Source organism: Streptomyces macrolidinus (assembly GCF_023887685.1).
Lineage (GTDB): Bacteria > Actinomycetota > Actinomycetes > Streptomycetales > Streptomycetaceae > Streptomyces > Streptomyces macrolidinus.
The window spans coordinates 1-43904 of the sequence record NZ_JAMWMR010000041.1 but is presented as its reverse complement, the minus strand read 5'-3'; the positions used below and the strand labels follow the sequence as shown (position 1 = coordinate 43904).

The 43904-nt window shown below is 71.5% G+C and carries 34 protein-coding genes and 3 pseudogenes; 21 read left to right on the top strand and 16 right to left on the bottom strand.

Translation table 11 applies throughout. The features are described 5' to 3' along the window. Positions 1–49 precede the first annotated feature (49 nt). From NGF19_RS28535 to NGF19_RS28525, 3 genes are read right to left on the bottom strand one after another with little or no spacing between them, the layout of a single operon-like run. The gene (locus tag NGF19_RS28535) at positions 50–853 is read right to left on the bottom strand and encodes a hypothetical protein (RefSeq protein ID WP_252428511.1); all 804 of its coding nucleotides are present in this window, start codon (positions 851–853) and stop codon (positions 50–52) included. Then, positions 853–2118 carry a VWA domain-containing protein gene (locus NGF19_RS28530; protein WP_252428510.1) on the bottom strand — a complete coding sequence of 422 codons (1266 nt, stop codon included), beginning with the start codon at positions 2116–2118 and terminating at the stop codon, positions 853–855. The genes NGF19_RS28535 and NGF19_RS28530 overlap by 1 nt, the downstream gene beginning before the upstream one ends. A 32-nt stretch (positions 2119–2150) precedes the next feature. Further along, positions 2151–3659 (bottom strand): IucA/IucC family protein, encoded by a 1509-nt coding sequence (locus NGF19_RS28525; protein ID WP_252428509.1) that lies wholly within the window; start codon positions 3657–3659, stop codon positions 2151–2153. Between the two features lie 111 nt (positions 3660–3770). On the opposite strand from NGF19_RS28525, the gene NGF19_RS28520 reads away from it, so the two are divergent. The 3 genes from NGF19_RS28520 (at position 3771) to NGF19_RS28510 (ending at position 7350) form a co-directional block, all read left to right on the top strand. After that, positions 3771–5252: an IucA/IucC family protein gene (locus NGF19_RS28520; protein WP_252428508.1), complete on the top strand. Its 1482-nt coding sequence runs from the start codon at positions 3771–3773 to the stop codon at positions 5250–5252. Between the two features lie 86 nt (positions 5253–5338). Next, positions 5339–6136: a MerR family transcriptional regulator gene (locus NGF19_RS28515; protein WP_252428507.1), complete on the top strand. Its 798-nt coding sequence runs from the start codon at positions 5339–5341 to the stop codon at positions 6134–6136. After that, complete coding sequence (locus NGF19_RS28510) at positions 6136–7350, top strand: glycosyltransferase (protein WP_252428506.1); 1215 nt, start codon at positions 6136–6138, stop codon at positions 7348–7350. Before NGF19_RS28515 ends, NGF19_RS28510 begins: the two co-directional genes overlap by 1 nt. A gap of 70 nt (positions 7351–7420) precedes the next feature. Here NGF19_RS28510 and NGF19_RS28505 read toward each other — a convergent pair whose 3' ends face one another. Then, positions 7421–7642 carry a hypothetical protein gene (locus NGF19_RS28505; RefSeq protein WP_252428505.1) on the bottom strand — a complete coding sequence of 74 codons (222 nt, stop codon included), beginning with the start codon at positions 7640–7642 and terminating at the stop codon, positions 7421–7423. A 342-nt stretch (positions 7643–7984) separates the two neighbouring features. On the opposite strand from NGF19_RS28505, the pseudogene NGF19_RS28500 reads away from it, so the two are divergent. Further along, a pseudogene (locus NGF19_RS28500) lies at positions 7985–8140 on the top strand (ECF transporter S component); the annotation flags it as partial. Between the two features lie 55 nt (positions 8141–8195). Beyond that, positions 8196–9110, top strand: coding sequence for a HipA family kinase (locus tag NGF19_RS28495; protein WP_252428504.1), 915 nt, complete (start codon positions 8196–8198; stop codon positions 9108–9110). 74 nt (positions 9111–9184) lie between these two features. On the opposite strand, the gene aceB is transcribed toward NGF19_RS28495, so the two are convergent. The 3 genes and pseudogenes from aceB to NGF19_RS28480 all read right to left on the bottom strand — a co-directional run bounded on the left by aceB (position 9185) and on the right by NGF19_RS28480 (position 12459). Then, positions 9185–10807 carry a malate synthase A gene (gene aceB, locus NGF19_RS28490; RefSeq protein WP_252428515.1) on the bottom strand — a complete coding sequence of 541 codons (1623 nt, stop codon included), beginning with the start codon at positions 10805–10807 and terminating at the stop codon, positions 9185–9187. A 174-nt stretch (positions 10808–10981) separates the two neighbouring features. Then, a pseudogene (locus tag NGF19_RS28485) lies at positions 10982–11566 on the bottom strand (nucleotidyltransferase family protein); the annotation flags it as partial. Positions 11567–11664: 98 nt separating this feature from the next. After that, positions 11665–12459, bottom strand: coding sequence for an IclR family transcriptional regulator (locus tag NGF19_RS28480; RefSeq protein WP_252428503.1), 795 nt, complete (start codon positions 12457–12459; stop codon positions 11665–11667). Positions 12460–12584: 125 nt separating this feature from the next. Between NGF19_RS28480 and allB the strand changes: the two genes are divergently transcribed. The 4 genes from allB to NGF19_RS28460 all read left to right on the top strand — a co-directional run bounded on the left by allB (position 12585) and on the right by NGF19_RS28460 (position 16846). Continuing rightward, complete coding sequence (gene allB, locus NGF19_RS28475) at positions 12585–13916, top strand: allantoinase AllB (protein WP_372505978.1); 1332 nt, start codon at positions 12585–12587, stop codon at positions 13914–13916. A gap of 36 nt (positions 13917–13952) precedes the next feature. Further along, positions 13953–15104 carry an allantoicase gene (alc, locus tag NGF19_RS28470; protein ID WP_252428502.1) on the top strand — a complete coding sequence of 384 codons (1152 nt, stop codon included), beginning with the start codon at positions 13953–13955 and terminating at the stop codon, positions 15102–15104. A 145-nt stretch (positions 15105–15249) separates the two neighbouring features. Next, the gene (locus NGF19_RS28465) at positions 15250–16068 is read left to right on the top strand and encodes an AIM24 family protein (RefSeq protein WP_252428501.1); all 819 of its coding nucleotides are present in this window, start codon (positions 15250–15252) and stop codon (positions 16066–16068) included. 139 nt (positions 16069–16207) lie between these two features. Next, positions 16208–16846: a dihydrofolate reductase family protein gene (locus tag NGF19_RS28460; protein ID WP_252428499.1), complete on the top strand. Its 639-nt coding sequence runs from the start codon at positions 16208–16210 to the stop codon at positions 16844–16846. 21 nt (positions 16847–16867) lie between these two features. On the opposite strand, the gene NGF19_RS28455 is transcribed toward NGF19_RS28460, so the two are convergent. Together NGF19_RS28455 and NGF19_RS28450 are read right to left on the bottom strand one after the other, a co-directional pair. Further along, on the bottom strand, positions 16868–17299 hold the full coding sequence (locus NGF19_RS28455; protein WP_252428497.1) for a GNAT family N-acetyltransferase: 432 nt from the start codon (positions 17297–17299) through the stop codon (positions 16868–16870). 32 nt (positions 17300–17331) lie between these two features. Beyond that, positions 17332–18339, bottom strand: coding sequence for a Gfo/Idh/MocA family protein (locus tag NGF19_RS28450; RefSeq protein WP_252428495.1), 1008 nt, complete (start codon positions 18337–18339; stop codon positions 17332–17334). Between the two features lie 128 nt (positions 18340–18467). Between NGF19_RS28450 and NGF19_RS28445 the strand changes: the two genes are divergently transcribed. From NGF19_RS28445 to NGF19_RS28410, 8 genes are all read left to right on the top strand, one after another. Beyond that, positions 18468–19205 (top strand): GntR family transcriptional regulator, encoded by a 738-nt coding sequence (locus NGF19_RS28445; protein ID WP_252428513.1) that lies wholly within the window; start codon positions 18468–18470, stop codon positions 19203–19205. 187 nt (positions 19206–19392) lie between these two features. Further along, positions 19393–20397 carry a sugar ABC transporter substrate-binding protein gene (locus NGF19_RS28440; RefSeq protein WP_252428493.1) on the top strand — a complete coding sequence of 335 codons (1005 nt, stop codon included), beginning with the start codon at positions 19393–19395 and terminating at the stop codon, positions 20395–20397. Further along, complete coding sequence (locus NGF19_RS28435) at positions 20394–21464, top strand: ABC transporter permease (protein WP_252428491.1); 1071 nt, start codon at positions 20394–20396, stop codon at positions 21462–21464. The genes NGF19_RS28440 and NGF19_RS28435 overlap by 4 nt, the downstream gene beginning before the upstream one ends. Next, positions 21461–22315 (top strand): ATP-binding cassette domain-containing protein, encoded by an 855-nt coding sequence (locus NGF19_RS28430; RefSeq protein ID WP_252428489.1) that lies wholly within the window; start codon positions 21461–21463, stop codon positions 22313–22315. Before NGF19_RS28435 ends, NGF19_RS28430 begins: the two co-directional genes overlap by 4 nt. Before the next feature lie 152 nt (positions 22316–22467). After that, positions 22468–23613 (top strand): ROK family glucokinase, encoded by a 1146-nt coding sequence (locus tag NGF19_RS28425; protein WP_252428487.1) that lies wholly within the window; start codon positions 22468–22470, stop codon positions 23611–23613. Beyond that, positions 23610–24203, top strand: a complete 594-nt coding sequence (locus tag NGF19_RS28420; protein ID WP_252428485.1) for a sugar kinase — start codon at positions 23610–23612, stop codon at positions 24201–24203. Before NGF19_RS28425 ends, NGF19_RS28420 begins: the two co-directional genes overlap by 4 nt. Positions 24204–24301: 98 nt before the next feature. Further along, positions 24302–27199: an SCO1167/SCO6262 family helicase gene (locus NGF19_RS28415; protein WP_252428483.1), complete on the top strand. Its 2898-nt coding sequence runs from the start codon at positions 24302–24304 to the stop codon at positions 27197–27199. Continuing rightward, on the top strand, positions 27196–29259 hold the full coding sequence (locus NGF19_RS28410; protein ID WP_252428481.1) for an SWIM zinc finger family protein: 2064 nt from the start codon (positions 27196–27198) through the stop codon (positions 29257–29259). The genes NGF19_RS28415 and NGF19_RS28410 overlap by 4 nt, the downstream gene beginning before the upstream one ends. A gap of 85 nt (positions 29260–29344) precedes the next feature. Here the strand turns inward: NGF19_RS28410 and NGF19_RS28405 are convergent, their stop codons facing one another. Then, positions 29345–31471, bottom strand: coding sequence for an FG-GAP-like repeat-containing protein (locus tag NGF19_RS28405; RefSeq protein ID WP_252428480.1), 2127 nt, complete (start codon positions 31469–31471; stop codon positions 29345–29347). A gap of 52 nt (positions 31472–31523) precedes the next feature. Next, complete coding sequence (locus tag NGF19_RS28400; protein WP_372505976.1) at positions 31524–31988, bottom strand: hypothetical protein; 465 nt, start codon at positions 31986–31988, stop codon at positions 31524–31526. Between the two features lie 343 nt (positions 31989–32331). On the opposite strand from NGF19_RS28400, the gene NGF19_RS28395 reads away from it, so the two are divergent. Beyond that, entirely contained in the window at positions 32332–35649 is a 3318-nt protein-coding gene (locus tag NGF19_RS28395) for an ALF repeat-containing protein (protein WP_252428478.1), read from the top strand. Between the two features lie 122 nt (positions 35650–35771). Then, the gene (locus NGF19_RS28390) at positions 35772–36137 is read left to right on the top strand and encodes a hypothetical protein (protein WP_252428476.1); all 366 of its coding nucleotides are present in this window, start codon (positions 35772–35774) and stop codon (positions 36135–36137) included. A 262-nt stretch (positions 36138–36399) separates the two neighbouring features. Here the strand turns inward: NGF19_RS28390 and NGF19_RS28385 are convergent. Continuing rightward, positions 36400–36804 (bottom strand): annotated as a pseudogene (locus NGF19_RS28385) (cbb3-type cytochrome c oxidase subunit I); the annotation flags it as partial. A gap of 8 nt (positions 36805–36812) precedes the next feature. Here NGF19_RS28385 and NGF19_RS28380 point away from each other — a divergent pair. Next, positions 36813–38138: an HAD family hydrolase gene (locus NGF19_RS28380; protein ID WP_252428474.1), complete on the top strand. Its 1326-nt coding sequence runs from the start codon at positions 36813–36815 to the stop codon at positions 38136–38138. Between the two features lie 255 nt (positions 38139–38393). Here NGF19_RS28380 and NGF19_RS28375 read toward each other — a convergent pair whose 3' ends face one another. Then, positions 38394–39107: a VIT1/CCC1 transporter family protein gene (locus NGF19_RS28375; protein WP_252428472.1), complete on the bottom strand. Its 714-nt coding sequence runs from the start codon at positions 39105–39107 to the stop codon at positions 38394–38396. Between the two features lie 1114 nt (positions 39108–40221). Between NGF19_RS28375 and NGF19_RS28370 the strand changes: the two genes are divergently transcribed. Further along, entirely contained in the window at positions 40222–41190 is a 969-nt protein-coding gene (locus tag NGF19_RS28370) for a ferritin family protein (RefSeq protein ID WP_252428471.1), read from the top strand. 104 nt (positions 41191–41294) lie between these two features. On the opposite strand, the gene NGF19_RS28365 is transcribed toward NGF19_RS28370, so the two are convergent. From NGF19_RS28365 to NGF19_RS28355, 3 genes are all read right to left on the bottom strand, one after another. Beyond that, complete coding sequence (locus tag NGF19_RS28365) at positions 41295–41849, bottom strand: DUF2231 domain-containing protein (RefSeq protein ID WP_252428469.1); 555 nt, start codon at positions 41847–41849, stop codon at positions 41295–41297. 508 nt (positions 41850–42357) lie between these two features. Next, positions 42358–42924: a rhodanese-like domain-containing protein gene (locus NGF19_RS28360; protein WP_252428467.1), complete on the bottom strand. Its 567-nt coding sequence runs from the start codon at positions 42922–42924 to the stop codon at positions 42358–42360. Positions 42925–43053: 129 nt separating this feature from the next. Next, entirely contained in the window at positions 43054–43419 is a 366-nt protein-coding gene (locus NGF19_RS28355; protein ID WP_252428465.1) for a rhodanese-like domain-containing protein, read from the bottom strand. Positions 43420–43904 lie beyond the last annotated feature (485 nt).

Here is a 43904-nt window from a genome sequence, read left to right as displayed (position 1 = left end):
GCCCCCCCCAGGGGGGGGGGCGGGCCTCCACCCGGTCTCGTTCCGGGTCTCAGACCCCCGGCGGCACCCGCGACGGTCGGCCCGAGCCGCGCGTCAGCGCATAGCCGCCGATCCCGGCGAGCGCCGCGAGCACGGCGCCGATCCCGGTCCACACCCAGCGGTCCGACCACCAGCCGGAGGTCCAGCCGTCGTCGGGCTTCAGCGAGGACAGCGTGGGCTTGTCCTCGTCCGAGGACTCCTGCGTGGTGAGCGCGATGCCGGGCACCAGCGGCTGGGACAGCGAACCGTCCACCGCCGCCGCGCCGCCGATCTCCTTGGAGTCCACGCGGACTTCGGCGTTCACCGGCTTGCCGAGGTCGCCCGTGCCCAGGGACACCACGGTCAGCCGGATGTAGTACGTCCCCGGCAGCGGGTCGTTGGCCCACGGCTCCGACCAGGCGCGGACCGTGCGCAGCGTGCAGGCCAGGTCCACGGAGGTCGCGTCCTGGGCGGCCGTCCGGGTCTGCATCCCGTACTGGCACGCCTGGCGGCGCCGCAGCCCGTCGTACACGTCGAGCTGCCAGGTCTGCGTCCCGCTGCGGGCCGAGGAGGGCAGCTTCACCGTGGCCTTCACGGTGGGCCGCTGCCCGGCGTCCGCGGGGAACGACCAGTACAGGTAGTCGCCCGTCGAGGCGTTCGCCGTGGCCTGCTGCCCCTGCTCGATCTCCGTCGCGTTACGGAACGACGTACCCGCCGAGGTGGGCGCCGCGCTGTCGTCGGACGGGCTCGCGGAGGGCGAGGCGTCGGCGACGGCCGGGGACGCGGCGGCCCCCAGCAGCAGAAGCGCGGTCGTCAACACTGTTCTGATACGCATCAGTTGGTCCTCCAGACCGCGAACCGCCAGCGCGACAGCCAGCCCCACAGCAGACCCGCGAGGAAGCCGATCAGTACGAGCGTGCCGAGCAGCCACCAGCCGCGTCCGAGGCCGAAGGAGGCCACGTCGCTCGCCTGGTCGGGACCGTCGACGACGTCGACCGTCAGCTCCAGCGGCAACCCGGGCGTGGTCTTCACACCGGCCGCGGGGGAGAAGGAGTTGGCGACCTGAAGGCACACCGTCTCGGCGGGCGCGTCCTCTTCGTCGCTCTCGGCCTTCGGGTAGCGCAGGCCCGTCGACAACGCGTCCGTGCGGCCCGAGCCCGTGGCCTCACCGCGGACGATCTCGCGTCCGTGCACGGTGAACGCCCGCAGCGAGACGCCGTAGTCGGGGCCGACCTGACGGTCGTCGACGACACTCACCGACGCGCGCAGCTCCTGACCGGGCTTCACATCCACGCGGTAGAAGCGGTGCTGGCCGAACTCCTCACGGTCCGTGTACAGACCGGACTTCAGCATGGGGGCGGCCTCGCACCGGTCGGTGCCGTCCACGGCGACCGGCGTCACGACCTTCTCCGTCGTCCGGTCCACCAACTGGTTGACCTTGCCGGAGAGTTCGTCCTTGTGGCGCACCGAGGTGTACGTGCCACCGGTCGCCTCGGCGATGCAGCTCAACTGCCGGTTCAACTTGGCGTTCGGGACGAGTCCCAGCGTGTCGATGGTCAGCCCGATGCCCTTGGCCGCGATCTCGCGGGCCACCTCGCACGGGTCCAGCGGGCCGCAGGTGTCCTCGCCGTCGCTGATGAGGACGATACGGCGCACACCGTTGCCGCCGTCGAGATCGTCCGCCGCCTTCAGCAGGGCGGGGCCGATCGGCGTCCAGCCGGTGGGCTGAAGGGTCCCCACGGCCGTCTTGGCCTGGTCCCGGTTCAGCGGCCCGACCGGGTAGAGCTGAGCGGTGTCCTTGCAGCCCGTTCTGCGGTCATCTCCCGGGTAGTTGGCGCCCAGCGTCCGGATGCCGAGCCGCACCTCTTCGGGAGTGGAGTCCACCACCTCGTTGAAGGCCTGCTTCGCCGCGTCCATGCGCGAGCCACCGTCGATGTCCCGGGTGCGCATCGAACCGCTGACATCGAGAACGAGATCGACCTTGGGCGCGTCCTGGGCCGTCGTCTCGTCGGCGACGGCGCCGGCCGGGACGGCTATCCCGGCCGCCAGGGCGGCGACCAGAGCACAGACTCCGACCGCCAGCCGTTTTCTTGTGATCATCAACGGATCCTATTGACCCGAGGGGGTGCGCTTCAAAACGACGAGACGGCCAGCGGGTTCGGCAGGCTCGTCCACAGATCCCCGGTCCGCCCCGGCGACAGCCGCATCAGCGTCAACGCCTTGGTGGGCAACGGACCTTCACACAGAGCGGACAGATCGGGCGTCGACGGCAGATCCCGGACGGCGTCGCGCAGCGCCGCCCGCAACGCGGCCCCCGACCCCGCCGTCGACGCCAGCGCGCCCGCCACCAGCGACCCGAACAGCTTGCGCCGCAAGGCGGTTACGTCGTCCGTGACGATCCGCCCCGACAACTCCGGTGCCTTGACGCCATGACAGGCCAGCCGGGCCGGGCTCACCCGGATGTCGGCGAGATCGCGGTAGACCAACCGCAGCGGATCGCCCGCGGACGAGAGCACCACCAGGAGGTTCTGGCCATGCGCTTCCAAGGCCACACCCCGCTCCAGCAACCGCAGACCGACGTCGAGGGCCAGGCGTGTGAACCGGGCCAGCCAGGAAGGGGACGCGGGCAGGCCCGTGAGCGGCAGGGCGGCCACCGGGACGACCCGTTCACCGGCCGCCGCGTTCACGTACGTCTCGGGTGACTCCCTTACCAGCGCGGCGAGATCGGGGGAGTGCGCGCTGACCGCCCCCAGGGTGCGGGTGACGACCAGCAGACCGTCCGTGCCTGCGGCCATCGACTCCATGAAGCCGGACACCGCCGCCGCCATCTCGACCGAGGAGACCGAGATGTCCCGCACCGAGGACGTCAACCGCGCGCTGAGCGCGGTCTTCACATGCGGGCCGCACGCGGGCAGCGCCAGCGTGCGCAGGGACATCAGCGGATGGGCCAACGGGCCTTCCTCGGCCGCCACTTCGAGCACATGCTCCGACTGCCAGGGATGGACCGGGACCATCACCCGTCCGTCCTGCCGCAGCCACGCGGGCCAGGTGCCCCGTACGAGAGCGTCGTCCACGGGAACCAGACCGAGGCGCACCTGTGCCCGGTGCTCGGGCCCGTACGCGAGCTGCTCGGCCACCGAGAAGCCCGGCCGGGAACGGCAGCTGGGGTGATACGGATGCCCGTCGACCAGGCGCTGCTCCCACTCCTGGCTCGACACCGGCTCGGGCGCGGCCGAGGGCTGAGCGGCACGCGAGAGCGCCAACGAAGCGGTGCTGTGGCCGAGTTCGACGGCGAACGCCGCGCCGTGCGGCACCCCGAGGGCCCGGACCAGCGCGGCCGGACGGTCGTACGCGCGCCCGTCCAGCCGTACCTCACCGACGTACGCGGCGGTCGCGTACGGGTCCACGGGTGGGCCGTCCAGGCGGCGCCCGTCGACCAGATGCAGGACGAGCCCGTCGCGCACCGCCTCCCGGCGCGCGATCCACGGCAGCGGCTCATGGGCCAGCGCCCGCCACAGCCGAGTGAGCACAGCGCTCCGGGCACCGGGCAGCCCGGCCGCGTACGACGCCGACAGATCGGGCCGCACCGCGTGCAGCTCGTCGGCCAGCTCGGCCTCGGCGCGGACAGAGGGGGCATGCACAGTCGGGCTCCTCGGGGCTCGCGTACCGCATCGTGGGGACGGACCATGACAGACATACTCAACGCCAGTGCACCATACGGACGAACGGATCACAGGGACCTCATGCAGCCCATGCAGCCCAGGGACAACACCCCCGACCGTGCCGACACCCACGCGATGGCGCCGCTGCTCAACTGTCTGCTCCGGGAGGTCGCGGAACCCGCGGGCGAGGCGGGCGTCCACCGCCTGCGGGCCAGCGGACGGCTGCTGCGGGTACGCGGCGGACGCCGCCCCGGTGACCCCGAGCTGCACGCCGACGGCGCCTGGCGGCCCCTCACCCACCCGGAACTCGTCAAACTCACGGTCGAGGAGTTGCGCGAGGCCACCGGCGTCTCCCACCCCGAACTGCCCGGCGAGATGATCGACAGCCGGGACGCGGTGGCCGCGATCCTGGCCGCCCGCGACCGCGCGACGGCGCCGAAGGACCCGTACACACGCTCCGAGCAGTCCCTGGTCACCGGGCACCCCCACCACCCCGCGCCCAAGGCGCGTGGGGGCGGACCCGTCGCGAGCTGGCTGCCCTACGCGCCGGAGGCGTACGCCCGTTTCCCGCTCGTCCTGCTGGGCGTGCGGGAGGACACGGTCGTCGAGGAGGGCGACACCACGGCGCTCGACGCGCTCGGCACGGCCCCGCACGGCTACCGGCTGCTGCCCGCGCATCCTTGGCAGCTCGACCTGGTCGCGGCCCGCCCCGAGATCCGTGAGGCGTTCGAGGACGGGCGGCTGATCCGGCTCGGCACCACCCCGCGCCCCGTATGGCCGACCGCCGCCATCCGTACCGTGTACGCCCCCGACCGCGACCTCTTCCTCAAGTTCAGCCTGGACGTGCGGATCACCAACGACATCCGTCGACTGTGGCGCCACGACCTGCGCCGGTTGCGTCGCGTCGACGCCGCCGCGGTGTCCGCGTTCGCGGTGATCGAGAGTCCGGCGGCCTGGCTGAGCGACCGCGGCTACCGCACGGCCGACCGCGCCTTCGAGGAACTGGCCGTCCTCGTCCGCGACGGCCTGCGCCCGCATCTGCTGCCCGGCACCACCCCGCTGCTGGCCGCCGCCCTCGCCGAAGGCTTCGAGGGCAGCCCGCTCGACACGCTCACCGACCCGGCCCCGTGGTGGACGGCCTATCTGCGCCAGGTCGTCCGCCCGGCCCTGGAAGCGTTCCACCGCCACGGCGTCGTCCTGGAAGCCCATCTGCAGAACACCCTCGTCGCGGTGGACGCCACCGGACTGCCCGTCCAGGCCCTGTTCCGGGACGCGGAAGGCGTGAAGCTCCTGACCGACGTGGACCGGGAGGCTGGCTGGGAACGGCTCGTCTACTGCCTGATCGTCAACAACCTCACCGAAATGGCCGCCCGGCTCTCGCATCACCACCCCGGCTGGGACCCCTGGCCCGCCGCCCGCACGGAACTCGCCCGCCACACCGTCCCCGAGATCCCCGCCCTGCTCACCTCGCCCACCCTCCCCGGCAAGACCAACCTCCTGCTGCGCTGGACCGGCGCGGACGGCGCCGACGCGCGCTATCTGCCGCTGCCGAACCCATTGGCCGACCACTGACCTGCCCAATCCACTCTGTATCGGGCATGAGTTGACCCTCCCCTTACGTCAGGCTCGATGCTGGACGTCGACGAAAGGGCAGGTGGATGAGCTACTCCGTAGGGCAGGTCTCCGCGTTCGCCGGGGTGACGGTCCGCACGCTGCATCACTACGACAAGGCGGGACTGCTCTCGCCCAGCGAACGCAGCAACGCGGGCTACCGCCTCTACAGCGACGCCGACCTGGCCCGGCTCCAGCAGATCCTCTTCTACCGCGAACTCGGCTTCCCCCTGGAAGAGATAGCCGCCATCCTCAAGGACCCCCAGGCCAACGCCCTGGAGCATCTCAAGGCCCGGCAACGGCAGTTGGGGGACGAGATCGCAAGGCTCCAGCAACTGGCCGAGGTGGCGGAACGCGCCATCGAGGTCGCGCAGACCGGGGTGTCCCTGACGCCTCAGGAACGCTTCGAGGTCTTCGGTGAGATCAGCCTCGATCTGAGCTACGCCACCGAGGCGGAGTTCAAGTGGGCCGACTCACAAGGACATCAGGAGTCGATGGCACGCGCAGCCGCCCACACCAAGGAGGACTGGCGGCAGCTCATGGGCGAGGCCGCCGCCTGGCGCGCCGAACTGCTCGCGGCCTACGACGACGGCCAACCCGACGACGGCGAACGGGCCATGGACCTCGCCGAAGAGCACCGCCTGCACATCTCCCGCTGGTTCACCTCCTGCCCGCCCGACATGCACCGACGCATCGCGGACGAATTCGCCGCCGACCCGCGCGCCTTCGCCCTGGTCGTACCGCCGTCCCAGCAACGTCCCGGCCTGGCCGCCTACTTGTGCAAGGCGGTCCATGCCAACGCGGCCCGTCACACCGGCGGCCGTACCGCCTCCGAGGAGGACTGATGAGGATCCTGATCGCCGCGGCCGGATCACGCGGCGACGTCGCGCCCTACACGGGCCTGGGCGCGGGGCTGCGCCGGGCAGGACACGAGGTCGCCCTCGCCACCACGGACCCCTTCGCGTCACTCGTACGGGACGCCGGACTGGAGTTCCGCCCGCTGCCCGGCGACACACGCGCGGGCGGCAGCGTCACGAGCAAGCGTGAACTGATGCGCGCCGCCGCCGCGTTCGTCACCGAACTGGGCCAGGGGTTCGCCGATGTGGTGGACAAGGGGACCGATCTGCTCCTGCTGTCGGCCACCACGGCCCCGCTCGGCTGGCACCTCGCCGAGGCCACGGGCCTGCCGAGCCTCGGCGTGTACCTCACCCCGAACGCGCCGACCGGCGACTTCCCGCCCATCGTCACCAACTCCCGCTCGCTGGGCCGCCTCGGCAACCGGACCACCGGACGCTTCGCGCTGCGCATGGCCGACCGTGTCTTCGAACAGGCGGTCGTCGCGCTGCGCGAGCGCCTCCACCTGCCCCCGCTCTCCTCGTCCGCGATGCGCCGCCGCCAGGAACGGGCCGACTGGCCCGTCCTGCACGGCTTCAGCACGGCACTGGTGCCGCGCCCCTCGGACTGGCGCACCGGTCTGGACGTGGTGGGCAACTGGTGGCCCCATCTCGACGCCGCCGAACGACTGCCCGACGAACTGGAGGACTTCCTGCGCGAAGGACCCCGGCCCGTCCTCATCGGCTTCGGAAGCATGGCGGCAGGCGAAGGCGAACGGCTCAGCGAGCTGGCCGTACGGGCGCTACGGCAGGCAGGGCTGCGCGGCATCCTCCAGACAGGCAGCGCCGGGCTCGCGGCCGACGGCGACACCGTCCTCACCGTCGGGGACGTACCGCACGCGCTGCTCTTCCCGCGCCTGGCCGCCGTCGTGCACCACGCCGGGGCCGGAACGTCCGCCGCCGCGGTGCGCGCCGGGGTGCCCTCGGTGACCGTACCCGTGACCGCCGATCAGCCGTTCTGGGCAGGACGGTTGGCCACTCTCGGCGCGGGCACCGCCCCGATTCCCTTCCAGGACCTCACGGTTGAACGGCTCGCCGACGCGCTCGACCAGGTCGTGACCCGGCAGAGCTACACGCAAGCCGCCGCACAAGCCGCGCACCACATGGCGACCGAGGACGGAACAGGCCGCGTGATCAAGACGGTTGAGCAACTCGCCGCGTGCTGACGCCTGGTCCGCCGCCACCGACCCCGGGACGCGCCGGCCCGGCTGGGGGACCGGGTCGGCGCGGGGTGCGTCACGGCCGCTCTATCTCCGTGGTGACCTGGTCGTACCGGACGAGACGGGGCGTGAAGGAATACGACGGGTATCTCTTCTGGAGACGTGCTGTGGCCTCGTCGAGATACGCCCATATGTCGGCGGGGTCGGCATCGACACCGAAGGTCGCGTCGTTCAGCACCTCCATGTCAGGACTCCGGATGTATGCCTCGTACTTGAGGGTCTGGCTGCCACTGGCCATGGATGTCCCGGCCTCCTTCGAGGTGATGTGCGGTGTGTTTCCGTCCGTACCGCCCGCGCTGTCGGCGGCCTGTGCTGTTCCGGTGGTCGTGACAAGCGCCGATGCGGCGACTGCGCCGGTGGCGCCCAAGAGCGTTCGCCGGGATATCTCTGACACGGTCCTCCCCCTGCCGTGACGACCCTCCCTGCGAGGGTGCGTGGCCGAGCTGACGGTACAGCCAAGTACGCACAGTGGAAGGGGAATTGAGGTGTGACGTAGGCGACCTGCCCGGTGGGGTGGGTCGCCTGCCGTCGTGCGTGGTCAGGCGCCCCGGCGCAGGGCGATCGTGTCGCCGACGGCGATGACCTGACCACGCCACCGGGCTGGGACACCGGGCGCGCCGTCACGGACTTCGTGTGCGTCGTGCTCGCGGGCCCGGCCGTGCTCACGACGTTCCGCCGAGCTGCCCGCAAGGCCCGCTTCCGGGCGGCGGTACGGTTCGTCCCGGACGGGTCGTAGGCGGCCTGGTTACTATGCTCGCCGAGGCCGGGCCACATGGAAGGAGCCTTGGAGAGTGCTGAGGGAGGTCACCGCGACCCGCTACGTCGCGCCCCTGCGGTCCGGCGGCTCCGTCCCCGGCATCGTCGAGGCCGATGATCTGGGCACGTACGTCGTCAAGTTCACCGGCTCGGCGCAGGGCCGCAAGGCGCTGGTCGCCGAGATCATCGTCGGCGAGCTGGCCCGCAGGCTCGGGCTGCGCGTGCCCGAACTGGTCCTCGCCCACTTCGACCCGGAGCTCGCCGCGCACGAACCGCACCAGGAAGTGCGGGAGTTGCTGAACGCGAGCCCCGGTCTCAACCTCGGCATGGACTACCTCCCGGGCGCGCGGGACTTCACGCCCGAGGTCGCCAGGGCCTGTACGGTCGACCCGGTGGAGGCGGGCAAGGTCATCTGGCTCGACGCCCTGACCGTGAACGTCGACCGCACGATCCACAGCTCCAACCTCATGGTCTGGCCCACCTTCGGCACCGCGCCCCCACGCCTGTGGCTCATCGACCACGGCGCGGCCCTCGTCTTCCATCACCGCTGGGAGGCCTCCGCCCCCGAGAAGGCGTACGACTTCCGCCATCACGCCCTCGGCCACTTCACCCCGGACACCCGGGCCGCCGAGGCCGAACTGGCGCCGCGCGTGACCGACGCACTGCTGCGAGAGATCACCGAGGAGGTACCGGACGCGTGGCTGACCGACGAGCCGGGCTTCACGACGCCCGGCGAGGTCCGCGACGCGTACGTGGCGTATCTCTCGGCCCGGGTGAAGGCGTCCGAGACCTGGCTGCCCACCGACTTCCCCACCCGCGAGGAACTCGCCGCCGAGGAGGCCCTCCGCGCGGCGAAGACCCGGCAGGGCCGCCCCGCCTGGCTGAAGCAGGTCCCCGACCTGCACGGCGAACCCGCCGCGGAACAGGACTGGTCGGTACACCTGGGGTGACCGCGGCCGGACGCCGGTCGGGGAGGGGGAGTGGTTCGACCGGCCAGTTGCCCGTAGTCGGGCTCGTACGTGGGTCAGCCGGTCAGTCGCTCGTACGCGGGCAGCGTCAGGAAGTCCGCGTAGTCCTTGTCCAGGGCCACCGTCAGCAGCAGATCGTGGGCCTGCTGCCAGTGGCCCGCGGCGAAGGCCTCCGCGCCGATCTCGGCCCTGATGCTCGCCAGTTCCTCGGCGGCGACCCTGCGCGCCAGTTCGGCCGTGGCCTTCTCGCCGTTCTCGAACTCGACGCCCGCGTCGACCCACTGCCAGATCTGGGAGCGGGAGATCTCCGCGGTGGCCGCGTCCTCCATCAGATGGAAGATGGCGACCGCGCCCAGGCCCCGCAGCCACGCCTCGATGTAACGGATGCCTACCTGCACGGCGTTGACCAGACCCGCGTACGTCGGCCGGGCGCGCAGGGAGTCGACGGCGATCAGATCGGCGGCCTTGACGTCGACGTCCTCGCGCAGCCGGTCCTTCTGATGCGGCCGGTCGCCGAGCACCTGGTCGAAGGACGCCATGGCGAGCGGGACCAGATCCGGGTGGGCGACCCAGGAACCGTCGAAACCGTCGCGCGCCTCACGGTCCTTGTCCGCCTTGACCTTCTCGAAGGCGACCCGGTTGACCTCCTCGTCGCGCCGGGAGGGGATGAACGCCGCCATGCCGCCGATCGCGTGCGCGCCGCGCTTGTGGCAGGTACGGACGAGGAGTTCGGTGTATGCCCGCATGAACGGAGCTGTCATCGTCACGGCGTTGCGGTCCGGGAGGACGAACTTCGGCCCCGCGTCACGGAAGTTCTTGATGAGGGAGAACAGATAGTCCCAGCGCCCCGCGTTCAACCCCGAGGCGTGGTCGCGCAGTTCGTAGAGGATCTCCTCCATCTCGTACGCCGCCGTGATCGTCTCGATCAGGACGGTGGCGCGGACCGTGCCCTGCGGGATGCCGACGTAGTCCTGCGCGAAGACGAACACGTCGTTCCACAGGCGTGCTTCCAGATGCGACTCCGTCTTCGGGAGGTAGAAGTACGGGCCCTTGCCGAGGTCGAGCAGACGGCGTGCGTTGTGGAAGAAGTACAGGCCGAAGTCGACCAGTGCGCCGGGCACTTGCTGCCCGTCGACCTTGAGGTGACGCTCGTTCAGATGCCAGCCGCGCGGGCGCATGACGACCGTCGCCAGCTCCTCGTCCGGGCGCAGGGCGTACGACTTGCCCGTGTCCGGGTCGGTGAAGTCGATGGCCCGGGTGTACGCGTCGATCAGGTTCAGTTGGCCGAGGACCACGTTCTCCCACGTAGGAGCGGACGCGTCCTCGAAGTCCGCGAGCCACACCCGGGCACCGGAGTTGAGCGCGTTCACGGTCATCTTGCGGTCGGTGGGGCCGGTGATCTCGACCCGGCGGTCCTCCAGGGCCGGCGGTGCGGGGGCCACGGTCCAGGAGTCGTCCGCGCGGATCGCCGCGGTCTCCGGAAGGAAGTCGAGCCGGGACGTACGGGCGATCTCGGCTCGGCGCTCCGCGCGGCGGGCGAGGAGTGCGTCACGCCGGGGCGTGAACCGCCGGTGCAGCTCGGCCACGAAGGCGAGTGCCCCACCGGTGAGGACCTCCTCCTGGCGGGGCAGGGGCTCGGCGTCGACAACGGCTGCCGGGGGCAGGGCGGATGCGGACATGAGCGGTCGCTTCTCCTTCGGTGAGCCGGTACGAGGACGCGACGGGGGCTCGGCGGCGCCGTCCCGCCTACTCTGCCCCGCCTGCTCCAGGTGCACCAGATCGCCCGGTGTGTCGATGTCGTACGGCCGGGCGATGTCCCCGCACTCCACGCGCGCGAGCGCTTCCTCGTGGGCCCGCAGATACGCGCGCGCTCCCCGGTCCCCGGTGGCCGTCTCCGCGACGCCCGCCCAGTGGGCCCGGCCGAGCAGCACCGGATGCCCCCGTACGCCGTCGTAGGTCGCCGAGACCAGCGAGGTCTCGTCGCGGTACGCGGCCAGGACGCGGGCCATGGCCTGCGGGCCGATGCCGGGCTGGTCGACCAGGGAGACGAGGGCCGCCCGCGCACCCGTCCCGGCCAGCGAGGCGAGCCCGGCCCGCAGCGAGGAGCCCATGCCCTGCTCCCAGTCCGGGTTGTCCACGAGGACGCAGCCGGGCAGGTCCGCCCGGTCCCGTACGGTGTCGGCCGCGGCCCCCAGCACGACGTGCACCCGGCCGCATCCGGCCGCCCGCAAGGCCGACACCGCGTGCTCCACGAGCGGTCGTCCCCCGTGGTCGAGCAGCGCCTTGGGACGGCCACCGAGCCGACGCCCCCCGCCCGCCGCGAGGAGCAGCCCGGCGACGGTCTCTTCACCGCGCGCCGTACGCGCCGCCGTTGCGCGCCCTGCCGCTGTGCGTCCCGTCGTCGTGGGTCCCGTCGTCGTGCGCCCTGTCCGAGTCATGCGTCCTGCATACCCGACCCCGGGTTGAACGCGCGGGTGGCTGTGGAGACGGGTGGCTGTGGAGACGGGGGTGGCTGTGGAGACGGGGCGAAGAGCCCTCAGGCGGTCGGCCCCGGACTCGCCAGCGCCCGCGACAGCTCCGCCGCCACCTCCTGGAGCACCGGCACGATCTTCACCGTCGACGCCTCCGTGACCCGGCCCGCCGGGCCCGAGATGGAGATCGCCGCGGCCGTCGGGGAGTCGGGCACGGGCACCGCGAGGCACCTGACCCCTATCTCCTGCTCGTTGTCGTCGACCGCGTACCCGAGGAGGCGTACGTCCGCCAGAGCGGCGAGGAAGGCCTCCGGCGTGGTGATCGTCTTCTCCGTGACGGCGGGCATGCCCGTACGCGCGAGCAGAGCGCGGACCTCGTCGTCGGGCGTGGCGGCCAGCAGCGCCTTGCCCACGCCCGTGGTGTGCGGCAGCACCCGCCGCCCCACCTCCGTGAACATCCGCATCGAGTGCTTGGACGGCACCTGCGCCACATACACGACGTCGTCGCCGTCGAGCAGCGCCATGTTGGCGGTCTCGCCGGTCTCCTCGACCAGACGCGCGAGATGGGGACGGGCCCAGGTGCCGAGCAGCCGGGACGCCGACTCCCCGAGCCGTATCAGCCGGGGCCCGAGCGCATAGCGGCGGTTGGGCTGCTGACGTACGTACCCGCTCGCCACGAGCGTGCGCATCAGCCGGTGGATCGTCGGCAACGGCAGCCCGCTGCTGGCCGACAGCTCGCTGAGGCCGATCTCGCCGCCCGCGTCCGCCATCCGCTCCAGCAGATCGAAGGCGCGCTCGAGGGACTGGACACCACCGGCGGCGGACTTGGCGGGGGCGTCGCTGGCGCTGAACGTCGGCACGGAGCGGTCCTTTCGGGTCCGGTGGGGAGGGAAGCAGCCTATCGGGCGGAGCACCGCGCGGGGCTCTTGACGGTGTGCAGGCGGGCGTGAAGACTCCCTCGACAGCACGGCGAAGGGTGGTCCGGGTGTCCGAACTGGTCCTGCGCTCGACGCGCGTCATCACCCCGGAAGGGACGCGCGCCGCCTCGGTCGCGGTCGCCGGGGGTACGATCACGGCCGTCCTGCCCCACGACGCGGACGCATCGCCCGGGGCCCGGATCGAGGACCTCGGCGACGACGTCCTGCTGCCCGGCCTGGTCGACACCCACGTGCATATCAACGAACCGGGCCGCAGCGAGTGGGAGGGCTTCCGCACCGCCACGCGCGCGGCGGCAGCAGGCGGCATCACCACCCTCATCGACATGCCGCTCAACTCCCTCCCGCCGACCACGACGGTCGACCACCTCCGTACGAAGCAGGAGGCCGCGGCCCGCGCGATCCATGTCGACGTCGGGTTCTGGGGCGGCGCGCTGCCCGGCAACGCGGGCGACCTGCGACCGCTGCACGACGCGGGCGTCTTCGGCTTCAAGGCGTTCCTGTCGCCCTCGGGCGTGACCGAGTTCCCCCACCTCGACCAGGAGCAACTCGCCCGCACCCTGGCCGAGATCACCGGATTCGGCGGACTGCTCCTCGTCCACGCCGAGGATCCGCACCAGCTCGCCGCCGCACCGCGCCAAGGCGGCCCGAAGTACGCCGACTTCCTGGCCGGTCGGCCGCGCGCCGCCGAGACGACGGCCGTCGCGCACCTCCTCGCGCAGGCGAAACGGCTCCACGCGCGCGTGCACGTACTGCACCTGTCCTCCGGCGACGCACTGCCGCTGATCGCCGCCGCCAGGGCCGAAGGCCTGCCGATCACCGTCGAGACCTGTCCGCACTATCTGACCCTGAGCGCCGAGGAAGTCCCGGACGGGGCCAGCGCGTTCAAGTGCTGCCCACCCATCCGTGAGGCCGCGAACCAAGAGCCGCTGTGGCAGGCGCTGGCGGACGGCACCATCGACTGCGTGGTCACCGACCACTCCCCGTCGACGGCCGACCTGAAGACCGCCGACTTCGCGACCGCGTGGGGCGGCATCTCCGGCCTCCAACTCAGCCTGCCGGTCGTCTGGACCGAGGCCCGTCGACGCGGCCACGGGCTCGACGACGTGGCGCGCTGGATGTCCACGCGCACCGCGCGGCTGGCCGGACTCGACCGCAAGGGCGCCATCGAGGCGGGCCGCGACGCCGACTTCGCGGTGCTCGCCCCCGACGAGACCTTCACCGTGGACCCGGCAGCCCTCCACCACCGCAACCAGGTCACGGCGTACGCGGGCAGGACCCTGTACGGCGTGGTCAAGTCCGCCTGGCTGCGCGGCGAGCGCATCGTGGCGGACGGCGAGTTCACCGAGCCGAAGGGCCGACTGCTCCGCAGAACCGGCTGACTCCCCTCCCGTCCCAGGAAGGAAGGCCCGATCACCGTGACGGCGCAGCAGCACCCCTCCCGGATCGTCCGCTTCACCGGCGACGCCGCCCCGTACGCGGGCGGGGACCCCTACGCGGACTACCGCACCGCCGACTTCCCCTTCACCCGGTACACCGACCTCGCCGACCGAAGGCTCGGCGCCGGGGTCATCGCCGCGGGCGACGAGTTCTTCGCCCCGCGCGAGAACCTCCTCGTGCCCGAGCGCGCCGAGTTCGACCCCGGGCACTTCGGGCACAAGGGCAAGGTCATGGACGGCTGGGAGACACGGCGGCGCCGCGGCGTCCTTGCCGAGCAGCCGTGGCCGACCCCCGAGGACCACGACTGGGCGCTGGTACGCCTCGGCACGCCGGGTGTCGTCCGCGGCATCGTGGTCGACACGGCGCACTTCCGCGGCAACCACCCACAGGCGGTGTCCGTCGAGGGGGCGTCGGCGCCCGGCTCCCCGTCCCCGGAGCAGTTGCTGTCGGACGAGATGAAGTGGACGACGCTCGTCCCGCGCACCCCGGTCGCGGGCCACGCGGCGAACGGCTTCGCGGTGTCGGTCGAACAGCGCTTCACGCACCTGCGGCTGAACCAGCATCCCGACGGAGGCGTGGCGCGCCTGCGCGTGTACGGCGAGGTGGTCCCGGACCCGGCCTGGCTGGCGGTCCTCGGCACCTTCGACGTGGTCGCGCTGGAGCACGGCGGCCGGGTCGAGGACGCCTCGGACCTCTTCTACTCCCCGGCCACGAACACGATCAGGCCGGGCCGCTCCCGCACGATGGACGAGGGCTGGGAGACACGCCGCCGTCGTGACCGGGGCAACGACTGGATCCGCTACCGGCTGGCGGCCCGGTCGCGGATCCGCGCGATCGAGATCGACACGGCCTGCCTGAAGGGGAACGCGGCGGGCTGGGCCTCGGTCTCGGTCAAGGACGAAGGGAACCCGGAGACAGGGGAGGACGCCGGGTGGCGGGAAGTCCTGCCGCGCACCCGCCTCCAGCCCGACACGAACCACCGCTTCGTCCTGCCCGACCCGGCCGTCGGCACGCACGCGCGCGTGGACATCTATCCGGACGGCGGCATCTCCCGGCTGCGCCTGTACGGCTCCCTGACCGAGGACGGCGCGGCACACCTGGCGGCCCGCTATCAGGAACTGGGCGGCTGAGGCGAGTGCGGGCCGGGCGGCCGAGACGAGGCGGGCCGCCGAGACGAGCCGGGTGGCCGAGACGAGCCAGGAGGCCGCGGCCACCCGTTCGGACGCATTCCGAAGCGGCCGGAACTCTTCGCGCGGCCCCCGGCGTTCTCCCGGTGTGACTCTTCGCCAAGACATCGTCGGCAACGCCATGCAGATGGCGGTCGTCACCCTGAGCCCGGGGCAGACCGTGTACTGCGAGGCGGGCAAGTTCCTCTTCAAGACCACGAACGTGACCATGGAGACCCGCCTCTCCGGCCCGTCGAACGGCGGCGGTCAGTCCCCGGGCGGCGGCTCGCCCGGCGGCATGGGCGGCTTCCTGCGCCAGGCCATGGGCACGGCGATGCAGGTCGGCCAGCGCGCCCTGGCGGGCGAGTCGCTCGCGTTCCAGTACTTCACGGCGCAGGGCGGCGAGGGCACGGTCGGCTTCGCCGGTGTGCTCCCCGGCGAGATGCGAGCGCTGGAACTGGACGGCACGCGCGCGTGGTTCGCGGAGAAGGACGCGTTCGTGGCCGCCGAGTCGACGGTCGACTTCGGCATCGCCTTCCAGGGCGGCCGTACGGGCATGAGCGGCGGCGAGGGCTTCATCCTGGAGAAGTTCACCGGGCGCGGCACGGTGATCATCGCCGGAGCGGGCAACTTCATCGACCTCGACCCCGCGGACTTCGGCGGCCGTATCCAGGTCGACACGGGATGCGTCGTCGCCTTCGAGGAGGGCATCCAGTACGGCGTCGAGCGGATCGGCGGCCTCGACCGCCAGGGGCTCATGAACATGGCCTTCGGCGGCGAGGGCCTGTCCCTGGCCACGCTGGAGGGCCACGGCCGCGTCATCCTCCAGTCGCTGACCATCGAGAGCCTCGCCAACGCGCTCAAGAAGGCCCAGGGCGGCGACAAGCAGGGACCGACGGGCGGCCTGTTCTCGACGCACACGGGGTGAGCGGGGGTCCCGTACGAGAGACGACGGAATGGGATGACCGTCGACCGATGAGTGTCGACCGATGAGTTATGGGCACCGGCTCGGTCTGAACCGCTGACAACAGTACGGAGCACCACCCGAGCAAGGAGGGCACCCGCTCATGGGCAAGCTCACCGTTACCGCGTTCCTCACCCTCGACGGCGTTCACCAGGGACCGGGCGGACCCAACGAGGACACCAGCGACGGCTTCACCCAGGGCGGCTGGAGCGTTCCCTACGGGGACGAGGACTTCGGCCGGTTCATGGCCGAGGTCTTCGACCGCGCGGGAGCCTTCCTCCTCGGCCGCCGCACGTACGAGATCTTCGTCTCGCACTGGCCGAAGATGACCGACCCGGCCGACCCGATCGCCTCCCGGCTCAACTCCCTTCCGAAGTACGTCACTTCGCAGACCCTCGGCACACCCTCCTGGGCGGGCACCACGGTGCTGCGCGGCGACCTTGCCAAGGAGGTCACCGACCTCAAGGAACGGACCGAGGGTGAACTCCAGGTGCACGGCAGCGGCACCCTGGTCCAGTCCCTGCTCGCGCTCGACCTCGTGGACACCCTGCACCTGCTGACGTGCCCGCTGATCCTCGGGGGCGGGCGCCGCCTGTTCGCCGAGAGCACCCTGCCCACCGCGTTCGACCACACCGCCGCCCGCACCACGGCCGCGGGCGTCACCATCCACTCCTACGACCGCGCGGGCCGCCCGCGATACGGCTCGTACGAACTCCCGGAGAACGCCCGGCGCCCGTCGTAACAGAGGCCTTGTCGGACAGGCCTAGCTCAGCCGCAAGGTGTGCCAGATCTCGTCCACGCCCGCCACATAGCGCTCGACCTCCACGAAGCCGCGCTTGTGCGCGAACGCGAGCCCGTCGGGGTTGGTGCCGAGCACGATCGTCTCGATCGTCTCGGCACCCAGCCCACGGGCCTGTTCGAGGCCCCGCTCGTAGAGCCGCCCGCCGAACCCCTGCCCGCGATGGGCGGGCAGGATGCGCGCGATGACCGTGGCCGTGCCGTCCGCGGGCGGGCGCACGGTCGAGCAGCCCACGAGGACATCGCCCAGGTACGCCACCTCCAGACGGTTGCGCAGCACGCGCTCGCGTACGTCGTCGAGAGAGAGCGGGTCCGCGGGGATGATCTCGTTGTGGACGTGCCGCCAGTCCTCGAGCGAGGCGTCGTCGGCGGGTTCCACGAAGCGAAGGTTCGGCATCGCAGCAGGAAACCGGGGGCCGTCGGTCACCGTCAACCGGAACAGCCGATCTCGCCGACGTGAACGGGGCGGCGCTCGCGGCGGGACAGTTCGCAGGCCTCCGCGATCCGCAGGGCGTGCAGGGCCTCATGGCCGTCGCAGGGGTTCGCGCGCTCGCCCCGTACCACCTTCACGAACGCCGCGATCTCCGCTTCGTACGCGGGCGCGAACCGCTCAAGGAAGCCGGTCCACGGCTTGTCCGCGGGCTCCGGACCGGTCGGCTCGGCGGACCTGAGCGGCGTACGGGCGTCCAGGCCGACCGCGAGCGTGTCCCGCTCGCCCGCCAGTTCCATCCGTACGTCGTACCCCGCTCCGTTGACGCGCGTCGCCGTCGCCGTCGCCAGCGTGCCGTCGTCCAGGGTGAGTACGGCCGCGGCCGTCTCGACGTCGTCCGCCTCCCGGTACATCGCCTCGCCCGCGTCGGACCCGGTCGCGTACACCTCCACGACCTCCCGGCCGGTCACCCAGCGCAGGACGTCGAAGTCGTGCACGAGGCAGTCGCGGTAGATCCCGCCGGACAACGGTAGATACGCGGCCGGTGGCGGTGCCGGGTCGGACGTCACCGCGCGCACCGTGTGCAGTCGGCCGAGTCGTCCGGAGCGCACGGCCTCGCGCGCGGCCGTGTACCCCGCGTCGAAGCGGCGCTGGAAGCCCATCTGAAGGACCGTTCCCGCCGCGTCGACCTCCGCGAGGGCGGCCAGCGTGCTCGGCAGGTCGACCGCGATCGGCTTCTCGCAGAACACCGGAAGCCCCGCGCGTGCCGCCCGGCCGATCAGCTCGGCGTGGGCCGCGGTCGCCGCCGTGACGACCACGGCGTCCACCCCGCGGGCGAAGACCTCGTCCACGTCGGCCGCGACCGCCGCACCCAGTCGGTCCGCGAGCGCGGTGGCCCGGGGCGTGTCGAGGTCCGTGACGACGATCGAGCCGACCTCGCGGAGGCGGCCGAGCGTGCTCGCGTGGAACGTCCCGATACGGCCCGCCCCGATGACTGCGATGCGCATGAGAACAACCTGGGGTCCCGCACCCCGACCTGTCAATGGATTGTCCGGACAACCGGACTACACGACTTCCCGTCAACCACCACCGGAGCTACGCTCGCCCCGTGCCGAAACCAGATGGGGACCCGACCGTGTCGCTCCAGCTCAGCGTCGACCGCAGCAGCCCGGTGCCGCTGTACTTCCAGCTCGCCCAGCAGTTGGAGGCCGCGATCGAGCACGGCGCGCTGACGCCGGGCAGCCTGCTGGGCAACGAGATCGAGCTGGCCGCGCGGCTCGGCCTGTCCCGGCCCACCGTCCGCCAGGCCATCCAGTCCCTGGTCGACAAGGGACTCCTGGTGCGCCGCCGCGGAGTCGGCACGCAGGTCGTGCACAGCCAGGTCAGGCGCCCGCTGGAGCTGAGCAGCCTCTACGACGATCTGGAGGCGGCCGGGCAGCGCCCCGCGACCCGCGTGCTCGGCAACACCGTCGTCCCCGCGTCGGCCGAGGTCGCCGCCGCGCTCGGCGTGCCCGAGGGCAGCGAGGTGCGCCGTATCGAGCGGCTCCGCCTCGCGCACGGCGAGCCGATGGCGTACCTGTGCAACTACCTGCCGACCGGTCTGCTCGATCTGGAGTCCGAGCGGCTGGAGGCGACCGGCCTCTACCGTCTGATGCGCGCCGCGGGGATCACCCTGCACAGCGCCCGGCAGACCGTCGGGGCCCGCGCCGCCACCCCCGAGGAGGGCGAGCGGTTCGGCGAGCCCGCGGGCGCCCCGCTGCTCACCATGCAGCGCGTCACGTTCGACGACACGGGCCGCGCGGTGGAGTTCGGCACGCACAGCTACCGCGCCTCGCGCTACTCCTTCGAGTTCCAGTTGCTCGTACGCCCGTGACCTGCCGCCTCGTACGCGCTTGACGTACTGCCCCCGTATACGCCCCTGACCTGCTGCCCGCGCCGCCCCTGACCTGCTGTCCGCGTACGTCCCTGACCTACTGTCCGGTACGCCCTGTTCCCTCGGCCGATGGCCGGTAAGCGATACTGGATCGTTCCCATCATCTCGGCAGGAAGGGTATGTCCTCGTGGCACGGATACGGATCTGGGCAACCATCGCGCTCGCAGGGGCGCTCGGCGTATCCCTCGCAGGGTGCAGCAGCCACGGCGGCAAGCGCGCCGAGGACGCCCGCAAGGCCGCCACCGCCCAGGGCCGGGCCGCGGTGGACACGCCCCGCTGGACGGTCGCGATGATCACGCACTCCGGCGACGGCGACACCTTCTGGGACATCGTGCAGAAGGGCGCCGAGCAGGCCGCGCTCAAGGACAACATCGAGTTCGTCTACACGCACAACGCCGAGGCCCAGCAGCAGGCCCAGCTCGTGGACGCGGCGGTGGACCAGAAGGTCGACGGCATCATCGTCACGCTGGCCAAGCCCGACGCGATGAAGGCCGCCGTCGCCCGCGCGGAGAAGGCCGGTATCCCGGTGGTCACGGTGAACTCCGGCTCGGCCGAGTCCAAGGCGTTCGGCGCCCTCACCCACATCGGCCAGGACGAGACGATCGCGGGCGAGGCCGTCGGCGACGAGCTGAACCGGCGCGGCCGCAAGAAGGCCCTGTGCGTGCTGCACGAGCAGGGCAACGTGGGCCACGAGCAGCGCTGCGAGGGCGTGAAGAAGACCTTCCGCGGCACCGTGAAGAACCTCTACGTCAACGGCACCAACATGCCCGACGTGCAGTCCGCCATCGGCGCCAAGCTCCAGTCGGACAAGTCCTTCGACGCGGTCGTCACCCTCGGCGCCCCCTACGCCGACACCGCGGTGAAGGCCAAGGCCGACGCCGGCAGCCGGGCGGAGATCGACACCTTCGACCTGAACGCGAAGGTGGCCGCCAAGCTGAAGGACGGCACGCTCGGCTTCGCCGTCGACCAGCAGCCCTACCTCCAGGGCTACGAGGCGGTCGACCAGCTCTGGCTCTACAAGTACAACGCCAACACCATCGGCGGCGGCAAGCCGGTCCTGACCGGACCGCAGATCGTCACCAAGGACCAGGCCGCGACCCTGGAGAAGTACACGGATCGGGGCACGCGATGACCACGACGACACCGGCGGAGCGGCCGGAGACGACGGCGGACGGAGCGCGCGCGGACGAGCGGCTGCTGAAGACCTCGCCCCTGAAGAAGCTCCTCGGCCGGCCCGAGCTGGGCTCGGTGGTGGGCGCGGTCGCCGTCTTCCTGTTCTTCGCGATCGTCGCCGACCACTTCCTGCGGGCCGCGAGCCTCAGCACGGTCCTGTACGCGTCCTCGACGATCGGCATCATGGCCGTTCCGGTCGCGCTGCTGATGATCGGCGGCGAGTTCGACCTGTCCGCGGGCGTGCTCGTGACGTCGTCCGCGCTGATCTCCTCGATGTTCAGCTACCAGATGACCGCCAACATCTGGGTCGGCGTCGGCGTCTCCCTGCTGGTCACGCTGGCGATCGGCGCGTTCAACGGATTCGTGCTGACGCGTACGAAGCTGCCCAGCTTCATCGTCACGCTCGGCACGTTCCTGATGCTGACCGGTCTGAACCTCGGTCTCACCAAGATGATCAGTGGCACGGTCTCCACCAAGTCGATCTCCGACATGGACGGCTTCGAGTCGGCCAAGGCGGTGTTCGCCTCCACGATCACCCTCGGCGGCGTCGACTTCAAGATCACCATCCTGTGGTGGCTCGCCCTGGTCGCCGTCGCCTCCTGGATCCTGCTGCGCACCCGCGCCGGTAACTGGATCTTCGCGGTCGGCGGCAACGAGAGCGCGGCCCGCGCGGTCGGCGTCCCGCTGTACCGGACCAAGATCGGCCTGTACATGGGGGTCGCCCTCGGCGCCTGGATCTCCGGCCAGCACCTGCTGTTCTCCTTCGACGTGGTGCAGTCCGGCGAGGGCGTCGGCAACGAGCTGATCTACATCATCGCGGCCGTCATCGGCGGCTGTCTGATCACCGGCGGCTACGGCTCCGCGATCGGCTCGGCGGTAGGCGCGCTGATCTTCGGCATGACCAGCAAGGGCATCGTCTTCGCCCAGTGGAACCCCGACTGGTTCAAGTTCTTCCTCGGAGCGATGCTTCTCCTCGCGACCCTGCTCAACACCTGGGTCCGCAAGCGTGCGGAGGCCACGACATGACGCACGACACGACGCACGACACGACGCGCGACGCGACGCGCGACGCGACGAAGGGCGCCGCCGCCGAGGAGCGCACCGCGCTCGTCGAGCTGGAGGACGTCAGCAAGTACTACGGCAACGTCCGCGCCCTCGAAGGGGTCTCCCTGGAGGTCCGCCCCGGGAAGATCACCTGCGTCCTCGGCGACAACGGCGCGGGCAAGTCCACCCTCATCAAGATCATCGCGGGGCTGCACCAGCACGACGCGGGCACCTTCCGCATCGAGGGCGAGGAGTGCCGCCCGGCCTCCCCGCGCGAGGCCCTGGACCGCGGGATCGCCACGGTCTACCAGGACCTGGCCGTCGTACCGCTGATGCCGGTGTGGCGGAACTTCTTCCTCGGCTCCGAGCCCCGCAAGGGCGTCGGCCCCTTCAAGCGCATGGACGTCGACTTCATGCGCCGCACCACGCGCACCGAACTGCTGCGCCTGGGCATCGACCTGCGGGACGTCGACCAGCCCATCGGCACCCTGTCGGGTGGCGAACGCCAGTGCGTGGCCATCGCGCGCGCGGTGTACTTCGGGGCCAAGGTGCTGGTCCTCGACGAGCCGACGGCGGCCCTGGGCGTGAAGCAGTCGGGCATCGTGCTGAAGTATGTGGCGGCGGCACGGGACGCGGGGCTGGGTGTTGTCTTCATCACCCACAACCCGCACCACGCGTACCTGGTGGGCGACCGGTTCACACTGCTCAAGCGCGGCACGATGGTGGGCCGCCACACCCGCGAGGAGATCTCGCTGGACGAGCTGACCCGGCAGATGGCGGGCGGCGACGAACTCGACGATCTGCGCGAGGAGTTGGACAACCGCGCCTCCTAGGGTGCGCGATCGGCGTGTCGTGCGGCCCGCGAGACGCGTACGACCGGCCGCGGTGGACCCGCGGCCGGCCCGCCGACCCGGCGTCCCGGGCGTCGACGGGAGCGGAACCGCTCCACCGTGCCACCTGCCGTCGGCGTGACAGAATCGGCCCGATGAGCACCTACCGCGACTTCACCCACCGCGGCTCCGCGCGGGCGACCGTCCTGCGGACCGTCGGAACGCGCGAGCGCCGGTCCCATCTGTCGGCGCCGCGCGTCCCCACGGTCGGTATCGACATCGGCGGCACGAAGGTGATGGCGGGCGTCGTCGACGCCGACGGCAACATCCTGGAGAAGCTCCGCACCGAGACGCCCGACAAGTCCAAGAGCCCCAAGGTCGTCGAGGACACCATCGTCGAGCTGGTCCTGGACCTCTCCGACCGGCACGATGTGCACGCCGTCGGCATCGGCGCGGCCGGCTGGGTGGACGCGGACCGCAACCGCGTCCTGTTCGCCCCCCACCTGTCCTGGCGCAACGAGCCCCTGCGCGACCGCCTGGCCGGACGGCTCGCCGTCCCCGTCCTGGTCGACAACGACGCCAACGCCGCCGCCTGGGCCGAGTGGCGCTTCGGCGCGGGCCGCGACGAGGACCACCTGGTCATGATCACCCTCGGTACGGGCATCGGCGGCGCCATCCTGGAGGACGGCCAGGTCAAGCGCGGCAAGTTCGGCGTCGCGGGCGAGTTCGGCCATATGCAGGTCGTGCCCGGCGGCCACCGCTGCCCGTGCGGCAACCGCGGCTGCTGGGAGCAGTACAGCTCGGGCAACGCCCTGGTCCGCGAGGCCAGGGAACTGGCCGCCGCCGAGTCCCCGGTGGCGTACGGGATCATCGAGCACGTCAAGGGCAACATCTCCGAGATCACCGGCCCGATGATCACCGAGCTGGCCCGCGAGGGCGACGCGATGTGCGTCGAGCTGCTGCAGGACATCGGCCAGTGGCTCGGCGTCGGCATCGCCAACCTCGCCGCCGCCCTGGACCCCTCCTGCTTCGTGATCGGCGGCGGTGTCAGCGCGGCCGACGACCTGCTCATCGGACCGGCCCGGGACGCCTTCCGGCGCCATCTGACCGGCCGCGGCTACCGCCCCGAGGCCCGCATCACGCGCGCCCAGCTCGGCCCCGAGGCCGGTATGGTCGGCGCCGCCGACCTCGCCCGGCTCGTCGCCCGCCGCTTCCGCCGCGCCAACCGGCGCCGGGTGGAGCGGTACGAGCGCTACGAGCGGTACGCGCAGTCCCGCCGCACCACCAGGGGAGTCCTGTGACGGCCACCACCTCCGTACCGCGTCAGCCGGCGCCGCCGGACGAGCCCGGACGGCAGGCGCCCCCCGAGTCCCACGGGCACATGGTCCGCCGCAGGGCGCTGACCCTGCTGATCATCATGCTGCTCATCGGCGTCCCGGCCGGCTATCTGGTGATCTCCGCCAACCAGAGCCGCGACAGCGGCAAGGTCAAGGAGGCGAGGTACTCGGCGACCGGCCTCACCGCGGGCCGCCCCTCCAGCGTGCTGTGCAGCCTGTACCAGGTGGAGATCCCCGCGAAGGCCACCGAGGTCGCGTACTACGAGACGAACAACTGGAAGACCAGCAGGCTGTACGCGCAGTTCAACACCAGCGAGGCCGGTCTCGCGAAGTTCCTCGGCAAGATCGACGCGAGCCCGAGCGAGCTGAAGGAGAACGACACCGCCATCAGCCCGCGCGACCAGGGGATCGTCGGCTGGTCGTTCACCGGAGAGGGCCCCTGGTACGGCCTGACCCACACCCAGAAGAACCCGGCGCCCACCCTGGACGTCGTGGTGAACCGGGCCGACCCTGATCACCCGACGGTCTACGTGGTGTCCCGGACGATCCCCTGACCGTCGCTCCCGTGAGCCTCGTCGGAGCCGGTTGTCAGACCCCGCCCGTACAGTCGAAGACATCTGACACGACGAGACGGCGGGAGGTGACCGAACGGATGGGGGAGCTGAGTGCTTGGGCGAAGCTGGCCGCCGTCTTCCTGCCCGCGCCGGTGCCCCGCCAGGGCCGGGTAGCCTTCTGGGACCCGGACGGCGGCCCCCTCCCGTCGGACGGCGGCCCCCTCCCGTCGGAGGGGGAGGACACGGACAGCGTGTGCGGTACGGATGACGCGGAGCGTACGTACGGCGCGGACCGTACGGACGGCGGGCGGGACCTGACAGGCGCGCGGGACCTCACGGTCGTACGCCGCCATGGATCCGGGGTGCGCCGGGGCACCGTACGCGCCGTCTCGCTGCCCCTCGCCGACGCGCTGCCACTGCTCGCCCGAGCCCGGCGCGATCCCGCCGCCCACCCCGCGACGGCCTGCTGGGGTGCCGCCACGCTCCACGCGCTGCGGCTCGTCGCGCGCGGGCGGCTGCTGCCCGGCCTCACCCCACAGGGGGACGACGCCTGGCGGGCCGGACCGCTGGAACCGGACGACATCGCCCACCTCAGGGCGATCGCCGCCGCCCTGCCCTACGAGGGCCATGCCGTCCCGCTCCCCGGCAGCCCCCTCACGCTGCCCGAGCCCGAATCCCTCGTTCGGTCCTTCCTGGACGCCGTCGCGGACACTCTGCCCCGCACCCCGGCCGCCGCCCACGCGGTGGGCAAGCCGTTCGCCGCGCGCGAGCCGCAGCGCCTGCCCCGCGCGCGGGACTGGGCCGCCGAGGTCGCCGCGGGCATGGACACCGGCGTACGGATCTCGCTGCGCCTGGACCTGTCGGCGTCCCAGCTCTTCGACGACGGCGAGGACGCCCGGCGCGCCGGAGCGGCCGTCGTCCAGGTGCACAGCCTCGCCGACCCCACCCTCGTCGTCGACGCGGCGGCGCTGTGGGCGGGCGAGGCGGACGCCGGGTTCGGCCCCCGCGCGCGGGTGGACGCGGCCCTCGCCGTACGCCGCGCGGCCCGCGTCTGGCCCCCGCTGGAGCGGCTCTCCGACCAGGACGTGCCCGATGTCCTCGCGCTGTCCGAGGAGGAGTTGGGCGACCTGCTGGGTGTCGCGGCGAGCAGGCTGGGCGCCGCCGGGGTCGCCGTGCACTGGCCCCGCGACCTCGCACAGGACCTGACCGCGACGGCGGTCGTACGGCCCGCGCCCGGCTCGGCGACCGACGGCACGGGCTTCTTCGAGAGCGAGGAACTGCTCCAGTTCCGCTGGCAGTTGGCGCTCGGCGGCGATCCGCTCGGCGAAGCCGAGATGGACGCGCTCGCCGAGGCCCACCGCCCGGTCGTCCGGCTGCGCGACCGGTGGGTGCTGGTCGACCCGGCGCTCGTCCGCAAGGCCCGCAAGCGCGAACTGGGCCTGCTCGACCCGGTCGACGCGCTGTCGGTGGCGCTCACGGGCAGCGCCGAGGTGGACGGCGCGACGGTCGAGGCGGTGCCGGTCGGCGCGCTCGCCACCCTCCGGGACCGCCTGACGGCGGGTGTCGGCCCGGTGGAACCGCCCCCGGGCCTCGCCGCCCGGCTGCGGGACTACCAACTACGGGGCCTGGCCTGGCTGGACCTGATGACCTCCCTCGGCCTCGGCGCCTGCCTCGCCGACGACATGGGCCTCGGCAAGACGGTCACCGTCATCGCCCTGCATCTGCGCCGGGCGCGCCGCGAGCCGACCCTCGTCGTCTGCCCGGCGTCGCTGCTGGGCAACTGGCAGCGGGAGATCACGCGGTTCGCGCCCTCGGTCCCGGTCCGCCGCTTCCACGGCGCGGACCGCACCCTGGACGACCTGGACGGCGGCTTCGTCCTCACCACCTACGGCACGATGCGCACGACGGCGCCGAGACTCGCCGAGCAGACCTGGGGCATGGTCGTCGCGGACGAGGCACAGCACATCAAGAACCCGTACTCGGCCACGGCGAAGGCACTGCGCACGATCCCGTCCCCCGCGCGCGTGGCCCTCACCGGGACCCCCGTGGAGAACAACCTCTCCGAGCTGTGGGCCCTGCTGGACTGGACGACCCCCGGACTGCTCGGCCCCCTGAAGTCCTTCCGCGCCCGGCACGCACGCGCGGTGGAGAACGGCGAGGACGAGGAGGCCGTCGAGCGGCTCGCCCGCCTGGTCCGCCCGTTCCTGCTGCGCCGCAAGAAGTCCGACCCGGGCATCGTCCCCGAGCTGCCGCCCAAGACGGAGACGGACCATCCGGTACCGCTCACCCGCGAACAGGCCGCGCTCTACGAGGCGGTCGTACGGGAGTCGCTGCTGGCCATCGAGACGGCGGAGGGCATCGGCCGCCGGGGCCTGGTCCTCGCCCTCCTCGGCTCGCTCAAGCAGATCTGCGACCACCCGGCGCTGTATCTGAAGGAGGACCCGGCGACGGCCGCGGCGCTCACCGCCCGCTCGGGCAAACTCGCCCTGCTGGACGAGCTGGTGGACACACTCCTCACGGAGGACAGCTCGGCGCTGGTGTTCACGCAGTACGTCGGCATGGCCCGGCTCATCACCACGCATCTGGCCTCCCGCGCGATACCGGTCGAGCTGCTGCACGGAGGCACGCCCGTGCCCGACCGCGAGCGGATGGTGGACCGCTTCCAGAGCGGGGCGACCCCGGTCCTGGTCCTCTCGCTCAAGGCGGCGGGTACGGGCCTCAACCTCACCCGTGCCGGGCATGTCATCCACTTCGACCGCTGGTGGAACCCCGCGGTGGAGGAGCAGGCCACGGACCGCGCGTACCGCATCGGCCAGACCCAGCCCGTGCAGGTCCACCGGCTGATCACCGAAGGCACGGTCGAGGACCGTATCGCCGAGATGCTGGAGTCCAAGCGGGCCCTGGCGGACGCGATCCTGGGCTCCGGCGAGTCCGCCCTGACCGAACTGACCGTCCGCGAGCTGTCGGACCTGGTGTCACTGAGGAGGACGGCGTGAACGGCGCGGAGAGCACGACGTCCGCCCGCCCCGCCGACGAGGCACGGCGTGCGTTGCGGGCCGCGAGGGAGCGGGAGAGTGCGAGCGCGGAGGGCGCCGAGGGTGCCGAGGGCGACGGCCCGGAGGGCACCGCGTCCGGCGCGGATGTACGGCCGGAGTCCGGGCCGACGGTCAGGCCGGGGGACGCGGCGCGCGCGGCGTTGCGCCGGGCGAACGCGGAACGGCGCGGTGGGGACGCGCGGGAGGCCGACCGGGTGACCGTGGACGCCGCCGCGCGGGAGGCCGCCCCGATGACCGTGGACGCCGCTGCGCCGGAGACCGTAGCGGAGACCGTACCGGCCACGCGCCCCGGAGACATCGCGCGCGAGGCATTGCGGGCCGCACGGAAGGAGAAGGAAGCGGGCCGCCGCCCGCCCGCCACCACACCGAACCCGTCGTCCGGCAGCCGAGCGGCGTCCGGCACCGCAGAGCCCTCCGCAGGACCGTCCGAACTCGCCGGACGGGCCGAGCGGTTGGGGCCGCCCGGCTCCGCGCGGCCGTCCCGTTCCGTGCGGCCCTCCGGTTCCGCACGCCCGACCGTCGCCCGCACCCTCCGCCCGAGCACTCGAACCCGCGTGCACAGTGGTCGAGTTCAGGACGTACGCGAACTCCTGGCCGACACCTTCGAGTTGCCCGCGTCGATGGCGTCACCGGAAGCCGGGACCGCGCGCCCCGAAGGCAACGACGACGGCGACCGGAAGGAGACGCGGCCCGAGACGGTCGCCCGCTACCCCCGCTCGATGGCGGCCCCCGGCCGCGACGGTGCGCTGCGGCGTACGTTCGCCGCGCTTCCCCCTCTCCCCGCGCCTTCCGCGCAACCGGCGGACCAGGCCGACCGGTTCGCCGGGACATGGTGGGGCAACGCCTGGGTCACGGCCCTGGAGGAAGGGGCGCTCGACGCCGCGCGCCTGGCACGCGGGCGGGCCTACGCGGGCCAGGGGAACGTGGACGCCCTCACCGTCACCCCCGGACACGTGGTGGCCTACGTACAAGGAAGCCGCCCGCGCCCGTACCGCGCGCAGGTGCGGCTGCGGACGTTCTCCGACGACGAGTGGGACCGCTTCCTGGACGCCGCGGCCGAGCGGCCCGACCATATCGCCGCGCTGCTGGACAAGCAGGTGCCGCGGTCCCTCGCCGAGTGCGGGGTCCGGCTGCTCCCGGGGCCCGGCGACCTCGAACCGCAGTGCAGTTGCCCCGACGTCGGCCACCCCTGCAAGCACGCCGCCGCCGTCTGCTACCAGACCGCCCGGCTGCTGGACCAGGACCCCTTCGTCCTTCTCCTGCTGCGCGGCCGGGGCGAGCGCGAGGTGCTCGACGCGCTGACCCGGCGCAACGCCGCCCGCGCCGCCCGGGAGCGGGCACCCGCCCCCGCCGCGGGCGTCCGCGCCCGTGACGCTGTGGCCCGGCGCGCGCTGCCGCCGCTCCCGGCCCCGCTGCCGCCCCCCGCGCACCCCGAGCAGCCGCCGGTTTACCCGGGGACCGCGGACGGCCCGGACCCGCTCGCGCTGGATCAGTTGGCCACGGACGCCGCGGCCCGCGCGCACGCCCTGCTGACCACCGGCCACGATCCGGTCGCGGACCTGACGCTGTGGCAGGACGCGGTGCGGCTCGCCGCGGCCCGCCCCGGCTCGGGCCTCACCGCGGCGACCCGCGCGCTCTACTCCTCGCTGGCCGCCGCCACCGGGCGGACCCCGGCCGACCTGGCGCGCGCCGTCGCCGCGTGGCGACAGGGCGGACGCGAGGGGCTCGCCGTGCTCGAAGAGCACTGGGACCCTCCGGCGGGCCGCTTCGACCGGGCCCGCCCGCTCCTCCTCGCCGCGGACCTCCCCGCGTTCCGCCCCTGGCACAACCACCTCACCCATCCGGAGGGCCACACCCAACTCCGGCTCGGCCGCGACGGCTTGTGGTACGCGTACGAGTCGGAACCGGGCCGCGAGGACTGGTGGCCCCGCGGTACCCCGGCCTCGGACCCGGTCAGTGCCCTGACCGGCCTGGGAGCGCCGGGAACCCACGAGGCGTGAGGAAGCCGAAGGGGACCGGAGACGGGGCTGCGGCCACCGCTCCGGTCCCCGAACTCCTCGCCGGGAAGGGGTTGTCGTAGCGTTGCTACGAGGGGTTGTTGTAGCGCTCGAGCATCCGGACCCGGCTGAAGGTCCAGTTGCCCGCAGCCGCTTCCCAGCTCCCCGCGGGCTCGTTGAGGGTTCCGTCGGCCTTGGCGGTCCAGGTGATGGTCTTGACCCGGCCGTCGGCGTAGCCGTAGAGGGTGGCGAGGTCGTCGCGGCCGTCACCGTCGAAGTCCCCGGTCACGAGCTGCATGTTCTCGCGGTAGTAGTTGCCCGCCGGGGTGGTCCACAGATCGGTGCGGTTGCCGAGCTTGCCGTCGGTGCCGCTGGGCGTGAAGCCGATCACCGCGTCGTGGCCGTCGGCGTAGTCGTACCAGACGGCCACGTTGTCGCGGCCGTCACCGTCGAAGTCCCCGGAGTACACGGTGGCTCGCTTGAAGTCCCAGCCGGTGGCGGAACTCCAGCCGTGCACCGGCTCGTTGAAGCCGCCGTCGGGCTTGGCCGGGAAGGTGATGAGCTTGACCTCACCGGTGGAGTAGCCGTAGAGGACCGCGAGGTCGTCGCGGCCGTCACCGTTGTAGTCGCCGGTGACGAACTTCATGTTCTCGCGGTAGTAGTTGCCCGCCGGGGTCTGCCATCCGGCGAACGGGCTGTTGAAGCCGCCGTCGGTCTTGGCGAGGAAGGTCTGGATCTTGTCGCTGCCGTCGGCGTAGTCGTACCAGACGGCGATGTCGTCGCGGCCGTCGCCGTTGAAGTCACCGGCGACGGGGGTCATCCGGGAGAACGTCCAACCGGAGGCGATCTTCCAGGACTTCAGGGGCGCGGCGAAGGTGCCGTCGCCCTTGCCCAGCCAGGTGATGAGGGCTACTTCTCCGGTGGAGTAGCCGTAGAGGGTGGCCACGTCGCCGATGCCGTCGCCGTTGAAGTCGCCGGTGACGGGCTTCATGTTCTCGGCGTAGTAGTTGCCCGCCGCGGCTTCCCAGCCGTGGACGGGGCTGTTGAAGCCGCCGTCGGTCTTGGCGAGGAAGGCGTGGATCTTGTCGCTGCCGTCGGCGTAGTCGTACCAGTCGGCCATGTCGCTCCGGCCGTCGCCGTCGTAGTCGTGGCGGACCGCGGTGCCGGCGGCCCACTGCGACTCGCCCTTGGCGTTGTAGATGACGAAGTCGCCGCGATCCTGAAGAACGGCCTTGCCACCGGGCGCGGTGGTCTTGGACTCCCACAGCGTCGTGGTCCCGTCGGTGTCGACGACGGCGAGGTTGCCCTGCGCGTCGAGACGGGCCGTCGCGCCGGGGTGCCCCGCGGTCCTGGTCGACCAGAGGGTCTTGCCCGCGCGGGAGACGACGACGAGGTTGCCGTCGGACTGCAGGGTCAGGCGGGCCGCGTTGGAGGTCAGGGAGTCTCCGGGCATGAGCACGCCGCCGGCCGGGAGCGTGCTGCCACCGACGATGTTGTCCAGCCGGGTGGAGACGGCGTCGGTGCGGGTCTCGGCCGGGTCGGCACCGAAGCAACCGCCCTGCCAGGACTGGCTGCTGAGCGCGACCAGCTCGGGTCGGCCGTCCTTCAGCCGGACGATCGGCCCGCCCGCGTCACCGGCGCAGATGGCATCGGCCGCGGACTTGCCGTGCAGGGCGACCGTGGCGCCCGCGACGGAGTCGACGGTGAAGGTGGCGGTGTGGAGCTTGAGCGGCGCCCACTCGTCCTTGGTCCGGCCGTATCCGGCGACCGTCAGCTCCTCCCCGGCGGCGGGCGCGGTGTCGGCGAACGCCACGGGGGTGATCCCGGTGGTGGGTGAGGAGAGGCGCGCCAGGACCAGGTCCCGGTCCTCACGCGGGACCAGCTCGACGACCTCGCGGACCTGTCCGCCGGTGGTGGTCAGATCGGTACGGCCGATGGTGGCCATCGTCTTCGACTGGGGCTTGCCCGCGGGGACTTGGGACGTTCCGTTGTCGGAGAAGCAGCTCGCGGACGTGGCGAGCCACTGTGGGGACACCAGCGCCGCGGAACAGGCGCGCCGGCCGTCGCCCACGTCGAGACGGGCGGTGAAGGCAAATCCGGCGTCGGTGGCGGCGGGTCCGGTGACAGCGGACGCGGGCGCCGTGCACAGAGAGCCCGGTACGGCGAGGAGCGTGGCGGCGAGAGCGAGGAGGGGTACGCGTCTGGAGCGTGGCATGAACGGGTTCCTTGACGTCCGATGATGGGTGGGAAGAGCCATGGGGCGGCGCCTACTTGTTGGTGGAGATCTCGACCAGCATGTGATCGCCGTCCGCCGGGTCCGCCGCTTCTCCCACATTGGTCCAGGAGTCCTTGGCGATCTCGTAGACCTTCTCCCGATCGCCCACGGTCATCTTCACGGACGTCTCGTACGAGTTGCCCTTCACGCCGTAGACCGCGGGTATTTCCATGGTGAGGTAACCGCTGTTTCCGGTGACGCGGAAACAGACCTTGTTCTTGCTTCGCGCCTGTACTTCCAGCAGCCCTTCCTGACTTCCGCAGGTCGCGAGGACGATATGACCGTCACCGCGCTTCAGGACAATTCCCTGCTCTTCGAGAATCTTGTCCGCCCGCGGGTAATTGAAGTCCTCCACCGCGTACGGCGGGTTCTCTCCCGCCGTCATATCCGCTCGCAAGGTCCGGTCCTTGTGATCCGTGGCGCCGAACGCGACGCCCACACTCGCGGCGATCAGCACGCACGTCGACACGAGCACGCGACTCGCAATCTTCATCTCTCTTCTCCATAACGAAATGAATCCAAACGAAACACACACTGATCCTTCACCGTAGGGCGGGGTAGTCGGTCGGGCATACGGATTTACGGAGTTGTGACCTGAGGGGCGGGTCTGGGTCTATAGGCGCCGGTAGCGCGTAAATTGCGCTCTCTTCGTCAAATGTCGATCTCAAGTCGACAAAAGGGATGTCTGCGGACACCCTCTTGCTGAATAGTCGACCGCCCTGACAGGTTGTTGGCGAACTTGCATTTCGCTAAGGCGAGTTCGGCTGCTTGCAAACACTGTTTATGGGGGTGGAACGGGCATGCTGAGACGTAACCCATCGAGACGGAATACCTCCGAATGGGGCCCTTCGCGCCGGAGCTTTCTGACCCTGGCGGTCGCCGCCACGGCTGCTTCGGTCGTAGGGACGAGGAACTCACCGGCGTACGCGGCCGACGGAGCGGGGACGGGGGACAGCGACCGCGACCGGGCCGTCGACGCCTGGGTCCTCGGCGGCCGTGCCGTACGAACGGAAGCGAAACAGGCGCTCACCGGCGACGAGGCGGCTCTGACGGCCTTCCTCACCACGGGGTTGGCCAGGGCGCAGGCCGAGGACGACCGGGTCTCCGTTCTGGAGATGCTCAACTTCGCGGGTCCCGGTGTGCGGGCGAAGGTCCAAGAGGTCCTCAGCGGCACGGACGCGGAACTGCACGCGTTCGTCACCGGGGGCTATGAGCAACCGCTGGCCGACGATCGGCGGGTCGCGGTCCTGACGATCCTGGGCGCCGGTGGCAAGGCCGTGGTGCGCGAGGCGAACAAGGCCCTGGACAACGGCTCGCCGGACGTGCTGGACGGCTTCCTCCAGGAAGGGCAGTACAGCGCGCGCGAGGAGGACGAGCGGTTCGAGGCGACCTCCATGCTCGCGGGCGCCGGTCCGAACCTGACCCAGGCCATCAACCGGGCGCTGGACGGCACGGCGGCCGACGTGAGCGAGTTCTTACGCTATGGGCAGCACCTCGCGCGTGCCCGTGACCAAGAGAAGCTGACGATCGACCAGTTGGTGGTGCAGGCGCAGAACGCGGGCGCGCGTGCCCACACCGCGACGGTCGAGGCCAAGGAGGCGGCCGAGCACGCCGAGGCCGCGTCCGTCGAGGCCAAGAAGGCCGCCCTGCTGGCCGCCGACGAGAGCGCCGCGGCCAAGGGCGACGCGCTCAAGGCGTCACGTGCCGCCGGACGGGCCGCCGACGCGGCGAACGGCGCGGCAGCCGCGGCCCGTACCGCGGTCTCGGCGTCGCACACCGCGATCTCCGCGGCCCACACGGCCGCGAGCGCGGCCCAGGCCGCCGCCGCCGCGGCCGGCGCCGCCTCTCGCGCCTCGGTGCGCGCCTACCAGGCCGCCTCCGCCGCGTCGAAGGACGCCGGTCAGGCGGCGGCGGCGCGCGAAGCCGCCCAGGTGGCCCGGGACACGGCCAAGAAGGCCCGAACCGCCGCCGCCGCGGCCTCCGCCGCCGCGGACGCGAGCGCCCAGGCCGAGACGTCGAGCGCCGCCGCGGCCCGTGCGGGACAGAACGCCGCGGCGTCCGCCAACGCCGCCGCGGACGCGGCAGCGGCGGCGGGTGTCTCCCAGGCCGAGGCCAAGCGGGCCAGAGATGCCGCCGCGTTGGCCACCCGCGCCGCCAACACCGCGACCGCCGCGGCCAATCGGGCCGCGGCCCTCGCGTCCCGGGCGGCCACCGCCGCGCGCGATGCCCACAAGGCCGCCAACAGCGCAGCCGATCACGCGGACGCCGCAGCCGCTGCCGCCGAGGACGCGGCCAAGCACGCGGGCGAGGCGCAGGACTGGGCCAACGAGGCGACCATCCAGGCCAACAAGGCCGTCGCGGCGGCCACGGACGCCGCCGCGGCCGTCACCCAGGCACAGGACATCGCGGCCCTCGCCCGTGAAGCGGAAGCGGCGAAGCTCGCCGAGGAACGCACCCTGGCCGTCGAAGCCGCCCAGGAGTTGAAGAAGGAAGAGGAGCAGAACCGCTCCCGGATCGAGCAGATCCAGACCCAGCAGGAGCTGACCGACCAGGAGACCCGCGATCTGCTGGCCCGGGCGCGGTCGGAGAGCGATCCCGCGCAGGTGGCCGTGCTCGGGCGCAAGGCCGCCGTCAACTTGATGGACGCCGTGGGCACGTGGACACGGCAGGCCGCGCAGGACGCGCTCGCCGGTGACGACCAGGCGGTGGTCGACTGGGTCGGGCGCGCACATGGCGACGCCATGGCACTCGATGACCGGGAACGCGTGCTCACGCTGGCCAACGCGGGGAGCGCCGTGCTCGCCGACGCGGCCCAGAAGGTGCTCGCGGACGACGATCAGCAGGCCGTGACGGACTTCCTGGCCGCGGACGCGCTGGCCGTTCAGGCCGACGACTACCGCGTGGAGGTCCTGAAGACGCTGCAGGGCGCCGGAAGGGCCGTGACGGCCGCTGCCAACGCGGCGATGGACGACGGCAGCGTCGAAGCCCTGCACGAGTACCTCCTCACCGGCTTCGCCAAGGCCAAGACCGAGGACGACCGGGTCACGACCCTCGCGGCTCTCGACGGTGCCGGCCCCAATGTCGAGGCCGCGGCCCAGGCCGCGCTCGAGGGGCCTCAGTGGATGCTGGAGCGCTTCGTCACCTCGGTCCGCTACAAGGCCCAGCAGGCCGACGAGGACACGGCCACCCATGTGGCGGCCATCCAGGCGCAGATCGCCCGAGCCGCCGCCATCGCGGCAACGGCCTTCCAGGAAGCCGCCGAAGCGGCCAAGGCGGCGGCCGACGCGCGCGGTGCCGCGGCGGAGGCCCAGCAGTGGGCGACCAAGGCCGCCAACTCGGCGACCAGCGCGAAGGGTTACGCCGACGACGCGCAGAAGTCGGCGGCGAAGGCGGACGTTTCGGCGGCTGCCGCGGCGGCCTCGGCCAAGCTGGCCTCCGACGCGGCTGCGGCTGCGCGTTCGGCCAAGCGGCAGGCCAACTACTCGGCGAACCAGGCCATTTCGTCGGCCAACACCGCTGTCGCGGCGGCGAGCAGCGCACAAGCCTCGGCCGACCGTGCATACGCTGACGCGATCGCGGCGGGCAAGGACGCTGCTGCCGCCCGATCGGCGGCCACCGAGGCGAAGGCCGTGGCGCAGCAGAAGCGGCAGCAGGAGATGGCCGCGGCGGCGGCCAAGGCGGCTCAGCAGGCGAAGCAGAACGCCGAGCAGGGCGTGAATCCCGCTGAATCGACGGCCAATGACAAGGTCGACTTCACCGAGATCGACAAGGAGGCCACCAACAACGCCGCCGAAGCCGCCACCTACTTCGGGCGGGTGAGCGCGGTGCTCGGCGGGGCCGCGGTGGTCGCCGCGTTCATCCCCGGCGGGCAGCTGGTCGCGGGCGGACTTGCCGGAGCGTCGCTCTTGTTCGCGGGAATCGGCGCCCTGTACAACGCCAAGGCCTACGGTTGGGGAAGCTCGCAGTTCATGGGGTCGGTCGGCGGCATAGCTCTCGCCCTGGGTCTCGGCGGCGTGGGAAGCCTCGCCGCGGATTCCATGGTGAGCCACGTCGGCAAGGCCGCGGTGCGAGGAGTCCACGACACCGTGTCGTCCGTGGTGGGCTGGTTCTCGTCGTAAGCGCGTCGTGCAGGTGCACCGGGTAGGTGCGTCTCGTAGTGCGTTCTCGACGAGGGGCCGAGGGACGAGGAGTCGGCAGACTCCGCATGCTCTCGGCCCCTCGTCGAGAGGAACGGAATGCTGTGAAGGATTCACCGCTGTGGTGGCTGTTCGCCGCGACAAGCGTCGTCATCTGGTTCTCTGTGATGCTCCCCGCCATGCCCACGCGCAAGCACAAGGCGTTCGTCTCCTGCGGCCCGGCGCTCGCTGCCGTCCCGCTGGCGGCGTACTGCCTGAAGTCCAAGGAGCCCTTCACGGAGATACTCCCCTTCTACTGCGCGCTGATCGTCTCCGTACCGGTGGGAATCCTGGGGCATCGCAAGGCCCTGCGCGAAGTGCTGTCGGACCCCGACATCCCGTACGAGGAGGCGACCGGCCCCTGGACGCTGCAGGCGGGTTGCGCTCTCGTCGTATTCCTCGGCCTCGCTTCTTACTATGTGGCGAACTGAAGGCCGTTCCGTCAGAGGGCTGGACCGGCCGGTGAGACGCCGCGTTCGCCCCGGATTTGTGAGCGGGCGTCTCCGCCGAGGACGCGCTCAGCGGCGTTCGGTCGGCTGGTGGTGGCGGTGACCTGGTCGGTGGACTCGACCTCGACGCCGAGGTGGTCGAAACGGGTGTCCTGCCCGGCGGGGCTCCTCCCTCCTCAGCCGTCGCGTCCTCCTCCAGTGATCATCACACAGCATTACCATCGATTGCAGACCAGAGCCGAAACATGGACAGCCCCAGCAGGAACGATCCGATGGTGGAGATCATGTTCAGCGCCGTGAAGCCGTCGGCAGCCGGATAGTCGACGTAGCGACGGGGCATCCCCTCGGCGCCCAGCCAGTGCTGCACGAGGAACGTCGTGTGGAAGCCGACGAACAGCGTCCAGAAGGTGATCTTGGAGAGGCGTTCATCGAGCATCTTGCCGGTGAACTTCGGCCACCAGAAGTGGAATCCCGCGAACATCGCGAAGACGACAGTGCCGAACACGACGTAGTGGAAGTGCGCCACCACGAAGCAACTGTCGGAGACATGGAAGTCCAGCGGCGGTGACGCCAGGACGACACCGGTCAGACCACCGAACGTGAAGGTGACCAGAAAGCCGGTCACCCACAGCATGGGGCTCTCGAATGAAGGGGGCGGTGCGGGCCGTTCTCGGGCTCACGGAGGCTGACAGTCCGGTCGCGGAGCGCGTGGGGGAGGTGACGCGAGGCTTCGCGAGCCGGGGCTACCGGGCCATGGCCGTCGCGTGCGCCGACGGCGGCGGATGGCGCGTGACCGGGATGCTGGGCCTCCAGGATCCGCCACGGGAGGACTCCCGCGAGACGCTTGAGGAGGCCGGACGGCTCGGCGTGCGGGTCAAGATGGTGACCGGCGACCGGGCGGAGATCGCCCGGGAGATCTGCGGCCGGGTGGGCCTGGGCGCCGACGTTCTGGAAGCCGGGCGGATCGAACGGCTGGAGGGCGAGGATCTCGCGCGCACCGTGGCGGAGGCCGACGGTTTCGCGCAGGTGGTGCCCGAGGACAAGTACCGCATCGTCCAGGCCCTGCAGGAGCACGGCCACATCGTCGGCATGACCGGTGACGGGGTGAACGAGGCCCCGCCCTGCACCGTGCGGACGCGGGGATCGCAGTCTACGGCGCCACCGACGCGGCCCGCGCGGCATCAGACATCGTTCGTCTTCCTGGCCCCAGGCCTGTCGACGATCACCGAGGCCATCCGCCGGTCCCGCGAGGTGTTCCGGCGGATGGAGAACTACGCGATCTACCGGATCACCGAGACCATCCGTGTGGTGCTCTTCGTCACCCTCACGATCGTGGTGTTCGCGTTCTTCCCGGTCACGCCTATCCAAGTGGTCCTTTTGGCCATCCTCAACGACGCGGCCATCCTGTCCATCGCCTATGACCGGGTACGGCCCTCCTCCCGGCCGGAGCGCTGGGACCTCACCGAGGTGATCGCGATCGCCGTCGTCCTTGGCCTGCTGGGTCTGGTCTCGACGTTCATGCTGGTGTGGCAGGCACACCTGCCACTCGGGCTCACGGACGTTCAGGTGCGGACCTTGGTCTATCTCAAGCTCTCGGTCAGCGGGCACCTGACCGTCTTCCTGGCCCGCACTCGCGGCCCGTTCTGGTCCTACCGGCCCTCCTGGATCCTGCTCACGGCCGTGATCGGCACCCAGATCCTCGCCACCGTGATCGCTCTCACCGGCTTCCTGATGCAGCCCATCGGCTGGGGCCTGGTCGGGCTGGCCTGGGGCTGGGCCTTCCTGGAGTTCCTGCTGCTGGACCCGGTCAAGCTGCTCGCCTACCGTGTCCTGGAACGACACGGCAAAGCGGAATACCTGAGGTCGACCGCTACCCCGGACCGCCCGGTGGATGCGGTCACCGCTCCGAGCCGTGATGGATCGGCTCGGTGCCCTTGTGGAGAGTGCTTCTCTCCTGACGGGTGTCAGGAGAGAAGCCGATGAGTCAGCCGAGACCTGCGTCACCCGTCCACAACCTTCCGGGACAGAACGCCTGGTGCAGCTCTGCTCCGTGGAGCGACGAGGCCAGGTGGGAGCGACGGACGACTGCTCATCTCTACGGCGTGCCGAGGCCGCAGAAGCCGGCGAGGACGCTTGGCGACAGATTGCTCGTGAATCCCGCAGGGGGCCATGACGCCGAGCGGTCGTGACCGGCCGTGTTGTCCTGCGGGCCCGGTCAGCGGCACGGTCACGGTGTGCTCAGACGCCGGACACATGGGCGAGTTGGCCGACGGCCGCCGTGATGGCCATGGCGAGCCCGCCGCCGATGACCACGCGCAGCGCTGGACGCAGGATGGTGGTTCCGGCGGCGCGGGCGGCGAGCACACCTGCCAGGGCGAGGCCGCAGAGGGTGACCGCGACGATCAGCCACAGGCGTGCGGTGGTGGACCCGGCGAGCAGGCCGAGGAACGGTACGAGTCCGCCGCCGAGGAAGCTGGCGGCGGAGGCGAGGGCGGCCTGGAGAGGGTTGGCCGTGGTGTGCTCGCTGTGGCCGAGTTCGTCGCGCAGGTGAGCTTTGAGCGGGTCGGCCTCGTGCAGCGCCTCGGCGACCTGGCGGGCGAGCTCCGTCGGCACGCCCCGATCCTCGTAGATGGCGGTGAGTTCGGCGAGTTCGGCTTCCGGGGCTTCGGCGAGTTCGCGGGCCTCCTTCGCCCGGTCGGCGGTCTCCACGTCGACCTGGGAGCTGACGGAGACGTACTCGCCGGCGGCCATCGCCATCGCACCGGCGGACAGACCTGCCAGGCCTCCGGTGACGACGGTGGAGGTGCTCGCTCCGCTCGCGGCCAGGCCCACCATCAGGCTGGCGACGGAGACCAGGCCGTCGTTGGCGCCGAGTACGGCGGCCCGCAGCCAGCCGGCCCGGCCGGCAGTGTGGCTTTCCTGGTGGGGGTTGACCATGTCGAAGAAAGTCATCGGGTTCATGTTCCTATCGGGCCGTCAGGAATCAGTAGCGATGGGAAGCCGGCCTGTCGTCCCTTCGGGGCGGCTGTTGGGGCACGGCGTGATCGGTTGCCGTGGGCCTGGGAGAAGGGCGAGCGGTCCCGGCGCGGACGTGCGGCAGGGGGCGCGAACTGGTTGGGCGGTGACGTACGAGGTGAGGTCGGGCAGCACGACGTCGGGTCGTGGCCTGTCCTCAGCGCGCCCCGCCGCGGGCCCGGCACAAGGCAGTCGGCGATCACCGGATCTCCCTTGCCGGAACCCACCGCGTCCTAGCTAGGGCCTGTCTGACAATTCCCGTCGCGCGGCAGACGGGAATTGTCAGACAGGCCGCGGTCGTCGCCATACTCGTCTCACCCCGCTCCCGTACCCAGGCCACTGGCCAACCTGTTCGGCGGTTGCCCCTATCGTGCTCGGACGCCGAGGGCGATCACTTGGGCCGAACGGGCCCGACTTCGTCTGAACACGCCCGTTTGATGCGGTGACCTGGAGCATCTGCGGGTTCAGGCCGCGCCTCGGCGGCAGGGCAAACGGCTGACACGGCACAGTCGGCGGTCGGTCCACCCACTCCTGTCGTACGACCACGTGATTCGTCGGGGCGTTACCGACGTCCTCAAGGCCGGTCGGATCCGACGACGGCCTGACCAACACCCGCGCCCGCCTGCCGAGCAACATCGACAGCCCAGCCGCCGTCGAGCACGTCTCGGTTCGCGCGTGGCGCGTCGGTGACCGCCGAGGAGACCGGATTACTCGCCCGCCTGGGATCGACCTGTCAGTCCGCGAGGCCGATAGGCCGGAGCAGTTCGTACGGCCCGCGCATACCGACCACCCGACCTGGACGGCGTACGACGACGGAACTCATCCGGGAACCGTATCCGCGGAAGCTGGACGGTGACCGGCCGATGCGGAGGTGGCAGACCACCCGCGAGGCTTACGGCATGGCGGCCTGTCAGTCGTCGACCCCCGCAGCGCAGGAGCCGTCATGGCTGTGCGTAATCACTCGGAAGGGTTAAGTGAAGGCGCGGAAGCATGTGTGTGCGGGTCGCATGGGAGGGGCGCTCGCACCCGCAGTGCCCTGAAGGAGGACGTCATGTTCCGCCACTCGATACGTACGCTTCTGGTCGGTCTGTGCTCGCTGACCGCGGTTTCGCAGGCGACCACGGCCGTGGCCGCTGCCCTGCCGGCCGATCAGCAGCGGGCAGCGCACACCGCCGCCGGGGCTCGCCACTCGCAGACGGTTTCCGACCTGGCCACCGTCGTGAAGGGCGAGGCATTCGCCTATGCCTCCTACGGCCTCCTCGGTACCCAAGCCGACCGCGAGGCTCACCCGGCCATCGGCAGGCTCTTCCGGACCACGATGCAGTCCGGGCTGAACGAGAACCTGCGTCGGGCTGCCACCCTGGCAGGCATGGTGGGTGGGAACGCGGCCAACCTGCGTCAGGCCATCGAAGGTGAGTCCTACGAGCATCAGGTCATGTACCGCGGTTTCGCCGACCAGGCCCGCAAGGACGGAGACCTCGAGGCCGCCAGGCTGTTCACCGAGCTCGCGGCGGACGAGGGCCGCCACCGCGACGCCTACCGCACCGCTCTCACGGTCGTGACCACCGGCCGCGGCACCATCCCGGCGCCGCCGAAGGCCGACGTGGTGTCGGTGCCCGCCGGTCTGCCGAAGGTGAAGGCCGCCCGCACCAGGGCCAACCTCGATACCGCCATGCACGGCGAAGCGCTCGCCCACGCCAAGTACATGCTCTTCGCCGCTCATGCGCGACAGACCGGCAACCCCGCGCTGGCCCGCCTGTTCGAGGGAACCGCCGGCGTCGAGCTGCACGAGCACTTCGCCGGCGAAGCCGTCCTGGCCGGTCTGGTCCGCACGACGAAGACGAACCTGCGACAGGCCGTCATCCGGGAACACGACAACGCGACGACCCTGTACCCGATGTTCGCCAAACGTGCCACCGCCGTCGGCGACACCGCCGCCGCCCGCTGCTTCCGCGAGATGACCGCCACTGCGGCCAAGCGCGCAGCCGCGTTCCAACAGGCACTCGACCAGATGCACTGATTCCGCTCTGAGGCGCGAGACCGGCTGGACCCAAAGTAGAGTGTCCGGCCGGTCGATGCGTGACATCGGTCGGCCGGGCCGGCATCGGCGCGGCTGTCGCCGCGTCACTCCCTGCCGCCGGAGCCACTTGTCGAGAGAACGTCGTGCCAGACCGCCCTCGCACCCGACTCACCGATCCAGTACACCTCGATGACGGCGCCGACGGCCACGGCCAGGGCGATCACCAGCGCCGCGACGCGCACCGGAACGGAAGAGACAAGCCGAGCCACGGCGGACGCTCTGCCCTCGGCAGGGCTCTCGGCCGCACCGCCGTGCTCACGGCCCCGGCGCCGGGCGGCGCGGCCGAGCAGCCAGACCACGATCGTCATCACGAACAGTGCGATTGCCCAAGGAGTGAGATCGGAGCCCATCTCCGTGTGCTCTTCCGTCAGCGCGGTCTCCTTCACCCGCTCCTCCAGCCACTCGCCGGACTCGGTGGTCAGCACCACCAGGACAAGAGTGACAAGCCCCAGTGCCGGCAGCACCCAGGTGAGCCGACGCGCCGCCGAAGGCCACAGTGCGCAGACGACGAGCGCCAACGCTGTCAGTGGGACCAGTACCACTGCACCGTGGACGAAGAATGGATGGCCGGGAAGGCCGTTGATCAGCCCAACACTCACGAGGTCTCCTCCGAGGTACGCAGGACTCGTCCAGCCCGATGCGTTGTCGCCTCGGGCATTGTGCGGCAGATGTGTCCGCGCACAAGGATCGTGGGCGCGTATGGAGCAGTGCCCGGAGTGCCACGTCGCTGTCGCACCTGCCAGGTCGCGGACTGACCGTGAGGATTTATCGACCAGGGGGAAGGCGAGCGCGATGAGCTCGGCTGATCTGCCGGTTCACACCGGCGAGACATTCGATCTCGCCTTGGGCGCGGCACAGGGCGGTGGTGGCCTCTGGGGCACCGAGCGCGTGGGCCCCAGAGCCCGGAGAGACACCAGCCCGGTAGGTTCCTTCTCTGACTGGCAGCGGTGGCCGTCCGTGCGACGCGCTCTGCTCACCCTCGTTCCGCCAGAGTGCTCGGGGGCGAGTGACTCCACCGGCACACCTTCGCCGCCCCGCCCGCACCGAGGCCCGGCTGCGGACCGCCATCTGTGTTCGGCGGTTGTGCCGGGTCCGGTACGGGGTGTGTCACTTCCGCAGGTTGCCCAGGATGTCGTCGAGGTCGGCGGTTCCGGTGCGGGGGCGGTTGTAGGGGAGCTTGCCCAGGAGGTTGCCCATGGCGCAGGTGTTGCTCAGGGCGGAGAAGACCAGGCCGGCGCCGACGGCGGCGGAGACCCAGCGGGCACCGGGCAGTGCGAGGTCGACGAGCATGCCGAGAATCACCAGGGAGCCCGCGGCGAGCCGGACCTGACGGTCCATGGCCCATACGGCGCGGGCGCCGGCGGGTCGGTCCAGCGGTCGGCCGCCCTGGGCCCACGCGGCGGTGCCGCCGACGACGGTGAACGCGGGGATACCGGCTGCCGCGAGCTGGGAGCAGGCGGTCTGGGAGCGGGCGCCGGAGGCGCAGACCACGGCGAGTTCGCCGCGCTCGGCGGCGGCGCGCAGGTCGGGCAGGGCGCGCTGCAGCTTGTCGAGCGGGATGTTGTGGGCGCCGGGTATGTGTCCGCCGGCGTACTCGCCGGGTGAGCGCACGTCGATGACGGTGAACTGTCCCAGGCGGGGTTCGAGCTGCTCGGCGGTGAGTGAGGCTGCCATGGTGGGGGTGTTCCTTTCGGTGAATGTTTCGCAGCGGTGTTGGTGGGGGAATCGCCGCAGGTGCGGGACTCGGAGGTCGGGGGGCGGGTCAGTGCGGGGCGGAGGCCGGGTCGGGGTCGGGTGAAGCGGTCAGATGACCTGCCCGTCGTGACCGGCGTTGTCGTGGACGGGCAGCTCGGCCGTGGCCCAGGCGCGCATTCCGCCGGAGACGTTGGAGACGTCCACGCCGCGGGCGGCGAGGAGTTCGGCGGCCTTCTGGGAGCGGTTGCCCGAGCGGCAGATCGCCAGCACCGGGCGCCCCTGGGCCGCAGTGGGGAGGTCGGCCCCGGCGGCGACGGCGATGAGCGGCTGCCAGACGGAGCCGGGCGCGTGGCCCGCGGCGTACTCGTCGGCCTCCCGGACGTCGAGCAGCACCGCCTCGCCCGCCTGGGCACGGTCACGGGCTTCGGTCACGGTGATCTGCGCGGGGCCGGAGGCGTGCGCGAAGAGCGGCATGGCGGTCCTTGAGGGGTCTCGGTGGTGGGTCTGGGTGCTCGGTCCGCAGGATCAGACCGCGAGCACGGGCCTGATCGGCAGGGCCGTCAGTGAGACGGCTCCCTACGACACGGGTGATGCGGGGCCCGGTGGCGGGCTGCCGTGGCCGATGCCCGGCCCCGGTCCTGCTGAGCGGATGTCGGCGCGGCGATGCGGCTGCCCGGTCCCGTGACAGCCGAGGTCTCCGCGGAGTGCATGCGCTCCTTCCGGTGGATACCCAGGGGGGTATGCTACCCGCATCACCATATACCCCCGGCGGTATTCCGGGGCCCGCTGTGCGTCGTGGGCCGCGTCACCTCGTGGGGTCGCCCGGTGGTGCCGGGCGCATCGGCGGAACCGTAGGAAATAATACCCCCGGGGGTATTATTCACGGTGATGCCGCACCCCCTACGGCTGCAAAGGAGACCCTTGTGTTCTTCGCCCAGTACTACCTCGACTGCCTCTCC

Coding starts and splice junctions, on each gene's coding strand:
- NGF19_RS28535 (WP_252428511.1), bottom strand. CDS start 853: ATGCGTATCAGAACAGTGTTGACGACCGCGCTTCTGCTGCTGGGGGCC.
- NGF19_RS28530 (WP_252428510.1), bottom strand. CDS start 2,118: ATGATCACAAGAAAACGGCTGGCGGTCGGAGTCTGTGCTCTGGTCGCC.
- NGF19_RS28520 (WP_252428508.1), top strand. CDS start 3,771: ATGCAGCCCAGGGACAACACCCCCGACCGTGCCGACACCCACGCGATG.
- NGF19_RS28515 (WP_252428507.1), top strand. CDS start 5,339: ATGAGCTACTCCGTAGGGCAGGTCTCCGCGTTCGCCGGGGTGACGGTC.
- NGF19_RS28510 (WP_252428506.1), top strand. CDS start 6,136: ATGAGGATCCTGATCGCCGCGGCCGGATCACGCGGCGACGTCGCGCCC.
- NGF19_RS28505 (WP_252428505.1), bottom strand. CDS start 7,642: ATGGCCAGTGGCAGCCAGACCCTCAAGTACGAGGCATACATCCGGAGT.
- aceB (WP_252428515.1), bottom strand. CDS start 10,807: ATGTCCGCATCCGCCCTGCCCCCGGCAGCCGTTGTCGACGCCGAGCCC.
- NGF19_RS28460 (WP_252428499.1), top strand. CDS start 16,208: ATGGGCAAGCTCACCGTTACCGCGTTCCTCACCCTCGACGGCGTTCAC.
- NGF19_RS28455 (WP_252428497.1), bottom strand. CDS start 17,299: ATGCCGAACCTTCGCTTCGTGGAACCCGCCGACGACGCCTCGCTCGAG.
- NGF19_RS28450 (WP_252428495.1), bottom strand. CDS start 18,339: ATGCGCATCGCAGTCATCGGGGCGGGCCGTATCGGGACGTTCCACGCG.
- NGF19_RS28435 (WP_252428491.1), top strand. CDS start 20,394: ATGACCACGACGACACCGGCGGAGCGGCCGGAGACGACGGCGGACGGA.
- NGF19_RS28430 (WP_252428489.1), top strand. CDS start 21,461: ATGACGCACGACACGACGCACGACACGACGCGCGACGCGACGCGCGAC.
- NGF19_RS28425 (WP_252428487.1), top strand. CDS start 22,468: ATGAGCACCTACCGCGACTTCACCCACCGCGGCTCCGCGCGGGCGACC.
- NGF19_RS28415 (WP_252428483.1), top strand. CDS start 24,302: ATGGGGGAGCTGAGTGCTTGGGCGAAGCTGGCCGCCGTCTTCCTGCCC.
- NGF19_RS28405 (WP_252428480.1), bottom strand. CDS start 31,471: ATGCCACGCTCCAGACGCGTACCCCTCCTCGCTCTCGCCGCCACGCTC.
- NGF19_RS28395 (WP_252428478.1), top strand. CDS start 32,332: ATGCTGAGACGTAACCCATCGAGACGGAATACCTCCGAATGGGGCCCT.
- NGF19_RS28375 (WP_252428472.1), bottom strand. CDS start 39,107: ATGACTTTCTTCGACATGGTCAACCCCCACCAGGAAAGCCACACTGCC.
- NGF19_RS28370 (WP_252428471.1), top strand. CDS start 40,222: ATGTTCCGCCACTCGATACGTACGCTTCTGGTCGGTCTGTGCTCGCTG.
- NGF19_RS28360 (WP_252428467.1), bottom strand. CDS start 42,924: ATGGCAGCCTCACTCACCGCCGAGCAGCTCGAACCCCGCCTGGGACAG.
- NGF19_RS28355 (WP_252428465.1), bottom strand. CDS start 43,419: ATGCCGCTCTTCGCGCACGCCTCCGGCCCCGCGCAGATCACCGTGACC.